The 57,671-nt window shown below is 49.2% G+C and carries 48 protein-coding genes (1 of these 48 cut by a window edge); 41 read left to right on the plus strand and 7 right to left on the minus strand.

What is annotated here, in order from left to right:
- Positions 1–123 precede the first annotated feature (123 nt).
- From FD28_RS03585 to FD28_RS03685, 21 genes are all read left to right on the plus strand, one after another.
- On the plus strand, positions 124–822 hold the full coding sequence (locus FD28_RS03585) for an NAD-dependent protein deacylase (RefSeq protein WP_057732675.1): 699 nt from the start codon (positions 124–126) through the stop codon (positions 820–822).
- A gap of 10 nt (positions 823–832) precedes the next feature.
- Positions 833–1,159: a hypothetical protein gene (locus FD28_RS03590; RefSeq protein ID WP_057732677.1), complete on the plus strand. Its 327-nt coding sequence runs from the start codon at positions 833–835 to the stop codon at positions 1,157–1,159.
- 11 nt (positions 1,160–1,170) lie between these two features.
- The gene (locus tag FD28_RS03595; protein WP_057732679.1) at positions 1,171–2,019 is read left to right on the plus strand and encodes a DUF72 domain-containing protein; all 849 of its coding nucleotides are present in this window, start codon (positions 1,171–1,173) and stop codon (positions 2,017–2,019) included.
- 258 nt (positions 2,020–2,277) lie between these two features.
- Entirely contained in the window at positions 2,278–4,314 is a 2,037-nt protein-coding gene (gene metG / locus FD28_RS03600) for a methionine--tRNA ligase (protein WP_057732681.1), read from the plus strand.
- Between the two features lie 488 nt (positions 4,315–4,802).
- The gene (locus FD28_RS03605) at positions 4,803–5,582 is read left to right on the plus strand and encodes a TatD family hydrolase (protein WP_057732683.1); all 780 of its coding nucleotides are present in this window, start codon (positions 4,803–4,805) and stop codon (positions 5,580–5,582) included.
- On the plus strand, positions 5,569–6,138 hold the full coding sequence (gene rnmV / locus FD28_RS03610) for a ribonuclease M5 (RefSeq protein ID WP_057732685.1): 570 nt from the start codon (positions 5,569–5,571) through the stop codon (positions 6,136–6,138). The genes FD28_RS03605 and rnmV overlap by 14 nt, the downstream gene beginning before the upstream one ends.
- Complete coding sequence (gene rsmA / locus FD28_RS03615) at positions 6,131–7,021, plus strand: 16S rRNA (adenine(1518)-N(6)/adenine(1519)-N(6))-dimethyltransferase RsmA (RefSeq protein WP_057732687.1); 891 nt, start codon at positions 6,131–6,133, stop codon at positions 7,019–7,021. Before rnmV ends, rsmA begins: the two co-directional genes overlap by 8 nt.
- A 98-nt stretch (positions 7,022–7,119) precedes the next feature.
- The gene (locus tag FD28_RS03620) at positions 7,120–7,356 is read left to right on the plus strand and encodes a Veg family protein (RefSeq protein ID WP_011667243.1); all 237 of its coding nucleotides are present in this window, start codon (positions 7,120–7,122) and stop codon (positions 7,354–7,356) included.
- Between the two features lie 501 nt (positions 7,357–7,857).
- Positions 7,858–8,712 (plus strand): 4-(cytidine 5'-diphospho)-2-C-methyl-D-erythritol kinase, encoded by an 855-nt coding sequence (gene ispE, locus FD28_RS03625; RefSeq protein ID WP_057732689.1) that lies wholly within the window; start codon positions 7,858–7,860, stop codon positions 8,710–8,712.
- A gap of 25 nt (positions 8,713–8,737) precedes the next feature.
- A complete protein-coding gene (locus tag FD28_RS03630; protein WP_057732691.1) occupies positions 8,738–9,322 on the plus strand; it encodes a uracil-DNA glycosylase family protein in 585 nt (194 codons plus the stop codon).
- Between the two features lie 493 nt (positions 9,323–9,815).
- Positions 9,816–10,751, plus strand: a complete 936-nt coding sequence (locus tag FD28_RS03635) for an alpha/beta hydrolase (protein WP_057732694.1) — start codon at positions 9,816–9,818, stop codon at positions 10,749–10,751.
- Positions 10,752–10,843: 92 nt separating this feature from the next.
- Positions 10,844–11,779 (plus strand): metal ABC transporter solute-binding protein, Zn/Mn family, encoded by a 936-nt coding sequence (locus FD28_RS03640; RefSeq protein WP_057732696.1) that lies wholly within the window; start codon positions 10,844–10,846, stop codon positions 11,777–11,779.
- Positions 11,779–12,477 (plus strand): metal ABC transporter ATP-binding protein, encoded by a 699-nt coding sequence (locus tag FD28_RS03645; RefSeq protein ID WP_057732697.1) that lies wholly within the window; start codon positions 11,779–11,781, stop codon positions 12,475–12,477. Before FD28_RS03640 ends, FD28_RS03645 begins: the two co-directional genes overlap by 1 nt.
- A complete protein-coding gene (locus FD28_RS03650; protein WP_057732699.1) occupies positions 12,470–13,267 on the plus strand; it encodes a metal ABC transporter permease in 798 nt (265 codons plus the stop codon). The genes FD28_RS03645 and FD28_RS03650 overlap by 8 nt, the downstream gene beginning before the upstream one ends.
- Positions 13,268–13,704: 437 nt before the next feature.
- The gene (gene purR, locus FD28_RS03655) at positions 13,705–14,544 is read left to right on the plus strand and encodes a pur operon repressor (RefSeq protein ID WP_083478107.1); all 840 of its coding nucleotides are present in this window, start codon (positions 13,705–13,707) and stop codon (positions 14,542–14,544) included.
- 11 nt (positions 14,545–14,555) lie between these two features.
- Positions 14,556–15,935 carry a bifunctional UDP-N-acetylglucosamine diphosphorylase/glucosamine-1-phosphate N-acetyltransferase GlmU gene (glmU, locus tag FD28_RS03660; RefSeq protein ID WP_057732704.1) on the plus strand — a complete coding sequence of 460 codons (1,380 nt, stop codon included), beginning with the start codon at positions 14,556–14,558 and terminating at the stop codon, positions 15,933–15,935.
- A gap of 83 nt (positions 15,936–16,018) precedes the next feature.
- The gene (locus FD28_RS03665) at positions 16,019–16,999 is read left to right on the plus strand and encodes a ribose-phosphate diphosphokinase (protein WP_057732706.1); all 981 of its coding nucleotides are present in this window, start codon (positions 16,019–16,021) and stop codon (positions 16,997–16,999) included.
- Between the two features lie 215 nt (positions 17,000–17,214).
- Positions 17,215–17,565: a DUF3899 domain-containing protein gene (locus FD28_RS03670; protein WP_057732707.1), complete on the plus strand. Its 351-nt coding sequence runs from the start codon at positions 17,215–17,217 to the stop codon at positions 17,563–17,565.
- A 21-nt stretch (positions 17,566–17,586) separates the two neighbouring features.
- Positions 17,587–18,306: a class I SAM-dependent methyltransferase gene (locus FD28_RS03675; RefSeq protein WP_057732709.1), complete on the plus strand. Its 720-nt coding sequence runs from the start codon at positions 17,587–17,589 to the stop codon at positions 18,304–18,306.
- Between the two features lie 407 nt (positions 18,307–18,713).
- Positions 18,714–19,040 carry a type II toxin-antitoxin system RelE/ParE family toxin gene (locus FD28_RS03680; protein WP_057732712.1) on the plus strand — a complete coding sequence of 109 codons (327 nt, stop codon included), beginning with the start codon at positions 18,714–18,716 and terminating at the stop codon, positions 19,038–19,040.
- Positions 19,033–19,338, plus strand: a complete 306-nt coding sequence (locus tag FD28_RS03685; protein ID WP_057732713.1) for a helix-turn-helix transcriptional regulator — start codon at positions 19,033–19,035, stop codon at positions 19,336–19,338. Before FD28_RS03680 ends, FD28_RS03685 begins: the two co-directional genes overlap by 8 nt.
- 76 nt (positions 19,339–19,414) lie before the next feature.
- Here the strand turns inward: FD28_RS03685 and yidA (FD28_RS03690) are convergent, their stop codons facing one another.
- From yidA (FD28_RS03690) to FD28_RS03705, 4 genes are read right to left on the minus strand one after another with little or no spacing between them, the layout of a single operon-like run.
- Positions 19,415–20,224, minus strand: coding sequence for a sugar-phosphatase (gene yidA, locus FD28_RS03690; protein ID WP_057732715.1), 810 nt, complete (start codon positions 20,222–20,224; stop codon positions 19,415–19,417).
- 16 nt (positions 20,225–20,240) lie between these two features.
- Complete coding sequence (yidA, locus tag FD28_RS03695) at positions 20,241–21,056, minus strand: sugar-phosphatase (RefSeq protein ID WP_057732718.1); 816 nt, start codon at positions 21,054–21,056, stop codon at positions 20,241–20,243.
- Position 21,057: 1 nt separating this feature from the next.
- Entirely contained in the window at positions 21,058–22,425 is a 1,368-nt protein-coding gene (locus FD28_RS03700; protein WP_057732720.1) for an HD domain-containing protein, read from the minus strand.
- A 43-nt stretch (positions 22,426–22,468) separates the two neighbouring features.
- Entirely contained in the window at positions 22,469–23,302 is an 834-nt protein-coding gene (locus FD28_RS03705) for a lipoate--protein ligase family protein (RefSeq protein ID WP_057732722.1), read from the minus strand.
- A 223-nt stretch (positions 23,303–23,525) separates the two neighbouring features.
- Between FD28_RS03705 and FD28_RS03710 the strand changes: the two genes are divergently transcribed.
- The 3 genes from FD28_RS03710 to FD28_RS03720 all read left to right on the plus strand — a co-directional run bounded on the left by FD28_RS03710 (position 23,526) and on the right by FD28_RS03720 (position 26,447).
- Complete coding sequence (locus tag FD28_RS03710) at positions 23,526–23,966, plus strand: YwiB family protein (protein WP_057732724.1); 441 nt, start codon at positions 23,526–23,528, stop codon at positions 23,964–23,966.
- A 44-nt stretch (positions 23,967–24,010) separates the two neighbouring features.
- A complete protein-coding gene (rpoE, locus tag FD28_RS03715) occupies positions 24,011–24,670 on the plus strand; it encodes a DNA-directed RNA polymerase subunit delta (protein WP_057732726.1) in 660 nt (219 codons plus the stop codon).
- A gap of 169 nt (positions 24,671–24,839) precedes the next feature.
- Positions 24,840–26,447, plus strand: coding sequence for a CTP synthase (locus tag FD28_RS03720; RefSeq protein WP_057732728.1), 1,608 nt, complete (start codon positions 24,840–24,842; stop codon positions 26,445–26,447).
- 120 nt (positions 26,448–26,567) lie between these two features.
- Here FD28_RS03720 and FD28_RS03725 read toward each other — a convergent pair whose 3' ends face one another.
- Positions 26,568–26,990 (minus strand): MarR family winged helix-turn-helix transcriptional regulator, encoded by a 423-nt coding sequence (locus FD28_RS03725; RefSeq protein WP_057732730.1) that lies wholly within the window; start codon positions 26,988–26,990, stop codon positions 26,568–26,570.
- Positions 26,991–27,106: 116 nt separating this feature from the next.
- Between FD28_RS03725 and alsS the strand changes: the two genes are divergently transcribed.
- Positions 27,107–28,783, plus strand: a complete 1,677-nt coding sequence (gene alsS, locus FD28_RS03730) for an acetolactate synthase AlsS (RefSeq protein WP_083478108.1) — start codon at positions 27,107–27,109, stop codon at positions 28,781–28,783.
- Between the two features lie 13 nt (positions 28,784–28,796).
- Positions 28,797–29,504 carry an acetolactate decarboxylase gene (budA, locus tag FD28_RS03735; RefSeq protein WP_057732732.1) on the plus strand — a complete coding sequence of 236 codons (708 nt, stop codon included), beginning with the start codon at positions 28,797–28,799 and terminating at the stop codon, positions 29,502–29,504.
- A 91-nt stretch (positions 29,505–29,595) separates the two neighbouring features.
- On the opposite strand, the gene FD28_RS03740 is transcribed toward budA, so the two are convergent.
- Positions 29,596–31,929, minus strand: a complete 2,334-nt coding sequence (locus FD28_RS03740; RefSeq protein WP_057732734.1) for an ABC transporter ATP-binding protein/permease — start codon at positions 31,927–31,929, stop codon at positions 29,596–29,598.
- 530 nt (positions 31,930–32,459) lie between these two features.
- Here FD28_RS03740 and FD28_RS03745 point away from each other — a divergent pair.
- The 14 genes from FD28_RS03745 (at position 32,460) to FD28_RS03810 (ending at position 56,611) form a co-directional block, all read left to right on the plus strand.
- Entirely contained in the window at positions 32,460–32,996 is a 537-nt protein-coding gene (locus tag FD28_RS03745) for a TetR/AcrR family transcriptional regulator (RefSeq protein ID WP_057732736.1), read from the plus strand.
- A 125-nt stretch (positions 32,997–33,121) separates the two neighbouring features.
- Positions 33,122–34,411 (plus strand): UDP-N-acetylglucosamine 1-carboxyvinyltransferase, encoded by a 1,290-nt coding sequence (locus FD28_RS03750; protein ID WP_057732738.1) that lies wholly within the window; start codon positions 33,122–33,124, stop codon positions 34,409–34,411.
- A 100-nt stretch (positions 34,412–34,511) separates the two neighbouring features.
- Complete coding sequence (locus FD28_RS03755) at positions 34,512–34,763, plus strand: type B 50S ribosomal protein L31 (protein ID WP_020089147.1); 252 nt, start codon at positions 34,512–34,514, stop codon at positions 34,761–34,763.
- A gap of 551 nt (positions 34,764–35,314) precedes the next feature.
- A complete protein-coding gene (locus tag FD28_RS03760; RefSeq protein WP_057732740.1) occupies positions 35,315–36,712 on the plus strand; it encodes an FAD-dependent oxidoreductase in 1,398 nt (465 codons plus the stop codon).
- 195 nt (positions 36,713–36,907) lie between these two features.
- Entirely contained in the window at positions 36,908–37,615 is a 708-nt protein-coding gene (locus FD28_RS03765; protein ID WP_057732742.1) for a class A sortase, read from the plus strand.
- Positions 37,616–38,165: 550 nt separating this feature from the next.
- Positions 38,166–38,876: a WxL domain-containing protein gene (locus FD28_RS03770; protein ID WP_057732744.1), complete on the plus strand. Its 711-nt coding sequence runs from the start codon at positions 38,166–38,168 to the stop codon at positions 38,874–38,876.
- Positions 38,877–39,012: 136 nt separating this feature from the next.
- On the plus strand, positions 39,013–40,059 hold the full coding sequence (locus FD28_RS03775; protein WP_235806843.1) for a WxLIP family cell surface protein: 1,047 nt from the start codon (positions 39,013–39,015) through the stop codon (positions 40,057–40,059).
- 517 nt (positions 40,060–40,576) lie between these two features.
- Positions 40,577–42,937, plus strand: coding sequence for a hypothetical protein (locus FD28_RS03780; protein ID WP_057732748.1), 2,361 nt, complete (start codon positions 40,577–40,579; stop codon positions 42,935–42,937).
- Positions 42,938–43,612: 675 nt separating this feature from the next.
- The gene (locus FD28_RS03785) at positions 43,613–46,060 is read left to right on the plus strand and encodes an L-type lectin family protein (protein WP_157059833.1); all 2,448 of its coding nucleotides are present in this window, start codon (positions 43,613–43,615) and stop codon (positions 46,058–46,060) included.
- A 530-nt stretch (positions 46,061–46,590) separates the two neighbouring features.
- Positions 46,591–48,981: a hypothetical protein gene (locus FD28_RS03790; protein WP_162255545.1), complete on the plus strand. Its 2,391-nt coding sequence runs from the start codon at positions 46,591–46,593 to the stop codon at positions 48,979–48,981.
- A 210-nt stretch (positions 48,982–49,191) separates the two neighbouring features.
- Complete coding sequence (locus FD28_RS03795) at positions 49,192–50,427, plus strand: lectin-like domain-containing protein (RefSeq protein WP_057732754.1); 1,236 nt, start codon at positions 49,192–49,194, stop codon at positions 50,425–50,427.
- 10 nt (positions 50,428–50,437) lie between these two features.
- Positions 50,438–51,328, plus strand: a complete 891-nt coding sequence (locus tag FD28_RS03800; RefSeq protein ID WP_057732756.1) for a WxL domain-containing protein — start codon at positions 50,438–50,440, stop codon at positions 51,326–51,328.
- A 660-nt stretch (positions 51,329–51,988) separates the two neighbouring features.
- Positions 51,989–54,019 carry a lectin-like domain-containing protein gene (locus tag FD28_RS03805; RefSeq protein WP_162255546.1) on the plus strand — a complete coding sequence of 677 codons (2,031 nt, stop codon included), beginning with the start codon at positions 51,989–51,991 and terminating at the stop codon, positions 54,017–54,019.
- Positions 54,020–54,346: 327 nt separating this feature from the next.
- Positions 54,347–56,611, plus strand: a complete 2,265-nt coding sequence (locus tag FD28_RS03810; protein WP_057732760.1) for an L-type lectin family protein — start codon at positions 54,347–54,349, stop codon at positions 56,609–56,611.
- Between the two features lie 80 nt (positions 56,612–56,691).
- Here FD28_RS03810 and FD28_RS03815 read toward each other — a convergent pair whose 3' ends face one another.
- Positions 56,692–57,150 (minus strand): low molecular weight protein-tyrosine-phosphatase, encoded by a 459-nt coding sequence (locus FD28_RS03815; RefSeq protein WP_057732762.1) that lies wholly within the window; start codon positions 57,148–57,150, stop codon positions 56,692–56,694.
- A gap of 104 nt (positions 57,151–57,254) precedes the next feature.
- On the opposite strand from FD28_RS03815, the gene FD28_RS03820 reads away from it, so the two are divergent.
- Positions 57,255–57,671 carry the 5' portion of a LemA family protein gene (locus FD28_RS03820; protein ID WP_057732764.1) on the plus strand. The gene runs 162 nt beyond the window's last position, so the window shows 417 of its 579 coding nt (coding positions 1–417); it begins with the start codon at positions 57,255–57,257; its stop codon lies beyond the right edge, outside the window.

The raw sequence follows: 57,671 nt of genomic DNA on the forward strand, positions 1-57,671 counted from the left end.
TCAAATTGGGGGAACGGTAAGGCGGCAGTTCAAACTAATGTTGCCCATATCTCAGTATCTTATAGGTTGCAGTTTGCAATTGGATTTAGGAAACGTCACAGTGAATAAGAAAGGATGATGGGGATGGAAGCGCGCTTACAAGCGACTTTTGATCAAGCTCAGCACATTGTATTCTTAACCGGGGCCGGGGTGTCGACACCGTCTGGTATTCCGGATTATCGGTCGAAAAACGGCCTGTATACAGGGCATCGGAATGCCGAATACTACCTGAGTCACAGCTGTTTAGTGCAGGAACCGGAAGTCTTTTATGACTACGTGAAACAGAATCTGTACTATCCAGATGCCAAACCCAACGTCATTCACGAGAAACAAGCGGCCCTGACCCGTGAGAACCGGGCCACGGTCATTACCCAAAATATTGATAATCTGTATAACGTAGCGGATACGCGGCACTTGGTGGAATTTCATGGGAATCTGTACAAGGTGTACTGCCAAGTCTGTGGCACGAAAGTAGATTGGCAGGATTACCTGAAGTCGCCGTATCATGAGGCCGATGGTGGTTGGCTGCGTCCCGATGTCGTGCTCTACGATGAGGGGCTCAACACGACGAACGTTCAGCGGGCGGTCGCCGCGATGGGTCAAGCTGATTTGGTGGTCATTGTGGGCACCTCGATGCGGGTTTACCCGTTTGCCGGCCTGCTCGATTATCGCAATCAGTCGGCTAAAGTGGTGGTCGTGAACCAGGAAAAATTAAATCTGGGTTTCGACTATGATATGGTTCAAGCCGATGCAACCGAATTTTTCACCGCGTTGCGGGTCTGAGGGTGAGACGATGAGTCATCAAGAAGTCATTGCGCAATTAAAAAAAGTCGTGCGGCGGTTACGGTGGTTAAATATCCTGCAACTTCTGCCCGACACTCTGTTGGTCTACAGCATCATTCAGCTGGCATTTAGTGGTCAGCTCGTGACACTCTTTAATGCGACCTTTAATCGGCGCGAGGCCATCTTGGTGACGGTGATGTTCGCCCTGATTGATATCTGTGTGACGGGAATTCGATATAATGATCGGGTTGCTGGCAAACGGTTGATCAGTCAATTAACGGGACAACTGACGGCGCCGGAAGTGACCTTGATTAAACGGTTTGAGAACTTGAAGTAAGAGGTGAGAGCATGATTACAATTGGGTTGACGACTTGGAAGGAACATCCCGCCTTGATTGGTGGGGAGGACCGACCGGTGACGTTAAACGAATATGCGGGTAGTTTACCCGTGGTGGAGTTGGATACACCGTTCTACGGGATTCCCCGGCAGAGCACGGTGGCCAACTGGCAGGCGGCCGTTCCCGATGGCTTTCAGTATATTCTAAAGGCCAATCAGGTGATGACCCAACATGATCAGCGCAGTACCCCGGCAACGGATGAGGAACGGAACACGGCCTTTACGCAGTTTAAGGTTGCCGTCGCGCCTTTGGTACAGCATCACCAGTTACAGACCGTTCTCTTTCAATTCCCACCTTACTTTAATCGGACAACGGCGAACATTCAGTATTTGCGGGATGTGCGCGTTCAGATGGGCAATTTGCCGGTTGCGGTCGAGTTCCGCAGTCCCAGTTGGTTCGAAGATGCGGGGATGACGACGGATGTCATGGCGTATTTAAAATCGCTAAAGATGACGAATGTCGTGACCGACGAGCCTCACAACCTGAACAATGGGATTCCCCAAGTTGAGACGGTGACGACGCCGGAACTAGCGATGGTGCGATTGCACGGCCGTAACACGGAAGGCTGGTTCAACCAAGGCGCCAATTGGCGTAAGACACGGACCCTTTACAAATACAGTGAGGCAGAATTGCAGGCAATTGCGGACCTGGTGCGGCGATTAGCAACCCAGGCCAAGGATGTTTGCGTGATCTTCAATAACAACTCCGGCAAGGATGCGGCCCCTAATGCCTTGCGCCTACAGGCCATTCTGGGACTGCATTGGGATAACCTGGCACCGCAGCAATTGGATCTGTTCTGAGGCAAGAGTGGACTATCAGGTTAAGCGCAACAAAATGCCTGATAGCCCACGTTTCGGTACCATAATGGCAAAAAGCCGATCCTTTAGTTAGGGTTCAGCCCCTGATTGAGAAAAATAAGGTTGCGCGATTTATAGCGCTAAAATCCCCGGGAACCGCTATGGCTCATCCGGGGTTTATGCTATACTAGATTAGAATTTCAACTGAAAATTAACCTAAAAATAATGGAATAATTTAGAGCGAGGGAAGGCTTTTATTTTATGGCAGACAAACCAAGTTTTTACATTACAACGCCGATTTACTACCCATCTGGGCGGTTACATATCGGTAACTCTTACACCACGATCGCATGTGACACGGTGGCACGTTACAAACGGAGCAACGGCTACGATGTCTTTTTCTTAACCGGGACCGATGAACATGGTCTGAAGATTGAGGACAAGGCCAAGTCACAGGGACAATCTCCACAGGAATACGTGGACGGCATGGCCGATGGCATCAAGCAACTCTGGAAGACGTTGGAGATCTCTAACGATAAGTTTATCCGGACGACCGACCAAGAACACGTGGCTGCTGTTCAGGAAGTTTTCGAACGCTTGCTGAAGCAGGGTGACATCTACCTGGGCGAATACGAAGGCTGGTACTCCGAAGACGATGAAGAGTACTTCACCGAAACCCAATTGGCCGAAGTCTACCACGACGACAACGGCAAGGTAATTGGTGGTAAGGCGCCATCCGGTCACGAAGTTTCCTTAGTTAAGGAACAGTCGTACTTCTTCAAGATGAGCAAGTACGCTGACTGGCTGCTCGATTTCTACCACAGCCACCCTCACTTCATCCAACCAGAATCACGGATGACCGAAATGATTAATAATTTCATCAAGCCAGGTTTGGAAGACTTGGCTGTGTCCCGGACGACCTTTACTTGGGGCGTTCCTGTTAAGAGCAATCCCAAGCACGTGGTTTACGTGTGGATCGATGCGCTGCTTAACTATATCACGGCATTGGGTTACACCAGTGACGATGAAAGCTTGTTCAACAAGTTCTGGCCAGCCAACGTTCAAATGGTGGGGAAGGAAATTGTCCGTTTCCACTCGATCTACTGGCCAATCGTTCTGCATGCGCTGGGGATTGAAGCCCCAGATGAGTTGTTTGCTCACGGCTGGTTGTTGATGAAGGACGGCAAGATGTCCAAGTCCAAGGGGAACGTTATCTATCCCGAAACGTTGGTCGACCGTTATGGCCTCGATGCACTGCGGTACTACCTGATGCGTGCGATGCCTTATGGTAACGATGGGACATTTACGCCCGAAGACTTTGTTGATCGCTTGAACTATGACTTGGCTAATGATCTGGGGAACCTGTTGAACCGGACCGTTGCCATGATCAACAAGTATGAAGACGGCAAATTACCCGAATTCAAGGCTGGTGTGACGGCATTTGACGCGGATCTCGAAGCGACTTCGACGAGCGTCATCGCCAACTACCACGAGCTGATGGACAAGATGCATTTTGCCGATGCCCTTTCTGAAATCTGGAAGTTAGTTTCCCGGACGAACAAGTACATCGACGAAACGGAACCTTGGCAATTAGCGAAGGATGACAGCAAGGCGATCGAATTGGCCGCTGTGATGGCCCACTTGACAGCGAGTCTGCGGGTGATCGCCACCCTGATCAGTCCGGTCATGACGCATGCGCCTAAGGAAATCTTTGCTCAATTGGGCTTAGATCCTGAAACCCTTGATATGGTGGACCTGAAGATGGCCGATTTACCAGCCGGTAAGCAGGTTGTCGCGAAGGGGACCCCGATCTTCCCACGGATTGACGTGAAGGAAGAAGTGGACTTCATACAGGGTCAAATGACCAAGTCCGAAAAGACCAAGGGCCGGGCCGCAATGGCTGCCAAGGCACAAGCCCAACAGGAAGCTGCTCAGGCTGAAGATGCCACAGAATTGACGTTAAACAAGCCGGAAATCCGGTTTGATAAATTTGAGAAAGTGGAACTGCGGGTCGCCGAGGTTAAGGCGGTTGATCACGTTGAAGGCGCCGACAAGCTGCTGAAGTTCCAACTCGATGCGGGGGACCAAGGTAACCGGCAGATTCTATCCGGAATTGCCCAATGGTACCCAGAACCACAAGCACTCGTTGGTAAGAAAGTGGTCATCGTGGCCAACTTGAAGCCGCGTAAGATGCGGGGGCAGGTCAGTCAGGGGATGTTACTGTCCGCTGAACATGATGGCCAGGTTCAGTTGATTACGGTACCTAACGAACTGGTCAATGGTTCCTCAGTAGAATAAGCGTTAGCGGAAACGTGGGCGGCGGGTCGATGAGACGCCAACCCACGTTTTCTTACCTCTAGAGTTTAGTTGCCCACAGGTAGGTCCGTATCTGGGCACGCCGGTAACTGGAAAATTGGCGAGTTATCCACTTAAGCACCGATTCATGTGAGCCAATGCTCAGGAGATCGGGTCACGACGGTGCATAAATCGACACGGTCGGTGACTAAGTGCATAAGTCAGTTGATAATTTACCAAATTGTGGATGAAATTGTTCATAAGGTCTGCCATAATGGCGGTAGACAGTGAAATTTGAGGATAACTCAGGTTTTTGCTGTTGATAACGTGTTGCCGAGAATAGTTATCCACCTGTGAATAACTATTTTAAGGGAACCTGTGGACTGGCGAGGATCGCGTTCATCACGAGTCAACGCGTTTCAGTTACCTTTTCCCTTTCGGCAAGGCGTCAGTATCAAATGAAGTTGTTTCACAGAAATAGGAGGATCATGATGAAAATCTTTGATTCACACACCCATTTAAATAGCGAAGAATTTATTAAAGAAGTCCCCCGGTACCTCAAGCAGGCCGCGGATCTGGGCGTGGTTAAGATGGTCAATATCGGCTCCAACACGCAGTTGAATGCCGACGCAATCAAGTTAGCCCACCAGTATCCACAGTTGTATGCGGCCGTGGGTTGGCACCCGGAGGACTCTAAAAATTACGATGCCGCCGCTGAAAAGGTCATGGAGGAACAATTGGCCGATGAGCGCGTGGTGGCCCTGGGTGAGATTGGCTTGGATTACCATTGGGACAGTTCGCCACAGGACGTTCAACGCAAGGTGTTTGCCCGTCAGGTGGCGATTGCTAAGGAAGTGGGCAAACCGGTCGCTATTCACAATCGGGATGCCTTTGAAGATACCTACCGGATTTTAAAGGAAGGCGGGATCGAGGAGATTGGCGGCGTGATGCACAGTTTCAATGGTGATCCCGAATGGCTCAAGAAGTTCTTGGATCTCGGCATGCACATCTCATACTCAGGGGTGGCTAGCTTCAAGAACGCCCATGAAGTGCACGATTCCGTCCGGGCAACGCCACTGGACGTCATGATGGTGGAGACGGATGCACCTTATCTATCGCCGGAACCGCACCGGGGCGAACAAAATGAACCAGGCTTCACCCGCTACACGGTCGAGGCCATCGCTAAGGAACGCGACACGACACCAGAAGAGATCGCGGCCGCAACTTACCACAACGCAGAGGAGTTTTATCACATCAATGAAAAAGATTAAAGAAGTTCTCGTGGTGGAGGGCAAAGACGATACCAAGTCTATCAACCGCGCAGTAAACGCCGATACCATTGAGACACGGGGGTCCGCTATCGATGAGGACACGTTAGCCCTGATTGAAAAATTGGCCGACCAACGCGGCGTGATTATTTTTACCGATCCCGATTTTTCTGGGGAAAAGATTCGTAAGATCGTGGCCGAGGCCGTGCCCAATGCCAAGCATGCTTTTTTGCCTAAGGCAGAGGGACGGCCGGACAAGGCGGGTGGTTCCTTGGGTGTGGAACACGCCAGTCCAGAAGCCATTCGGGCAGCACTCAGTCACGTGTATACGGAAACCACGGCGGCACCAACCCTGATCACCCATGAAGACTTGATGGTGGCGGGCTTGATCGGTGGTCCCGGAGCCAAGGAACGACGCGAGCAGCTCGGTGAGTTACTACAGATTGGCTACGTGAACGGGAAACAGTTAGAGAAACGCCTGCGGATGTTTAGCATCCAACCCGCTGACTTTGCGGCGGCTTTGCAACAGATTCGTCAAAAGGAGGATTTCCATGAATAATAGCGTACCCGAAATTGGTTCACCAGCAAGAACAAAGGCCATCCTGACTCGGTACAAATTGGTGGCAAAGAAGAGCTTGGGCCAAAACTTCCTCTCGGATCTCAACATTCTGCGGAACATTGTGGCCGCAGGGGATGTTACCGAAAACGATAACGTCATTGAGATTGGCCCCGGGATTGGGGCGTTGACGGAACAGATTGCGAAGCGCGCACGTAAGGTCGTGGCCTTTGAAATTGACGAGAACCTGTTGCCCGTTCTGGAAGAAACTCTGATGGATTACGACAACGTCAAGGTGATCAACGAAGATATCCTGAAGGCTAATCTGCCGGCCGTCATCAAGGATGAATTCGAGCCGGGACATCCCGTCAAAATCGTGGCCAACCTGCCTTATTACATTACAACGCCAATTCTAATGGGCGTTCTTCAGAGTGGCATTGCCTTTGATAAGATCGTGGTGATGATGCAAAACGAGGTGGCCGATCGGCTGGTAGCGGCACCGGGCTCCAAGGCTTACGGGTCATTGTCCGTGGTCATGCAGTACCGTGCCCACGTTGAGGTGGCGTTTGAAGTGCCACGAACGGCCTTTATTCCACAGCCGAACGTTGACTCGGCCATCATTCGCCTGACGCCACGGGAACCCTTACCGGTCAAACCGTACGAAGATCAAGCACTCTTCAAGTTCGTTAAGGGTTGCTTTGCGCATCGGCGGAAGACGTTGTGGAACAATCTGCAGGGGATCTTTGGGAAGCAACCCGAGGTTCGTGAACGGATTGAAACGGTCCTAAACGACGTGGAAATTTCGCGTCAACTACGGCCAGAACGCTTAACCTTAATAAATTTCATCGAATTAACCAACGCTTTTCACAATGAAGGACTTATGTAACCCTTTTCAATTGCGGATTCTTGCGGATTGTGGGCTAGTGTGGTATAATTTGCGTTTTTTGTGAAACCATGGTATCATGTTTCACAGAGGTGAAGTGCATGCCAACAAGTTTAGCGAACATTAAGAACAAACTGGACGATCGCATTGGCGAAAAGTTAATGGTGATCGCACAGGCCGGGCGTAAGAAAACGACAGAGCGGCATGGAATTCTTCGGGAAACCTACCCAGCTGTTTTCGTTGTGGATTTAGACCAGGACGAAAATTCGTTTGAACGGGTTTCATACAGCTATACCGATATCTTAACGAAAAACATCGAAGTTGACTTTGATGAATAAATAATTGGGCCTATGAGGCCTTTTTATTTTGGCCAAAATTAGGCAACATGGACAAGGGTTCTGAACACTAAATTAGTTGTGTAAAGTCACCTGCGGCTGCCAAAAATTCCGGCTGCTGTGGGGACCGCCTGCGGCCTGAGAAGCGGTCCTCCGGCTCGGTTTGAAGCCTGGAAGCACACCGGTCTCCAAACACGTCCCACGGTGTAAGCCGAAATCATCGGCTAACACCGTTGTCACGGCTGCCTACATCTTTGGCCTCCTCCGGTTACGGTAAGGCGGTATTTATCCACAACGTTGCCTATCTCTGTGTTATCGCCATAAGCATTTTCATGCTTTTCCCCCTTAGCTAGAGGATACTTAAAGGTTCCCCGTCACCGCCGGATGAAGATTTGGCGTGTGTTTGGAGAACCCTTTTTATTTTCGCCACAACCATAGTATAATAGGCTTAATCAGATTCACGAGAACGGTAGGCGGTGGCCTATCTGGAATTAAGGTGAGCTCATGCAACTGATTGAAAAGGCGCCTGCCAAGATAAACCTCGGGCTCGACACGCCGTACCACCATCAGGATGGCGCGGAGGAGTGGAACATGGTCATGACGTCCGTGGACTTGGCGGACTATGTTGAGATTCAAACGTTAACCAAGCATAAACGCATCCGGGTGGCTTCGGACAGCGGCTTTTTACCGAACGATCAGCGAAACTTAGCCTATCAGGCGGCCCATTTACTGCAAACCCAGTTTAATGTGGGCGAGGGCGTTAATATTCGCATTAAAAAGAATATTCCGGTGGCGGCCGGCCTTGGTGGCGGTTCGTCCGATGCGGCAGCCGTTTTACGGGGGCTCAATCAATTGTGGCAACTGGGGTTAAGTTGGCAGGAATTGGCCGAATTGGGGCTGCAAATTGACTCGGACGTGCCGTACTGTGTCTACGGGCGAACGGCCCACGTTCGCGGCCGGGGCGAGCGGATTACGCCGTTATCTAAGCTACCAGCCGCATGGGTGGTGCTGGCCAAACCCAAGGTGAGCGTCTCGACCCCCAGCATCCTACAACAGATTCGGTATGATGATTTGGATCATCCCGACATCGACGCCCTACTGCGCGCGGTTCGCGATCAAAACATTACGGAGATGTGTGCGGTGATGGGCAACGTGCTGGAGCCGTTGACGGCGCATCGCTATCCGGAGATTACCCAGTTGAAACAACAGATGATGAAGTTTGGTGCCGATGCCGCGCAGATGAGTGGCACGGGGCCAACGGTCTTTGGTCTGTGTAGCAAACAATCCCGTGCTCAACGCGTCTTTAATGGCATGAAGGGGTTCTGCCGTGAGGTCTATTTGGTACGGCCGTTGCCTTAAGGATTCGAAGAGGGGCGCATTGATAATGACCACAGCTAGTGAAATTTTTCAGGCAATTCAAGATGATCCTCAGAATCAGGCGTTTACGCAGCAGGGCATTCAGCCGCTGTATCACGTCGATGCCAATGCGGAAATCTTACTCGTTAGTCAGGCCCCCAGTCGTCGTGCGCAGGCGGCCATGACCTTTTGGGATGATGCCAGTGGCGATCGGTTGCGCGATTGGATGGGTGTGACCAAGGATCAATTTTATAATTCCGGCAAGTTGGCGGTCCTGCCGCTCGATTTTTACTACCCCGGGAAGCACGCTCACGGTGGGGATTTGCCCCCGCGGCCGGGATTCGCGGCTAAATGGCATGAACCACTGTTGGCACTGATGCCCAAGATTAAGCTGACACTGCTGATTGGCCAGTATGCACAGAAGGCCTATTTGCCCACGCGAGAAAAGACGCTGACGGCCACGGTGGCCCACTATCAGGACTACCTGCCCGCGTATTTTCCACTGGTTCATCCATCACCCTTGAACTATGGGTGGTTGCATCAACACCCGTGGTTCTTAGACAATGTGGTACCGGACTTGCAGGCACGGGTTAAGCCCATTATGACTATTTAAATTAAAGGGTGTCAGGTCGCGGAAACGTTGATCTGGCGCCCTTTTTAGTATAACCAAATTTGTAAGACGTTTGGCTGGTACTGGCTGCTTAAAACCGGCATGATAGCTAGGTGAGGTGAAAGCAGTGGAGAAAGTTTTGAGACCAGTTGACCCCCGTTTAGTGGCGGAAGTACGGTCAGCTTTGAAGGGGCCCATGACGCAAGCGGAGTTGATCCGGCTGTTGTATGGAAAGAAATCGGTGTCAACGTTGGGGAAGAAAGATTAGAGATGTGCCCCCCGGTAAGTGCAGCAAAATAGTGAAAAGACTATAAAGTTGAAGGAAAAAGTGGAAAACGCTCTCATTTTTAGCTAGAGTAGAGGTAATCAGGCTAAATCATAGAAAATTGTGCGGTTGGGCACGGGGAAGCTGTCAGCCAATGGGTGACGGCTAGGTGACCATGTTTAGAAAGCAACCACACAGCGACCGAAATAATCTAGAAATGAGGGAATAACGATGAAAACTTGGCAAAAAGTTTTAACGGGGACCGCCGCTGTTGCTGCGGTCAGTGCCATCAGCGTATTGGGTGGTGCCGCCGTTGTTTATCAGGCGGCGACGAAGTCCTTTAGACACAATCGCGTTAAGACCAAGCGGCGGGCCATCGCGGAGAACACGGCGGATGACAATGCCTGGTATTTGCGGCATGATCCCGTAGAGTGGACGCAGACCAGTCTGGATGGGTTAATCTTGCGGGCGAGCTTGGTCGAAGCGGAGCAGCCAACCAAACGGATCGCCATTTTGGCGCACGGTTTGGGGCATGCGCGTGAACAGATGATTCCGTACGCGCGGGTTTTCCACAATTGGGGATATCACGTCCTCATGCCGGATGCACGGGCACACGGTGACAGTGAGGGACATACCATTGGTTACGGTTGGCCGGATCGCCTCGACTACACCGGGTGGATCAATCAGGTTATCGCGAAGTATGGGGATGACTGTGAGATTGTGCTGATGGGTATCTCCATGGGTGCGGCCACGGTCATGGCAACCGCTGGCGAAGACCTGCCACAGAATGTAAAGGCCGTGATTGCGGATTCCGGGTATGCCTCCGTGCTGGCGGAAGCCCGTTTTCGGATTCGCCATAAATATCACTTGCCGACCTATCCAATCGTGCCCATTGCGGATCAGTATTCGCGGTTAGCCGAGGGCTATCGCTTGGCCGATGGCGACATTGCTGAGCAGTTGCGGCACACGCATTTGCCATTACTGTTGATTCAAGGTGCCAACGATCAGACGGTACCAATCGAGAATTTGGACGTTTTATACCGTGCCGCTGCGGGGCCCAAGGAGAAATATCGGGACCCAGAAGCCGCGCACATTGCGACCCGGGCAACGGATGCGGCGAAGTATGACCAGTTAGTCGCTGACTTTCTGGCAAAGTACGTTGATTAAAGAAGACTAAAGGCCGGTTGACAAGTTTTCATTATCTGGTAACATATTAAACGGTAATCATTACTGTTTACATATTTTAGTGGAGAAATGAGATGAGTCGATTGCAGCGTGCAAAACACATTTTACGTTGGCGCGGCGTGTTTGCCGTGCTGGCCATCTTAATGGTGGGCATCATCCTGAGCGGTTGTGGGACGGTGACCACCACTAAGCATGCCGATAATCGGATCCATGTCGTGGCAACGCTAGGATTCTATGGCGCGGCGGCTCAGGCAATCCTGGGTGATCGCGGGCAGGTAACCACGGTGATCAACAGCCCCAGTATCGATGCTGAAAGCTACGAGCCGGACGTGAAGACGGCCAAGTTAGTGGCTAAGGCCGATGTCGTGGTTGAAAACGGCTTGGGCTATGACAGCTGGATGGATCGGGTGGTTTCGGCAAACGATGCCGCGACAACCAAGACCCTGACGATTGGCACCCTGATGGGCAAGAAGACCGGGGACAATCCCCATCTGTGGACCGATCCCACCACCATGGTTAAGGTCACCCGTCATCTAGTCACCCAGTTTAGCAAGCTGGAACCGAGCCATGCCGCTGCGTTTAAACGCCGGGGTGCGGCCTATGAGCAGCAACTCAAGGCACTGCCACAGCTGACACAAAAGCTGGCCCGACACAGTCACGGCCAACAGGTTGCTGTGAGCGAACCCGTCTTTGATTTGGCCTTAGAAGCGATGGGCTACCGCGTCAGTGATAGTCATTTCGCCCAGTCAATTGAGGAAGATAGTGATCCGACACCAGCCGATATTACGAAATTACAGGGGCAAATTAAGCGCCACGAGATTGCCTTTTTCGTGGAAAATACGCAAAATACCAGTAAAAACGTGACGGCAATGGTGAACCTGGCCAAACGCTACGACATCCCCGTGGTCAAAGTGACCGAAACCATGCCGGTCCATCAAAGCTACCGGACGTGGATGTTGAAACAGTATCAACAAGTACAACGCATTCAAGCGAAAGAAGGGCAGTCTTAATGGAAAGTGCACCCATTTTAAAACTAGAACACCTCGGGGTGACTTTCCCGAACCACCCGGTATTTAGTGACCTCAACTTGACGATCCGTCAGGGGGAGGTTTGGAGCATCATTGGAAAAAACGGGGTGGGTAAGACAACTTTGATGCGGACGATTCTGCATCAATTGCGGCCAACCCATGGCAGTATCACGTATTTGCCGAGTCAAAGCGAAGTGACCATTGGGTACGTGCCACAGTTTCGCAATATCGATGCCGACTATCCGTTGACGATCAAGGATTTTGTGGGTCTCAACCTAACCGGGTGGAAGTTGCCGTGGCTCTCGGCCAAGGAACGCGCCAAGGTTGAAAAGATTCTGGATCAGACCGGCCTCAGACAGTTAGCCAAACGGCCGATTGGTCAGGCCTCCGGTGGGGAGAAGCAAAAAGCCTATTTAGCACAGGCTTTAGTGGAAGCCCCCAACCTGTTAATCTTGGATGAATCTACGGCCAGCCTCGATCCCGTGACCAAGACCGAGTTACTCGATCTGGTGGCGGAGTTGAACCAGCGGCTGCATTTAACCGTGCTCTTCGTGACCCATGACATTCCCATGGCACAGAAGTACACGCAGCAATACTTGATGTTGACGCCCAGTGGTATTGAACAGGGGCCCATCAAGAATTTAACGACCGAAAAGGTGTGGGAGGGCGAAAATGTTTAGCTATGAGTTTATGCGTAACGCCTTCGCGGCCGGTACCATTATTGCCATCATTTGTGGCATCATGGGGGTCTTCGTGATTGCGCGGAACATGTCCTTTCTGACTCACACGTTGTCGGAAATTGGCTTTTCCGGTGCGGCCTTCGGGGTCTTTGCCGGGTGGGCACCGTTAAATGGGATGCTACTGTTCACGGTCGTCAGTTCGGTGATTGTCGGGCAACTCTCGGCACGTTCGGAACGGCGAGAGGCCGCAACTAGTGCCATCTCAGCGCTGTTCATTGGGCTAGGGATTTTATTCCTATCATTGGCGAATAAGAATGCCAGTTACGCCACGAGTATTTTATTCGGGAGTGTGATTGGCATCAGTGCCAGTGATGTTCAGCAGATGCTGTGGCTGTCGCTGCTGGTCCTGGTGGTGATCTTCGTGATCTATCGGTTCCTCAAATTCGACTCATTCGATCACACGGGGGCCCGGGTCAAGGGACTGTGGACCAACGTGTTGTCGATTACATTCTTGGTATTGTTGGCGTTGAGTGTCAGTGTGGCTGCCCAGATCGTGGGTTCCCTGCTGATCTTTATCCTGCTGACGCTTCCGGCCGCAACGGCGAAGTACTTTGCCCACACGGTGGGTGGCATGATGCTGTTGGCGATTGCGTTAGCCTTGTTTGGGGTGTGGAGTGGCTTGGTCTTCAGTTACCTGACCAATTACCCCGTCTCCTTCTTTATCGCGGCAATCGAAGCCATCTTTTACTTCATCGCTCTGGGTTGGCAACGACTACAGACGGCGGGGTAGCTGGGTTAACGCCGTCAATTCTGGCAGCGGTAGCCTCGGTACGTGGTCAGCACAAATAATTAAATAAAAAGAGATGTGGGCCGTGAGCCATCAACGATTGTCGTTGATGACCCATGGCCCTTTTGAATTTTAGCGGTGGTTATTAGTTGAGACCCGACGGTGAAAACGGTAGGCTGGGGATGTGGCAACGGCTGTGTGACGGCCCGCTAGTGCGAAACGGTAACGTTCGGGAAATAGATGTACTCGGGCGCAGTGGGTCGGCAATTAGAAAATGGTCTTTGCTGGTTTTCAAAACTAGTTAAGCTCGCTTGTCGCTTTCATTTTGCAAAAAGAATCAAAAAAATATTAATTCTAACCGAAATGTAACGAAAAACCCGAACATTTATGCTAAAATTGGGCTTACAATTAACTCTAAAGAAATAGTTGAGGTGAAGAGGTTGAAAGTCAGAAGAAGTGACCGGTTAGTCGATATGACCCGGTATTTATTAGAACGGCCGCATCAATTGGTATCTTTGACATTTTTTGCGGCGCGGTATGAATCGGCCAAGTCTTCCATCAGTGAAGACTTAACCATTCTGAAGCGGACCCTCCAAGCCCGTGGCACCGGTCTACTGGAGACCGTTCCTGGGGCCGCTGGTGGTGCCCGCTTTATCCCTTACATTTTAAGAGAAGAAGCCGAACAATTCGTGAGTGAAATGATCACGGAATTGTCCGAAGCCGACCGGTATCTTCCCGGTGGCTACGTTTACATGTCAGATATCCTAGGTCGTCCCGCAGCCTTGCGGCAGATTGGCCGGATTTTGGCAACGCAGTACCTAAACCAATCCGTCGACGTGGTGGTGACGGTTGCCACGAAGGGAATTCCACTGGCTCAGAGTGTGGCTAATTATCTGAATGTACCGTTTGTGATCGTGCGACATGACTCGCAGATTACGGAAGGATCGACGGTTAGTGTGAACTATGTTTCCGGCTCAACCAAGCGGATCGAACGCATGGCACTGTCAAAACGTAGTGTTAAGCCCAACTCACGAGTACTGATCGTGGATGACTACATGAAGGGTGGCGGGACCGTTGGGGGTCTCCGCTCCCTCGTCGACGAGTTTGATTCACAACTCGCTGGGGTCGCTGTCTTTGCCGAAGGGGATTTCGACGGGCAACGGACAGTTAGCAAGTACACCTCATTACTGAAGATTCAGACGGCGGATGAACAGATCCGCGTGGCACCAGGGAATTACCTGACCCAGATCTTCGGCGATGACAACAATTCATTAAATTAGGAGATATCGGTATGAGCACTAGAAATACGATTATCCTCGCAGCCGGCAAGGGCACGCGGATGAAGTCAAAGTTGTACAAGGTTTTGCATCAGGTTTGTGGTAAGGCCATGGTTGACCACGTGTTGACGCAGGTGGAAAAGACTAACATGGACAAGGTCGTTACGATTGTGGGCTACGGTGCCGATGACGTGAAGGCCACGTTGGGTGACCGCACGCAATACGCCTTACAGGCCAAGCAATTGGGGACGGGGGATGCCGTCTTACAAGCCGAACCTATCTTGAAGGACGAAGAGGGAACCACGCTGATCGTTAGTGGGGACACCCCCTTATTTCAGGCGGAAACGTTTGAAGACCTCTTCGCTTATCACGAAGCTAAGCACGCGGCCGCCACGATTTTGACGTCCGTTGCCCCAGATCCAACGGGCTATGGGCGCATCGTTCGGAACAACATTGGTATCGTGGAAAAGATCGTGGAACAAAAGGATGCCAGTTCAGAAGAACAGGAAATCCATGAAATCAACACGGGTGTTTACGTGTTTGACAACAAGAAGTTATTTGCGGCCTTACATCAGACGTCTAACGACAACGCTCAGGGTGAGTACTATCTGACCGATGTCATTGAAATCCTGAAGCACCAAGGGGATATCGTCGCTGCTTATAAGATGGCGGACTTCGACGAATCCATGGGGGTTAACGACCGCGTTGCCTTGGCCAACGCCACGAAGATCATGCGGCAACGGATCAACGAACAACACATGCGCGACGGGGTAACCTTAATTGATCCCGAAACGACTTATATTGACGCCGGTGTGAAGATTGGGGCCGATACCATCATTGAACCCGGGGTGCTGTTAAAGGGCGACACGGTGATTGGGGATGACTGCTACATTGGCGCTCATTCTGAATTGCGAAATGCTAAGTTAGCCGATCACGTGACGGTTACTTCCTCATTACTGGAAGACTCCGACATGGCAAGCGGCTCGAACATTGGTCCAAACAGTCATTTGCGTCCAGAATCCCACATTGGGCCTAAGGTTCATTTGGGGAACTTTGTGGAAGTCAAGAAGGCCACGATTGGTGAAGGCACCAAGGTGGGTCACCTGACCTACGTGGGGAACGCCAAGCTTGGCAAGAACATCAACGTGGGCTGTGGTGTTGTCTTTGTGAACTACGATGGCAAGAACAAGCACGAAACGACGGTGGGTGACGACGCCTTTATCGGGTCCAACTCAAACCTCGTTGCCCCATTGACGGTGGCTGACCACAGTTTTATTGCGGCCGGGTCCACCATTACCGACGCCGTGAACAAGTTTGATATGGCAATCGCACGGCAACGGCAGACAAACAAACCAAATTATTACCAGAAACTACCTTATCGTGGTGAAGATTAAGCCGAAGGTCTTGTGTTTCGAGACCCGATAGCATAAAATTATTGTAGTAAATTCTGGCAGATTATTTGCTATTGGAGGAAATTATGGCTACGCAATATTTTGACCCTAAACTAAAGATTTTTGCGTTAAACTCCAACAAACCGTTAGCACAAAAGATCGCTAACGAGGTTGGTGTTGAATTAGGGAAAACTTCGGTGGACCGGTTCAGTGACGGCGAAATTCGCATTAACATCGAACAGAGTGTCCGGGGAAGCCACGTCTACGTGATTCAATCCACGTCGGCTCCCGTCAACGACAATTTAATGGAACTGTTGATCATGATTGATGCTTTACGGCGCGCGAGTGCGGCTACCATCAACGTGGTCATTCCGTACTACGGGTATGCCCGCCAAGACCGGAAAGCCCGGTCACGGGAACCCATTACGGCTAAGTTAGTCGCTAACATGTTGCAAACGGCTGGCGTGACGCGGGTCCTGGCTTTGGACTTGCATGCTGCTCAGATTCAAGGGTTCTTCGACGTGCCCGTCGATCACTTGATGGGCGCACCACTGTTGGCCGATTACTTCTTGACCAACCACTTGGATGAAGATGCCGTTGTCGTTTCACCTGACCATGGTGGGGTGACGCGTGCACGGGCCTTGGCAGAATTCCTGAAGGCACCGATTGCCATCATCGACAAGCGGCGGCCACGGGCCAACGTTGCCGAGATCATGAACATTATCGGGGATGTGAAAGGCAAACGTTGTATCATGATTGATGACATGATTGATACGGCCGGAACCATCACCTTGGGTTCCCAAGCCCTGATGGATGCCGGTGCGAAGGAAGTCTACGCTAGTTGTACCCATCCCGTCTTATCCGGTCCCGCCATCGAACGAATCAAGAAGTCACCAATTAAGAAGTTAGTGGTGACCGATTCGATTCAATTAACGGCCGACAAGCAAATTGAAAAGATCCAACAAATTTCCGTCGGTCCCCTGATTGGCCAAGCCATCAAGCGGATCAACGAAAACCGGCCGGTCAGCCCATTGTTCAAGAACCGTTTCCGGAGTCACGAACAATAAATCAGACTAAAAAACTTGAGCGGCGCTGGGCGTTGGCTCAAGTTTTTTTCTTTATCTATTTTTGATCAGAACAACCGTTAGTTAAGCAGGTAAGTTATTTGAACGGATGCCGATGGGTGGCTGATATTGTGAAGCGCGATTATGATTGGGCCAAGCATAAACGTCAGAGACCCCAGGCAGGTTAGGCTAACGGTTGGGTGAAGGGAGTTTATGCAATGAAAAGTTGGCAAAGATGGACAACGGGTTGGGTCGCTGGGGCCCTATTGGTGGCACTAGCCATGCGAATTTTGGGCCAGCCGTTGATGGCGATTGGCAATCTCCTCTTTATGGTGGGATTGGCGCTCGTGATTTTCGGGCTCATCTGCGTGTTGGCGAAGGGGCACCTCTTTACGGGGTGGCGCCATCGCCGAAAGAAGGGCCAAGACCCGCTGCCTGGTGAAAAGGTGGGCGTGCGGCACGTGGCCAGCGTCAAAAATTCGCCGATTGTGGTTAACGGGGGCGCCCGGTTCGGGCTATTAGCCGGCGGTATTTATATCGTCGTCGGGATTGTTTTGACGTTATTCTAGATAATAGGGGAAGTCTTTGAAATGAAGACGATTAAAACGGGGATCGATGCACCAGCCGTGCCCATCAGCTATGAATTGGTGGGGATTGTGTTTCTGATCAATGCTGCTTTTGTGAAACCGGACCAAGGTCGGGGTGGGGTTATCCTGGCAGGGGTCGTTTTCATCGTGGCGGGTTTGATTTTTCTGCGGACCTCGCTGGTGGGAAAACAGCGAATTTGGACAAAATTGTTGACCGAGGTAGGGGTTGAATCCACCGGTCAGGCACTCGACTTGGGGTGTGGTCACGGCGCGGTGCTGAATCAGGTCGCCCAGCGGCTCACTCTACCAGGAACCGTGACGGGCGTTGATCTGTGGCGGTCACGCGATCAGTCACAGAATTCCCTGGCGGTGACGCGGGCCAACTTAAAGGTTTGGGGCGTCTCCGATCGAACGAGTTTGGTGACGGCCAATATGACCGAGTTGCCGATGGCTGAAGCGCAATTTGATTTGGTCACCACCAGCTTTGCCCTGCACAATATCAAGCCGGCCGCACAACGCGAACAGGCGTTGCGTGAGGCTGTGCGGGTATTGAAATCGACCGGGACACTGCTGATTGTGGACACGGGACATAACCGCCATGAGTATCAACGCGTGCTTGAACAGTTGGACTGCCACGTCTTGCGTGCACGCCGGCTAGGCATCAATGGCTGGTGGACGGGTCCCTGGATGGCCAGTTACGAACTGTGGGCGGTTAAAAATTAACATAAAAATGTGGGTCAAGGAGCGATTAGGTGCTCTTTGACCCACATTTTCGTTAGATAACTAAAGCTTGAAAGACAAAATGTCTGCTTAGTTCCAGCACTGGTAAGCATTTATGCTATTAAATTCGTCTAAATTGGTCGCACTCCTGCTACCAGGGATTCCACCTGCTGTGGGTACTTTTGAAACTTCAACACTCAGTTGCCGCATTGATACAGCCGTTTAACTAATTCGACCCTCAATACGATTGTGGCGGGTCTGACTGTCAATTGATTGGGGAGTCGTGTAGTATGAGGCATACCCTATGGGCAGGTTAAGTTGAAAAAATATAAAATGTCGCGAATATTTGACCGAAAATTACGGAGTTAGTCCTTAGACGTTGGAAAACGTTTCTGAGGAGGACGATAGCATTGCAGGTTGAATTTGAGCAGCGACAATTGGAAAAAAGCTTTAAAAGCTTATCAACGTTGACACGGCGTTTTGGTCGGCGTGCGGCCAATAATTTGGGGAAAAGAATCAAGGAATTAGAAGTAGCCGATAATCTCAGTCAAATTTCGCATGTTCCGCCACCAAGACTGCACGCCCTGACGGGAAATCGACGTGGTTATTTTGCTGTAATGGTTACGGCAAATATGCGTTTAGTCTTTAGTGGGTTAAATCATGAAGGGGAAAAGAGTTTGGTTAAGTCAGAAATTACAGCCGTTCTAGTCAAGGAGGTCGTTGATTACCATGATTAATAAAAAAGTACCATTCAAATCCCAAATTCCAGTTGCGCCCGGTGAAACCCTAGTCGAAGCTATTGACTATTTAAAAATTTCGCCCGCAAGCTTAGCGCAACGCACCCACACGACCTTGGTTTACGTTCAAGGCGTCTTGGCCGGCACGGTGGCGGTGACCCCGGCCTTTGCCGAGGAATTGACGAAGATTATTGATGTGCCCGCGGATTTCTGGTTACGTTATGATGCGGATTATTGGCAGTTGAAGGCCAAGGAAGCCGCACGCACCCCCAATAAGCGTGGGGGCAATGGTGATTAGCTGGTGTACGGTTTAACCAGATAACTAAAAAGGCCGGGATATTATCCCAGCCTCAGTGGTTTCATCCAAATTGGTCTTACTTTAAAGCGTACTTGCGAATCGCTGCGGCCACACCGTCTTCGGCGTTGGTCAGTGTGACGGCTTGGGCGGCGTCCTTGATTTCATCAATGGCGTTACCCATGGCGACACCCAGGCCGGCGTATTGAATCATGGTCAGGTCGTTACCTTGGTCACCCAAAGCCATAACCTCATCCGCGGTGAAGCCTAATTTAGCGGCGAGTTCACCCAGCGTGTTCCCCTTGCTGGCCTTTTTGTTCATGACTTCGACGAAGAATGGGGTGCTTTGAACCACGTAGTAACGGTCGCGGATCTCTTGAGGGATCTCTTTGTTAACGCGGTTGATGGTGTCCGGTTCGTCCACGAACATGGCCTTAGAGATGGTCAGGTTGCGATCCATTTCACCGACTTCACGGTAACGGATCAGCATCCGCACCAGGTTACTTTCAAAGATGGTGTAGCCACTGATATCCTTGTTGGCCGTGTAAATGTAGTCGGGTGTTTCAATTTGGAAGTGGGTCTGTAGCTTCCGGGACAGGGCTTCAAGGTCGATGTAGTCGTTGAAGGTCAATGAGTGGTTGGTCATCATCTTGCCGGAGACCGTTTGTGAGACCGAACCGTTGTAGGTAATGGCGTATTGTTCGTCACCACTGATACCCAGTGCGTCCAGGTAAGGTTGTACCCCAGTTAATGGGCGACCGGTACACAGAACGACCTTAATACCTTGGTCTTTAGCAGCCTGAACGGCATCAATCGTCGCCTGGGCCAGTTCGTTTTTCTCGTTGAGTAGGGTACCGTCAATATCAATCGCAATCATCTTAATTGTCATGTTGTCAATTCTCCTTTTATGCTAAGTCTGGGTTCAATGCGTATTTATAAATGGCCGCCGCCACGCCATCAGCTGCGTTGGTCAGGGTGGTCACGTCGGCAGCCGCTTTGACACGGTCGTTAGCGTTTCCCATGGCCACCCCCAACCCAGCGGTGGTTATCATTGGTAAGTCATTGTCCTGGTCGCCAAGCGCCATTACGGCTGTGAGTGGTAAGTGGAGATGGTCGGCTAGCTCGCGTAGTGCGTTGCCCTTACTGGTCTTGGGGTTCATGACTTCAATGAAGTGAGGATCGGTACGCACCACGTAGAAACGGTTGGTCAGCGCCTGCGGGAGGCGCAGCGCGTCAATCTTGGCAATCTCGTCGATAAAGACCGCGGTCGGCATGAGTAGCTGTGGGTCCATCTGAGCCGCCTCTCGGAAGCGCAGGGGTAAATGGACCAACTGACTTTCCTTGACCGTGTAACGGCTAATATCGCGGTCTGCCGTGTATAAATGCTTGGGGGTGACCACGTGGAAGTGAACCTGCGCTTTGCGGGCAAAGGCCTCTAAGTCGACATAGTCGTTGTAGGTCAGTGCTTGGCTGGCGAGCACGCGTCCGGCGACCGTTTGGACTAAGGCGCCGTTGTAAGTGATCGCGTACTGGTCCTCCCCCTGGATCTTCAGGGCGTTCAGGTAGGGCTGCACGCCAGAGAGCGGGCGGCCGGTGCAGAGCACGACCTTGATGCCCGCTGCGGTGGCGGCTTGAATGGCCGTGATCGTGGGCGCGGTCAAATCGTTCTGCGGATTCAGCAAGGTGCCATCGATGTCCACCGCAATGAGTTTGATGCGCACTTTAATCAGCGTCCTTCTGGTTGATCAACTGGCCGTTACGAATGCAACTGCCGAACTCATCGAAGATCGGCTGGAAGATTTCGGGCGTATCGTCTCCCGGATTCAACATCTCCTTCGGGAAGAAGAAGCGCTGGTCACCGGTGAATTTTCCACGAATGGCGTTGACCAGGTCCGAGACCGTGGAGAGCTCACGCAGACTGCCATCGGGTTCCTGCAATTCAATCTGAGTCAACGGATGCGTGACCTTAGGATCGTAGGCATCGTCATAGGGCAGATCATAGCTGTTATCGGTGGCCGTGTAGTAGTCGGTATTGAAGCCAACCGAGCGAATCATATCTCGCAGATGGGGTAGCTGTGCCTGCGTGGTGTCATCGAAAATGGCGCTCTTTAACGGCTTGCGGTCCAAGAAGCGGTGTGCCAGATCCGCCAAAATTTCATCCGGGGATTGCCGCCAATGCGTGAAGTAGGTGGTCAGTACGCCGTCGTCCAGGTTGAGGTAGTCTTCCAAGTCGAATTGATGATTGAAGAAGGGCAGGAGGAGGTGGGGAACGAAGCTCTCATCGCTCTTGCCCGCCTGATACAGTTCGTTGGCCCGTCCCAGAAGGTGGTCCAAGATGACTTCCATGGACCGGGAGACCGGGTGAAAGTACACCTGCTGATACATCTGAAAGCGGCTGACGATGTAGTCCTCAACGGCATGCATTCCGTTCATGGTAAAGGCGATGCCGTCTTTGTAGGGCCGCATGACCCGCAGAATCCGAGTCAGGTCAAAGGTGCCGTATTCGGTTCCCGTGAAGTAGGCGTCCCGCAAAAGGTAGTCCATCCGGTCGGCATCAATCTGGCTCGAAATCATCTGGACCACTTGCGGATTTGGATAGGTCTTTTGGATGACACTGGCAACTTCTTGTGGAAAGGTTGGACTGACCCGCCGTAAGATTTGGTTGACTTCGGTTTCTGGCGAGGTCAGAATCTCGGCCGTAATGGCTTCGTGATCGGTGTGAAAGATGTGCTCAAAGGTGTGGGAGTAAGGACCGTGACCGATATCGTGCAGGAGTGCGGCACACAGCGCAGTCAGGCGTTCATGATCGTCCCAGCCACCATCACCGGGTGTCTTGGTGGGGTAGTTTCGCTGGAAGCTGTCACAGATTTGACGGGTCACCTCGTAGACACCTAGAGAATGGGTAAACCGAGAATGCTCCGCGCCGTGAAAGATCAACGACGCCGTTCCCAACTGTTTGATCCGGCGAAGTCGCTGAAATTCTCGGGTGTTAATCAAGTCTAAAATAACCTGGTGCTGAACATAAATGTAGTTGTGCACGGGGTCTAGAAACACTTTTTCGCGGGGTAACCGCGCTGTTGCGTAGCTCACTGTGATTCCTCCTTACAATTTTTAATAGCCTGATAGCTCGTGACTACTTGGCAGTTAACCGGGGCTGACGCCGGGCCATCTGTGCGGTCGCTCGATCCAGACTGGTGATGAACCGCGGTTCCGCCATCATGGCAGCGAGCTTAGCCCGACCGACGCGCAAGCCAGCCGTTGAACAGGCCGTGATGAAGCGCTGCTCGGCGTCGTCCACCGTGAGTGGTTGGTGGCATAAAGCGGCCGTCGTGGTCATGACGGCGGGATCCACGTCGGGAAAGTTCCAATCGTTGGGGTGATTTCCCAGACCTGCCTGGTAGAAGCTGCGAATCAGACTACCGCGCATCGCTTGATCGCCGGTAACACTGAGATAGAGCATGGTTACCAGGGAATGCGGACTGCGACGTTGGGCAATCCCCGCAATTTTGAGGCCATCCACACTGAGGTCGTAGTCACCTGGGCAATAGGAGCGCGTAATCTCATAGTGTTTCAGAGAAAGCTCAGGCCAAGCCGCCGCGACCAATTGGGCCATCTGCGCATAAGCCGCGTCGACGCTGAGGGCCGGTGTGGTCAGTGGGGAGAACAGGGAAACGTTCAGGACACCCCCATCGGCAACCACGGCGAGCCCCCCCGAATTACGGAGAACATAGTCGTAGCCATAACGTTGAACGGCATTAATCGCCGCTGGCAGTTCGGGAAGTCGTTTATCCTTGAGCCCCATAATTACCGTGGGCTGCATCGTCCAGAAGTGTAGGATCGGTTGTTTGAGTACGGGTACCAGGTCAAGTAAGGCGTTGGTATAGCCAAAGGCCTGGTTCTTGTGATCGGCCGCAATGGGCGTGGTCACGACTTGAATGCTGTCGGTTGGTAAGTCAAAAGGACCCATCACGCCACCTGCTTTCGTGTAATCGTTTCAATGCTCTCATTATACTAGAAAATGTGGGCTACGTCATGGTCTGGACCAATCTGCTTTGACTTGAACCGCATATCGTTCCGTTTAACCGAGGTCATGGTGAAAGCAATCCCCCATCGGAAAGCATAAAAGGTAGGTTTTCCGCAGCAAATGAACTATAATTAGTCCAGACAATTCGCGGAAAGGAAGTGTGCAGATGGATCAATTATCAGCGGGAGTGCCCGTGATGATTCACCTAGAAACCCATATCAAACAAAACGATGACGTCTCTGACTATCAATTGGATGTTGATGGGCAGCTCGTTCAAATGGGGGTCAATCTATACTTACGGTACCTGGAACCCGATAATGACACCGGTGAAAAGACGCCAGTGACCATGAAGTTTACGCCGGAAGGGGAGGTGCACTTGACCCGGAACGCCGAGGCAGAGTTGCGCCTACACTTCATCAGTGGCAAACGCGTGACGGCCCGGTATAACACGCCTTATGGGGTGATGCCGATTGAGACGGTGACCCCTTATCTGGAAACGAGTTTTAAGGAAAAGCCATTCAGTGGCAATGTTAAAATTGATTATTTGCTCTATGCTGGCGAAGAATTAGTCGGGAACTACAAGATTAGATTGCATTTTACGGCATAAGCGAGTATCATATTTCGTAGACTGTGGAAAGGACGTGCACCAGTTTGGAATTAAAAGTCTTTGAGGGCCAGAATAAAAAGGAATTATCAATGATCGAAGTTGCTCACGCCATTTTGTCGCAACACGGCGATGTTATGGCATTTGCTGACTTAGCGAACGCCGTCCAAGCTTATTTAGGCGACAGTGACGCCGAAGTTCGTGACCGGCTGTCCCAATTCTATACGGATTTAAATGTCGATGGTAGTTTCATTTCTCTGGGTGATAACCTTTGGGGACTGCGAACTTGGTATCCGTTTGAATCCATCGATGAAGCAACGGTTCACGCCGAGGAAGACGAAGATCAACCTAAGCGTAAGAAGCGTAAGAAGGTTAACGCCTTCTTAGCCGACACGACCGATGACGATGATGTGATCGATTACGATGACGACGATCCAGAAGATGATGACACGACCGCCTACGCCGCCGATGATGACGACGATGACGATAGTGCTGCCACTGGATCCGGGCCAGATTTGGGTAAGTTACAGACCGGCTTGGGCATCGATGACGATGACGAAGAAGACGATACAGAAGACATCCCTGATGGTATCGAAGATCAGCTTTCTCAAATGGAAGCCCCAGATGATGATACCGACAATCTCGACTTTTCCGCCGATGACGACGAAGCCGACGATGATGAAGATGAAGACGACGAACAGAAATAAATTTTCAAAGTTCGCTTGACCTCTAGCCAAAAAACAGGTACTATATTTTTTGGGCTCCTTGCTACTTGTAGCGAGGACAACTGGACGGTGAAGTAGCTCCCTATTCCGAATGAATAGGGAGCTTTTTTATAGTTTTAAAACCCTAAATAATCTTACAAGGAGTTTGCACATGACCAAATATATTTTTGTGACTGGCGGCGTGGTTTCATCACTAGGTAAGGGGATCGTTGCTGCTTCCCTAGGACGGCTGTTAAAGAACCGTGGTTTAAACGTAACCATTCAGAAATTCGATCCGTACATCAACGTGGATCCCGGCACGATGAACCCTTATCAACATGGGGAAGTCTTCGTGACCGATGATGGGACCGAAACGGATTTGGATTTGGGTCATTACGAACGTTTCATTGATAACAATCTGAACAAGTACTCAAACGTGACGACTGGTAAGATTTATTCGGAAGTTTTGGAAAAAGAACGGCGTGGGGACTATCTGGGAGCAACTGTGCAAGTGATCCCGCATATTACCGGCATGATTAAAGAAAAAATCATGCGCGCTGGTAAGACGTTAGGCGCTGATTTCGTCATTACGGAAATTGGGGGAACTGTTGGGGACATCGAATCTCAACCATTCCTGGAAGCCATTCGTCAAATGAAGTCCGAAGTGGGCGACGAAAACGTGGTCTACATTCACACCACGCTGGTGCCAACGCTGCACGCGGCGCACGAAATGAAGACGAAGCCTACGCAACATTCCGTGCGTGAACTGCGGAGCATTGGGATTCAACCAAACATTCTGGTGGTTCGGACTGAAAATCACATTACCGATGACATGCGGCAAAAGATTGCGTTGTTCTGTGACGTGCAACCTTCAGCGGTTATCGAATCCATGGATGTGCCCACGATCTACTCCATTCCTTTGCGTTTACAAGAACAGGGCTTGGATCAGATTGTCTTGGATCACTTCAAGGTGGAAGCACCGAAGTCCGACATGGCCAAGTGGTCGAAGATGGTTGATCACATGCAGAACTTAAAGCGGACCATTAAGATCGCCTTGGTCGGCAAGTACGTGGGCTTGCACGATGCCTACATCTCCGTGGCAGAAGCCCTGCAACACGCGGGTTACCCGGTCGATGCCAAGATTGACTTGGACATGATCGATGCCGAAAAGATCACGGAAGAAAATGTGGCTGACGTGTTAGGTGCCGCTGACGGGATCATCGTGCCTGGTGGTTTCGGTGACCGGGGGATTGAAGGCATGATCACGGCCATCAAGTACGCCCGTGAACAAGACGTGCCGTTCCTGGGAATTTGCCTGGGGATGCAAGTGGCCAGCATTGAATTTGCTCGGGATATTCTGGGCTACAAGGATGCCAACTCCACTGAAATGGATCCAGAGACCAGCCACAAGATCATTGACCTGATGGCCGATCAGACGGACGTCCATGAAATGGGGGGGACCCAACGGCTGGGACTGTACCCTTGCAAGTTGAAGCCGGGTAGCAAGGCTGCCGCAGCTTACGACAACCAGTCGATGGTGGAAGAACGTCACCGTCACCGTTACGAATTCAACAACCAATACCGGGCCGAAATGGCTGCCAAGGGTTTGGTCTTCTCCGGGACGTCTCCTGACGATCACCTGGTCGAAGTCATTGAATTGCCAGAAAAGAAGTTCTTCGTGGCATCTCAATACCACCCAGAATTCCTGTCACGGCCTAACCGTCCGGAAGGCTTGTTCCGCGACTTTATCGCTGCGGCTAGCAAGGAAGTTAAGGACTAGGTTTCAACGGCTAACTTAAAAATAATTAGTATTTTTAAATTGAATCCAAATAAAAGCTGTAAACTCACAAATGATCAAGTGAGTTTACAGCTTTTTTTGCACTATTAATGGCCGTGGATTTTAGTCTACCTCAATAATACTGGTCACCGCCGCCTCAATCGCCGGAATCAGCGGACTGTTGGCATCGATACCCGTTTGGTCGAAGCGCGCCTGCCACCAGCTGCGGCGGATCTTCTGGACCTGATTGACGACGTCTTCGCCGGCCGTGGTCAGCGTGAGCAGCTGGGTCTTACCCGTACCGGCCGTTTTAGTCAGATAGCCCAGCCCCAGAATTTTATTAACTTCGCGGGTGGTTAGCCCCTTGTCGATGACCAAAGTCTTGGCAACTTGGTTTTGATTAATTGCGGGATGTTCGTGAACCGTCAGTAAAACACAGGCGGCCGTCGGATTTAACCCTAATTTTGCAAACGCTTCACGGGTGTCCTTATAGTATTTACGGTGCAGAATCGAAATGTCCTGCGCCAGATAACCGAGATCTTTCATAGGTGACTCCCTTCTCCGAAATGTTCTGTGTTGACAAAACAACTTAATGCCATTATGATGAATCTAAGTTGACTTGTCAACACGACTAAATTAATGATTAAAAAGGCGGGGTAACGGTGAAAGATACGAAGACTGGTGCACAAGCACTGATTCAAAGCATGATTAATCAAGGTATTAAGTATGTTTTTGGTATTCCAGGAGCCAAGGTCGATCAACTTTTTGAAGGGATTCAATACAGTGAGGATCCCCGGGCGCCTAAGCTAATCATCACGCGACACGAACAGAATGCCGCGATGATTGCCTCCGGGATCGGTCGCTTGACCGGTAAGCCAGGCGTGGTGGCAACCACGTCTGGTCCCGGAGTGTCTAACCTGACGACCGGCCTCATTACGGCTACGGCCGAAGGGGACCCCGTCATCGCTTTAGGTGGGCAAGTGCCCCAAGACGATATTGGCCGGTTGACCCATCAGAGTATTCCTAGCAAGGAGCTGTTGAGCTCGGCCACCAAGTCTAGCGTGGAAGTGCAAAACGCCAACAGTCTCTCTGAAGCCTTTGCCAACGCCTACCAAACGGCCGTTGCGCCCAAGGCGGGTGCCACCTTTATTTCCCTGCCACAAAACGTGTTGAACGGCGACGTTGACCGGCCAGAAATCAAGGCTGTGCCGACGGTTGATCAGGGGGTTGCGGATGTGGCCACCGTTGATGCCATTGTGGAAAAGATCCAACACGCCAAACTACCGGTTATCTTAGCCGGGATGCGGGCTTCCGCTAGTGACGTAACGGCAGCTATTCGCGAGCTCTTACAACACGCAGCGATTCCAGTCGTTGAGACTTTCCAAGGTGCCGGGGTTGTTTCACGCGACCTGGTCACCAACTACTTTGGTCGGGTTGGCCTGTTCCGCAACCAGGTCGGAGATAATCTATTGAAGCAAAGTGACCTGGTCATCACCGTGGGGTACGATCCCGTGGAATACGAAGCGCGGATCTGGAATGCCGATCGGACGGGGGATGTCATCAGCTTAGACAGTGTGGTTCCCGAAATTACCACGGATTACCAACCCGAAATGGTGGTGCACGCCGATATTGCGAAGACGCTGCGGGCCATTGTCCAAAAATTGCCTGCTAACTGGGCACTCGCGGAGGATGTTCAGGCCGAGCTCGACAAGTCCGGCAAGACCTTGGCTGCCCAGGCCGAAGCACCGGCGGCCGATGACGAACACGGGATTCATCCGTTGGCGATCATCCAAGCCCTCCAGAATAAGGTGAACGATGAGACCACGGTGACCGTGGATGTCGGTAGCTTTTACATCTGGATGGCGCGCTACTTCCGGAGTTACCAACCACGGCACCTGCTCTTCAGTAACGGGATGCAGACGCTAGGGGTAGCCTTCCCTTGGGCGGTTGCGGCCGCACTGGAACGTCCCGGCCAGCCGATTGTTTCGGTTGCTGGTGACGGTGGCTTCCTGTTCACCAGTCAGGAACTGGAAACGGCTGTTCGTTTGAAATTACCCATTGTTCAGTTGATTTGGGACGATGGCGCCTATGACATGGTTAAATTTCAAGAAATTGCCAAATATGGACGTGAAGCCGGGGTAAGCTTTGGTCCCGTTGACTACGTGAAGTACGCTGAAAGCTTTGGTGCAACGGGCTTCCGGGTTGATCATGCGGCCGATTTGGCTGGCACACTGGATCAAGCCTTCCAGACTGAAGGGCCAGTGGTCGTTCAGATTCCGGTTGACTATCGGGACAATTTAAAACTAAAATCATTATTGTTGAAAGATGTTTTAAGCTAAAGGGAGTAATGATATGAATGAAACAACCTTGTATCAACACGGTACCTTGGCCTTGCTGGTCCCTGGCTTACTGACGGGGACGTTAACCATGAAAGAATTGTTAGCGCACGGTGACACGGGTATCGGAACCGGTGAGGGCCTTGACGGCGAGCTGATTATTTTGGACGGCAAGCCTTATCAGGTCAACAATCGTGGCGAAGTCAATGTCGTCCCGAATGACTTTACGTTGCCATTTGCCAACAGTCATTTTGCGGCTTATCGGCCCCTGATGACGGTGGAAAATGCGACGCAGGAAGAACTGCACGATCAGGTTCTGGGCTTGACCCACGATGCCAACACGTTCTTCTCAATCTTAGTGAAGGGGACCTTCACGAACGTCAAGACACGGGCGGTTGCCAAGTCCAGTCGGCCATTCAAGTCTTTGGCCGAGACGGCTAAGCAGCAGAGTGTCTTTGACCGTAAAGAGGTTGAAGGGACCTTACTGGGGTACTATTCGCCACAACTGTTCGATGGGGCTGCAGTGGGCGGTTACCATGATCACTTTCTATCAGCCGCCCATGACTTTGGCGGTCACCTCTTAGGTTTTGGCACGGTCACTGGCGAAGTCCAAGTGCAGACGTTCTCAACCTTGGAACAACATCTGCCGGTCGACGATGACGCTTATCGCAACCACGACTTTTCCCAGGATGACATCATGGGAGCCATTCACCAGGCGGAATAGCGACCATTCAAATACAAATTAAAAATGGCACGCAAATCAATTTTGATTTGCGCGCCATTTTAGTTAGCGATAAAAGTTAAATTTAGCGAATTTATTCGGAACGTAATGCCGTGGCCGCGTCCTTCTTAGCCGCCATCCGTGCTGGGATGTGACCACCCAACATCGTCAGAACGGTACTGATGATAATCAGGACAATTCCGTGGACGGGGTTCAAGTGGGCGACGTTACTCAGATCGGTGATACTCTTGAGCACCACATTGATGGGGAACGTCAGGAGCCAAGCAATCACGACACCCAAGACCCCGGAGCCGACACCGAGGATAAAGGTTTCAGCGTCAAATACCCGTGTGATGTCCTTCTTCCGGGCACCCAAGGCCTTCAAGATCCCAATTTCCTTGGTTCGTTCGAGAACGGACGTGTAGGTAATGATGGCGATCATGATCATACTCGTGACCAGAGAAATTCCGGCAAAGGCAACTAAGACGTAGGTGATGGCACTCATCAGCCCACCCGTCAGGTCGGAAACGGTCCCGGCCATATCGGTGTAAATCACCTTATCAGCCTTGCTCTTACCCTTGTTGTATTTATCTAGGTACGTCAACACCTTGTCCTTGTTCTTGAAGGTGTTGGGGTAGATCAAAATACCAGAAGGCGTGGTCGAACCACCCAGATAACTCACCAGGCTGGCCTTGGTATCCTTGTTAACGGTTTGGCCGGTCATGACATTGCTGTCGGATTTTTTCTGGGCCTTAACGATTGCGGAATTCTTGTTGGCGTTGATGATATTTTGAGTCAGCTTGTCGCTGTAAACAATACCTGAGGACAGGACGTTTTCAGAAGACTTGGCCTTTACCCGTAAGATTCCGGCAATCCGAATGGTTGTGTTGTTCTTGTTATTGTAGAGACTGTTCGTGGCCTTGTTAGGCACGTAATTGCCGGTAGGGAGACTTTGATAGTAGTCGTTGTTGTTGACGACCTTGATCTTGGTCCCGACAATCTTGTTGTAATTCAACTTTTGATTATCCTTGACGTCAAAGTTTAAATTCTTCAGCGCATTGATATTAGCGGAGTTGTCACGGTCAACCAACAGGATGACGTCATTGGCACTCTTGGGGTAACTTCCGGCAATCACTTTGTAGTGCTTCTTCAGGAAGTTGGTGCCCCCATCACTGGCACTAGGATAAACGGAACCACCGACCCCAGTGGAACTGGTCATGGCAGCGGACATCGCATTATTATTACCATTGCTGCTACTGTCGGCGTTGGAGAAGGAAACCGTCTTGGTCTTACCATTGGTTTGTCGCAAGAGGTTCATGCCCGTCGCGTAAGTGTAGGTGATGTTTTTACTTAAGTCAGGGTTAATGTTTTTAACATATTTTAAGTAACTCTTGGTAATCTTATTCTGGTGGACGGATTTGTCGGCGTCACTGATCTTGGCCACCACTTTGGTTGACTTGGTGGTCTTCTTATTGTTCTGTGGACCGGTCGTTGACGAATCTTGGGCCGTCTGTGAAATGGTAATGGGGAACTGCGCCAGCGTGTTGGACTGGGTCTTGTTGATCTGCGTCTGGAAACCGTTGGACAGTGCCAGCACAATCGCAATCCCGATGATCCCAATACTGGAGGCGAATGCCGTCAGAGCCGTTCGTCCCTTCTTGGTACGAATGTTGTTGAAGGAAAGTTTCAACGCCGTCCAGAAGGTCATCTTGGTCTTCTTTAACTTGAATTGGGCGGCATCGGTATGACCATCGTAAGGGTCGGAATCGTGTTGAATCTGACCATCGGCGAATTCGATGATCCGATCGGCGTACTCATGCGCCAGGTCGGGGTTATGGGTGACCATAATGACCAACCGTTCGGCGGAGAGCTCCTTGATGAGCTTCATGATTTCTTCACTGGTCCCGGTATCCAGGGCACCAGTTGGTTCATCACACAACAGGATTTCTGGCTCGTTGGCAATGGCTCGGGCAATGGCGACCCGTTGCAACTGGCCACCGGACAACTGGTTGGGCTTTTTGTTAATGTGGTCGGTCAAACCGACACGATCGAGGGCCTTACGGGCTTTTTCCTTCTTCTCGGCACTGGAGACACCACTCAACGTCATTCCCATTTCGACGTTGTCGAGGATGCTCAGGTGACTGATGATGTTGTAACTTTGGAAAATGAACCCGACGGAATTATTCCGGTAGGCGTCCCAATCGGCGGCGGAGAAATCCTTGGTGGAACGACCTTCAATGGCCAGATCGCCGGAATCGTAGATGTCCAATCCACCGATACCATTCAACATGGTCGTCTTCCCGGAACCACTAGGGCCGAGGATTGCGACGAATTCTTGGGAACGGAATGCGACGGAAACATCGTCGAGGGCTTTCGTGACGGAGTCTCCCACGTAGTAATATTTTTTGATGTGTTTAAGTTCCAGCATTTAAAATAATCCTTCCATTTTTTGAATTCGGCTGTTGTTCACGGTGCTTTTCTGATAAACTAGACATTAATGCAACACCGTGTCTTACATCATAAAAATAAATGCTTTAATTGGCAAGCGCCAATGTAAGCTGAACTGTTGTAAAAGCGACACTTTTGTCAAAAATGTTGTAAACATGAAAACGTGGGGCACTGGTCTTACGGCAATTGTCGGTGTGACCGTGTCCCGTACTTAAACATTGGCCGGCAGTTCGTTAAGCGATGTCACTTACCGAACACGAGTGATATGCGTGACGTTTTCGGCTACTCGTTAGAAAATGTGACTGATCAAAAGATTCTGAGAGTCGCAATGTCAGCACAGTGGCGTCTTTTCGATTAACCGTGCTAGGTGTTCTCAACAGTCAGTCATGACTGGCTTTAACTTTACAGGAAGTCGGCCGAAAGCGCACGTAAAGTTGCTTATAATTAATTCGTTAGTCCCGCGAACTTTGTGGCGCGGACTGACGATTTGGTCAAATAGGAGTGAAATCTATGGTTGGTGTGAAAAATAATCGGCGCGCCCGGTATACCCAGCGGGTGATCCAGGAGACTGTGCTTTCCTTGCTAGAGAGTAAACCGATTAACGCCATTTCGGTAACGGAAGTTTGTGCGCAGGCCGATGTCAACCGGACAACGTTCTACCGGTACTATACGGACGTCTACGATTGCGTAGAGAGCATTGAGAAAGCCTTTGTTAAATCGTTACACCCATTGGCGGGGGCGACGCCTAGTCAAGCCTTAGAGCACCTGTTAACGGCGTTCTATGAGGACAAGAAGCTGAGTAATCTTGTTTTTGTGGAAGGGAAGACCAAGCTCCTTGAACGGATGCAGGACCTGATGGCCCACACGGGGCCGAAGCCGCCAATGATTGCGGATTACCAGGGCGCTTATATTGGCGCTGGGCTACAGAATATTTTAAAGAAGTGGGTGAAGGACGGTATGCCCGAGACCCCACATAAATTGACGCAAATCATTATCGACACCATTCTAGCCAAGAACCTTGATGACCTCCGTGATGAGGTTTTATAGTCGGCTAATATTACATTTTAGCCAGAATCCCGGGAAAGTGTTGTCTTTTTGCCCGGCATTATTTATCATGGTATCTGACTGTATGGAATTAATATGGAAGATTATTAAGTGAGGATAGCTTCATAATGAAAAAAATGATAATTCACGGCGGCCGTCGTCTTTCTGGAGAAGTGACGATCGGTGGCGCCAAAAACAGCACAGTGGCCTTAATTCCGGCAGCAATTTTAGCTGATACGCCGGTCCGTTTTGATATGGTACCGGATATCCTTGACGTGCACAATTTAATGCTAATTCTAAAATCAATGAATGTGCATTCTACCTTTGAAGATGGGGTCTTAACCATTGATCCGACCGAAATCGTGGAAGCACCGCTACCTAGCAAGGCAATCAAGAGCTTGCGGGCATCTTACTATTTTATGGGGTCCTTGTTGGGGCGGTTCCAACGGGCCACGCTGAGTTTCCCGGGTGGCGATAACATTGGACCACGGCCCATCGATCAGCACATCAAGGCCTTTGAAGCCCTGGGTGCTTCGGTGGAGGAACACGATGGTACCGTGCGGATCACCACTGGGCCCGAGGGCTTACATGGTGCGCGGATCTTCCTGGATATGGTTTCAGTAGGGGCAACGATCAACTCCATCTTAGCTGCGGTTAAAGCAGTCGGGACCACGGTGATTGAAAATGCCGCTAAGGAACCAGAAATCATTGATGTGGCGACGTTCTTAAACAACATGGGTGCGCACATTCGTGGTGCCGGCACTGACGTTATTCGAATCGAAGGGGTGCCCACGTTGCGTGCGATGAACACACACACGATCATTCCCGATCGGATCGAGGCCGGGACTTACTTATCGATGGCTGCGGCTATGGGTGATGGCATTGTGATTAAGAATGTGATTCCCGAACATCTCGAAGCCTTTACGGCCAAGATGATTGAGATGGGTGTGCCGTTAGAGATTAACGAAGACAGCATTTACGTGCCCCGATCGGAGAATCTAAAGCCAATTCGAATCAAGACGATGCCGTTCCCGGGCTTTGCCACGGATTTGCAGCAGCCGTTGACGCCGCTGTTGTTCCGGGCCAATGGCAGTAGTGTCGTGATTGATACCATCTACCCGAAGCGGATTAAGCACATTGCCGAGTTACGGAAGATGGGCGCTAACATTCGCTCGGAAGACGACATGATTGTGGTCGATCCTAGTGAAGATCTGACGGGTAATCAGGTACAGGCGGGCGAAATTCGGGCCGGTGCTGCGTTAGTGATTACCGGACTGATGGCCGATGGTGATACCGAAATTGAAGAAGCAGATAACATCTTGCGGGGCTACGACCGCATCGTTGACAAATTGACGGCGCTTAACGCCGATGTGGAAATCGTGAGTAAGGAAAGTCTGGTAGAAAACGGCCAAGATTAGGCATTGCTCGGATACGACTTTCATGGTATAATTCAACGGTTGACGATTAAATCAATCTCTGGCTCAGTCAATGGACCAGGGCAAAGGAGCGTAATACATTATGAAGCAAGGAATCCATCCAGATTACCACGAAGTTGTGTTCCAAGACTCAAGTACTGGTTTCCAGTTCTTGTCTGGTTCAACTGCAACTTCTGACGAAACGGTTGAATGGGAAGATGGCAACACTTACCCATTAATCCGTGTCGAAATTTCTTCAGATTCACATCCATTCTACACGGGTAAGCAAAAGTTTACTCAAGCAGATGGTGCCGTGGACCGTTTCAACAAGAAATACGGTTTGGCAAACGACTAATTATAATAAATATGATTTGTCGCCGGGGGCAGTTTTCAACTGCCGCCGGTTTTTTTGTGGCTAAAATTGGCAAACGACTGCCACGTTAGGCGTCGCTTGCGGGGGCCACGGGGTGTTAGCTTTAGAAATGAAGGGTCCACGGATAGAATGGGGAGGCCCCTAAACCTACATCATCCGCGGTTAGGGGTGAGTCTGACGGAATGGGGAGAGACAGCAAAAAAATTATACTTGCGCGATTTTCCGCCATTTTGGCGAGTTCGGGGTCTTGCGGCAGCTTTTGCTTTGACAATCTTAGTTAATTGGTAGACAATACAGTATCAGAACTAAACCTTAATGGTTGGCGGAGAGAGACTGATATTGTGACGCTAAACCGTTGATAGACGTGGATAACAAGCCTTAATTTGTCCAAGCCTTGAACAAATTAACGAGTAACATGGTAACAGTCTTGCTTATTAGTGATAAAATACCTCAAAGACCATTTGGGGTCGTGCGTCGTGTTTGGGCACGATTGATTCACGTAAAAAGTTTCAGACTACAAGGGGGAACCATTGATGAAGGTCATTATCGTCGGCAGTACTCACGCGGGCACCAACGCCGCTATACAAATTTTGCGAGATCATCCTGAAACGGACGTGACGATTTACGAACGGCACACGAACGTTTCATTTTTGTCGACTGGGATTTCGCTGTTTTTAGACGGTCAGGTAAAACACCTGGAGGATATGTTCTATTCCTCACCAGAAGAGTTGACGCGACTGGGCGCCAACGTCTTAACGCGGCACAATGTGGTGAACATTGATGCGGCGAAGAAGACCGTCAACGTGGTCGATATGGACTCTGGCGAGATGACGACGGATAGTTATGATAAATTAATTATGGCGACGGGCTCGACTGTGAATGTGCCGCCCATCTTCGGTATCGATGAGGACATGGTTCTATTATGTAAGAATTATGAACAAGCCAAGGCCGTCTACCAGGCGGCGAAGGACCATAACCGCATCGCCATCATTGGCGGGGGCTACATTGGGACTGAGCTGGCTGAGAGTTATGCACGGACGGGCCATGATGTTCTGTTGATTCAATCACAGGACATTCTGTTGGACCACTATGTTGATCAGAATCTGTCGGATAAAGTGGTCGATATTCTCCGTGAGCAGGGCGTTGAGGTGGTCCTGAACAATCGGGTCACGGCATTTGCTCAAGATGATGATGGCTTACTGATCGAAACGCTCAATGGGGATTATCGGGCGGACGTGGCCATCGTTAGCACGGGATTCGTGCCGAATACGGCGCTGTTGCGTGGTCAGGTCGAGATGGACCGTCACGGTGCGATTATCATCAATGACTACATCCAGTCATCAGATCCCGATATCTTTGCTTGTGGGGATGCCAGCGTGGTTAATTTCAATCCAACGGGGCAACCCGCCTATACGCCGTTAGCGACGAATGCGGTGCGGCAGGGGCTCCTGGCCGGGATTAATGTCTTTGGCAACCTCCAACGCTACATGGGGACCCAGGCAACGTCAGCCATCAATATCTTCGGGCGGACGTTGGCTTCGTCGGGACTGACGTTGCGTCATGCGGCTTCTGCTGGCTTGAATGCGGATAGTGTGACCTTCGAGAGTACGTGGCGACCAACGTACATGCCGACCACCGACCGCTTGCTGATCAATCTGGTTTATGATCGAGACGATCGGCGGGTTCTGGGGATTCAGTTGTTTAGCAAACACGAAGTCGCCCAGTCGGCCAATGCCGTGTCAATCGCCATTCAGAATCGGAATACGATTGATGATCTGGCCTTTGTCGATATGCTATTCAACCCGAACTTCGATGATACGTTTAACTTCTTGAATCTGGCTGCTCAGATGGCGGTAGCGCAGGAAGCAAAACGGGGCAATAACACGCCGCGAATCACGGCGGGGATTGATGATCCCACCAATAATAAATAAATTAGATTAGAGTGGTGAGCGACTAAGGTGGCTCACCATTTTTATTTTAGGATTTCCCGTCAAGGTGCTGGTGCAGAATCGACCGGAAATGATGGTTTACGTGAGTGCGTGAGGGGATTTCACTTTGTTTTTGTTACCATTTGGGGTAAAATTTCTACCGAAGACCTGAATGATCGGGGGGAGTGACCGGAGATTATGGCAAAACAACAACAGCCCAAACATCGGTGGCGGTGGTTCTGGACAACACTATTTATCATTTTAATAATCATCTCGCTGGGCTTGATCTTTAACGAGCAGATAAAGAACTGGTTGATTTCTTCCTATCAACCACAGATTTCTAAGAAGTCTGTGCAGAAGAACGAGAAGAAGAAGGCTTCGTATGATTTTAGTAAGGTGAAGTCGCTGGACTTCTCGACGGTGGCCAATGCCCGATGGAATACGGCGAACATTCATGTGGTCGGTGAGATCTACATGCCGCAGTCTAAGATTCATTTGCCGATTGCCAAGGGAGTCAGCAATGAAGTCTTGGCCTTAACGGCGGGAACCATGCGGCCGGATCAGAAGATGGGGCAAGGCAACTATCCGTTAGCTGGGCATCATATGACATCGCAGACCATTCTATTCAGTCCATTGTACTGGAAGACGCGGGTGGGGCAGAAGATTTACCTGACCAACGCGAAGAAGGTCTATGTCTATACGGTTAGCGTGCGGAAGTTTATTCCGGCTACAGACGTGAAAGTGGTTGATCAGACCCAAAAGAAGATGGTCACGTTGATTACATGTGATGCGACCGGGGCCAATCGACTGATGATTCGGGGAAACTATGTGAAACAGATGGCGTATAAAGACGCCCCTGTGTCCGTTCAAAAGGGATTCCATAGCGGTTTCAACAATAAAAACTAAAGTGAGAATGACATTCTTTGTGAAATTGCAAAGAATGTTATTTTTTTTGAATTTTTTTGGCTTGTGAAATTTCCGAGGCAATTTGGAAGCTTAAATTGGGCCAATCGTTGATACAGCGCTAATCTGCAAAGTTGGTTTGGTTAATCAACCAAAACGGAGGGTGAGCAAACACTGTGTGAACTAAAACAAAGTAGCCTGATATTTTTGCTGATTTTGACGAATGTAAACTAAAGACACAAACTGTACATCACACGAATAGGCTTCTGAAACGCCTACGTTACGCGGATTATGGGTATCATAAGTATATACTGTAAACTTTAAGAAAGGCTATTGAACGATTCTCTTTAAAATCATCTTCCCCACACATGATTAATTGTGGACAGAAATAAAAAAACGTGCTATTATAACTTATGTAATCAGATGAGTTCATCAGATGGTTCAACGAAACGCCTCTAGTTGGGGCAGGTTCATTAGATAGAGTCGCGGATTTGAACAAAAAGTTTAGAAGAGTAAAAACACAGACAATCAAAGTTGAGGGAGATAAATTATTATGACTAAAAAGACTGCTTTACAATTAATCGCTACTGTTGCACTTGCTGCTGGTTTTATTGGGGTTTCCGGAGTTTCTGCTAATGCGGCTACGACTGATGCCGGTGCTAGCCAAAGCACGACGGCTACAGTTGGTTTGACTGCTGGTACGACGGATCCAGAAGGTCCTCACTCTGGTTCTATTCAATTGATTGCTGCACCTGATATGGTATTTGGTCCAGCAGACGGCACTAAGATTACTGGTGCTGCTCAAACGATTAAAGCTGGTTCATTCACCACTAATGCTGATTCAACAATTAAGTCGACAACAACTACTTTAGATCCAAATATTATTAAGGCTGTTGAACCGAGTGACGTTGCTGTTAACAACCCTGGTACTGATGATGCCTGGTCCGTTACGGTTAAGGCTGACAACTTCACGAAGACCACTGGCGATAAGGGTAACTTGTTAGGTGCCGTGATTAACTTCGATGGTGCCGCAGCGACAGCTAACGGTGATGTGAAGGTTAATCCAGCCGTAGCAGCTAAGCCTGCAGTTACTGCCGGTGGTGACGCCGTAGAGATTCTGTCAGCTACTAATGGTAATGGGGTTGGGACTTGGATGAACCGTTTGAGTAATGACACGAACTTGTCCATTAATGCTGGTAACACGCAAGGCACTTACACGTCTAACTTGACTTGGACGATTACTAACACGCCTGCTACTGTTTAATTAACCGAATAAGTTTCAAAATTGAAGTAGCAAATTACCTTAAATATTAAATTCAGAATGCGGTAGCGACAGCTACCGCATTCTTTGTTACAATGAAGAAAACGGTTTACAAAACATGATGGAGGCTGGGTTAATCATGAAACGTTGGTTGAAAGTGTTGGTAACGCTAGGGACGTTACTAGTGGCGTTTGGCTGGATGCAGCAGACGAAGACCGCTAAGGCGGAAAGCGTTGGGTATTCGGTTAGCACGATTACGCCGAAAAACCAAGATGACAAGCAGGTTACTTACTTTGCCTTGCGGGTGAAGCCTAATCAACAACAGAAGTTGACGATTGTCATCCACAATTCGAGCAAGTCTGACAAGCAATTTCAAGTGGGGGTTAATCAGGCGCTGACCAATACCAATGGGGTTATTGATTATAGCCAGGCCAATCCTAAACTGGATAGCTCATTAAAAGTTGGGATCAAGGATATCTTTAGCAAAGACAGCACGCAAAAAGTGACGGTCAAAGCTAGAAGCGGAAAGAAAGTCTCCGTTGAATACAAGATGCCAGCCAAGAAGATTGACGGGATGATCCTGGGCGGCATCTACGTCAAGGAACTTAAGAACGATCAAGCAAATAGTAAGAAAAATGGTGTGACCATCAGCAATGCCTTTGCCTACGTCGTTGGGGTCCGCTTACGTGAGAGCGGCATTGACGTTGCGCCTGATATGCGGTTAAACACGGTTAAGGCGGGACAGATCAGCGGCTTGAACCAAATTCAAGCAAACCTACAAAACCCACGGCCAGGCCTGATGAAGGCCTTAAAGGTGGTTTCCAAGGTTACCAAGCAAGGTAGTTCTAAGACGGTATTAAGCCAGACTAAGGAAAATATGGCGATGGCGCCGAACACTAACTTTAACTACTCCATTCCTTGGGGGGATAAGCAGTTAAGCGCTGGCGACTACACCTTGAAGCTGGATGCCTATGCCAAGGGTGGTTATCACTGGCAGTTCACCAAGAACTTCACGATTAGTCAAAAAGATATCAATTCTCTGAAAAACCGGATCAACACGCCGCAGAAAAATTACTTCTGGTGGTTCGTTGCCGGGGGCATCATTATCGTGCTCTTACTGGCAATCATCATTTACTTACTGATGAAGAATCGGAAGAAGAATGACGATGAGGATCAAGCTGAATAAATAAATTCTAAAACGGTACTACAACCGATTGCGCGTTCTCGTTCAATTGGTTGTAGTGCCGTTTTTTTAAAATGAACTTGAAGATAGAAATTGCCCTAGCCTTCGACAAGATATTCTGAATGATGCTTGGCTTTATATGGGATTGGGACATAATTTTGGAAGTGGATAAAATAGTTGAAAGCCTATAACGTGTCATGTAAAACGATTTACCTGCTCATAAAAGCGATGTTACGGTTGAGTTTTAGTCATAAACAGATTATAATAATTTTAATTCATAGTAAAATTAGTCAACGGACGTCATCTTTTTGATGACACTCGTTGTGAACGAAATATGATCACAATCGGTTGGGCAGTTTTGTGAGGAAAGCTGTTTTCTGATTTGTATCGATTGTTTAGTTAATTATCGATGTAGATTGAAACGACTGGTTGTATAAAAAATTATAAATGTCAGGTATCGATAACGAAGGCAGCGATGACCAGTATTTATGGGTTTTCCGGTGAAGGAGGAGAAAATAGCGTGAAGATGAGATCAATTTTATTGGGTATAGTGACAGTCGTGACTGGGCTGGTATGGGGTGGACAGTCAGTGACGGTACAAGCCAAGATGACGAACGATCAAATCCTGCAAACCGCACCCAAGGGCGTTACAATCGGTGAGTATTTCAGTAGGGGTGATATTAGTGGGAATAATGCCAAGATTAGTTCAACGGACTTCGGCGATGGTCAAGCCGTTAACCTTACAACTGGGGCCAATCAAGCCGGTGCAATCTGGGCTAATGATGATGCCCGCATGAACTTGAATGAGGATCAGACCGCCTCAATGTGGATGTACTTTGGGGATGGTCGAAAAACGGGGAGTGCTGGTGATGGGATGGCTTTTGTCCTGCAGAACGATTCCAATGGTGTGAATGCCATCGCCAAGAATGCGGACGGGACACCGGCCGCTGGTCAGTCAATGGGTGTCTGGGGAACGGACGCTCGGACGGATATGACCAAGCCGCTAGATACGGATGCCATTGCCAAACTCGCAATTCAAAATAGTTGGGCAGTGGAATTTGATACAGTTTCTAATCAAGATATTTTGCCGACTGCCGCGCCTGATGATGCTAATTCGATTAGTCTGTTGAAAAAGGGACCCGTTTCGGACTTTGACCGGGATGTATCTGGTCAGCATATTGCATCGAGCTTTCCCGGGAAATCCACGACCTATCAGAGTAACCAAGCATCGGAGACGACAACAGGTGGTTCTTGGCTATTCCCGACGACCACGACGACCAATTACTACTACCCCTCAATGATTCATAAAGGGACAATTACACCTGGTACCGGTACGAGTATGTTTACGTTCTTAGATGCTGGTTGGTGGCGACACGTGACCATGCACTGGGATAGCTCAACGGATATGATGACCTATAGCTACAATGACCAAGTTCCCCGGTCCGGTGAAGAAGCGACGACGGCAACCTCATCAACGGACTCCGTCTCGAAGACCTATACCCAAAGTGTAAAGATTAATCCTAAGGAAGATTTGGGCGTTGGCTCCGATGGTTTAGTTCGTTGGGGTTTCGTGGGTTCCACTGGAAGTTCGACGGCTGCAATCGAAAATAATATCGTGGTCTTTGACCAGGTTCCTGGCCTGGTAAATGGGGATACGACAGCCACTTTGACCGACACCTCTCAGTCTGACAAGGTCATTGATGACCCTTCGGATACTGTGAATAGTGGCGACCGGCTGTCACTGAATTACAATTTGAAGTACACTAGCGGTCGCGAGTCTTGGAAGGATATTGTTGCCAAATTGAATTTGCCATCAAATATTGTGTTTAAGAGTGCCACCATCAAGTATGCTAATGGGGATACCGATACGATTAGTGATTTGGACACCAGTAGTTCGACGGGGCAAGCTTTAAGTAAATCCCTTGAGAACCTTAACAATAAGCAGGATGGCAGCACCGCACCGAATGCGACTGCCGACATTACACTTAATGGTGTGGCCGTTGCTGGTAGTAGTGATACGACGGCTGTCAAGGAAACCCACAGTTCGTTTGAAGGGTCGAATGCGCTGATGCACACGACGCTGAGTGCATTCAATGTGAAGAAAGTTAATGGGTCAATGACGATGGCACTTACCGGTGATAATATTGACGCTGGTGGAATCTCAGGAAGTCAAAAGTTGACGGAAGCTAAAGATGTCACTCTAACCGGCCAGATTACGTATGGACCAGGTAGCACGGCTGCGGCAAACAGCGGCATCACGTTGCACCCTCAAATGAACGGGGTCAACCTGCCAACGAAGACCTTGAGTGATAGTGACGCTGCTGGCAAGTTCAGTTACACGATTCCCGCCGCCAGCATCATCTCTGGTCTGACTGATGGCAATCAATTTGTGATGTATGCGACGGATAAAAATGGCATTAATTCGGCTAATGATGTCGGGTATACGATTACTTTGAAGGACGGCACCTTAGATCTAATGGCTAACCCAACGGGCACGTTTAACGTTGATCATCCTAGGAATTTGACAGGTTCTGCCATGAGTTTCCCCGCTGATAGTAACTGGGGTGTCCAGGTTAAGGATACTCGAGGAACCGGTGGAACGTGGACCTTGACTGCTCAGGCCGATCCCATTACCAGTTCGAACGGTCTACTAGATGGTGACATTGTGTATGAAAAAACTAATGGTGATCAGCAGAGTCTGACGCAAGGGGCGGCGACGATCGACACGCACACCTCTGATTCCGATAGTGATGAGGTTGATGTGACGAGCGGCTGGGACAGCACGCATGGTATTCAGCTTGAAACCAACGCTGGTGCTATCAGTGGGTCCTACTCAACGACTGTGCACTGGTCGTTGAATAATGTTCCCGCAAGTGAATAGAAGTGTCTTCGGAATACTAATACAGAATCATCCTGATGAAAAATAAAGGGATGATTCTTTTTTTTGCATCTTATCAGTGAAAATGTTGATCAGCTGGGATTTATTCGTGCCGATTGGTTTTGATCTGATTTTTTTGTGAGACGGCTGGTTGGAATTAACCGGTTAATTAATTTCACTTCAAGGACTGACCTGAGGGGGGCAAGTGGCACTGGCTGCTTATGGAATATTCTTTCAGAACGTGAGGGGAGACTGTGTCATAGGTTTCTAGCCTAAACAAGCAGTCATTGCACATGAGCTTCTTTGTGGGCAGTTTTATAATAAAAAAGCATTTCAAGCCCAATTGAAAAATCAACAAATTAGAAAATAAACGATGGGCTTAATGACTGTCATATCAGTAATTACAGAATGCTGATGAAACGAAGATATTTATATATAATTTCTCTTATAATTCCAACCAAGTGATGGTATACTATATTTATTAGGGTGGTTAAATATTTAGAAAACTACTGGTATTTGGACGTTATTAAGTAAGTTTAATTTATATTCGTGCCATAAAAAGGTTAAAAGTATTGATGTTGACGTTTTACTAGATTTTTAGTTAAGGTTTCAACATCATTATCGAAAAGTTGAGGATCTACAGAAGTCTGGCGAAAACCAGATGAGGGGGTTATGCATTTGAATGCGGTAAGGAAAGGATTATTGCGTGCGGTAACGGCGTTTGCCATGGTCGGACTAGGGCTATGGGGAAACGCTGAGGTTGCCAACGCCAAATCGACGGTTTTTAATACTGGCGATGCGGCACTGAAAGGGGCCCCACAAGGCGTTTATTTAGGGAGTGGGACCACTTCTGATTACTTTACGATTGACAAGACTGTTGCCACTGCCAGCGGGACCAACGCGGCGAACTTAGTTGATGCTGGCAGTCCAGCTGGAACGGCTAACAGTGCCATTCAGATCTCTAAAAATGGTGTGAAAGATTCTTGGGGATCTATCTGGTCGAAGCAACAATCGTTTGATTTAAGCAAACCGGAGTCAGCTTCGATGTGGATTTATGCCAGTGGTGAAAATTCCACAGACGCTGGGGATGGGATGGCTTTTGTCCTTCAAAATGGGGGGACGGATGTCTATTCTGGTCCTGGTGAATCCATGGGGGTCTGGGGCGTTCCGGACAGTTTGTTTGCACAGACTAATGTGGCGAGCACGGCCATTCAGAATAGTTGGGCGTTAGAGTTCGATACGTATCCCAATGGTAAGGGCGGAATTCCAACACAACCGACCTACGGTTTTCTTGATCCATTGCATCTCACACCAATTCCAAGTTGGAATTTCTCGGGTCAAAATCCCAGCACCTTTGATGTGAATGGGGATACGGCTGGGACCCAGACGGCAATTAATGACACGCACATTGCCTCTAATTATCCTGGGGACAGCAGTACTTATACGGAAACTTCTGATTATGCCAATGGGAAAAAGCAGCTGAACTACTCGGTTCAAAACTGGCAAGGAGACTTTTATTACTACACCATGAAGCACGAGGGCTTCCTAGATGAAGGGGCTACTGGCGGGAACGGTAACTTGTCGGATCACCGTTGGCACCACATTACGGTTGATTACACGCCGCCAACCACGGCTGGGGGTAAGGGATCAATGACCTATACCTACAATGACAAGGACCCAGATACGGGATTACCAATTGATTCGAATGACTATGCGACGGTTCCAATCGATCTTAGCAAATTCAATCTTGCATCAGGCCAATCCAAGGTTCGTTGGGGATTCACCGGTTCCACCGGTGCTGCCACTGAAAATAATTTAGTTGTCTTCGATCAACTTCCTGGTCAAGCACAGACGGAAGCTACGGCTAAGCTGGAATCTCAAGATGATAATGATCCGAACACCTATAATGAAGTGAATTCTGGTGGTTCAATCTCAGGTGGGAAAACTGTGAAGTTAACCTATACCTTTGGGAGAACGGACGGAGATGAAGATTGGAAATCGGTGAATGCTAATTTAAAGATTCCTAGTGGCTTGGACATCACTTCGGGAACAATCGATTATCCAGACGCTAGTTACAAAGATAGCAATGATAATAAAGTTGACGTCTCAAAGCTGACTACCAGTTCAGACGGGACATCTCAGTCGCTGCCAGTATCGCTGGCAAGCGGAGGCTTAACGATGAGTGGGACGCAACATGCTACCATCACACTAATGGGGACGGCTAAAAACCTAGCGACCGATTCGACTGGTGTAGCCGAGAATGCTGAGACCAGCTACTTCACGGGGACCAATGCGACATCATCCGCGAAGACACCTAATTTTACGATTACACCTAAAGTTAATGATAAATTGGCTATGGATACGTTTAAGGAATTAGGAACGTTGAAAGTGAATTATGGTGGGGCTGAGCAAGCCCTGGTTATGGGAACAGCAGTGCCATCTGATAAATCAATGACAAGTCTTATTGTTATCCATCCATCTATTAACGGTGTTTCACAGGACCCAGAGAAGTTGAGCGATATCCAAACAACTACTTATCCGTATAGTACGAGTCCATACTACTTCGACTATAAGATTGATAATGATAAGCTAAAGCCAGGCGCCAACACGGTTAGTTTTTATGCGACCTACGATACCGGTACAGATAAGGTGACGTCAACCACGGTCAACGCCACGGTTACTGCCGGTACAGTTGGTTTCGGTCACACCAGTGGGAATATGACGTTTAAGCCAACAACCTTGACGGGGGACGGCCAGAGTCAGGTGATTAATCGCGCTGATGACTGGAGTTTGGATGTGGATGATTCATTAACCAAAGACAGTGTTTGGCAGGTCACGGCTAAGACGGATGGCATGCATGCTGACGGAGATAACGTTGCCGTTCAGACGCCACTCGATGGATCATTAATTTACACAGATGATGCGGGTCATGAAACAACGTTGAATAGCTCGGCGTCACCATTAATTGCGAGTGGTACCTCAACCGGGGATGATACCTCAACTAATATTGCCGCCGGTTGGAAAGACGATACTGGTATTCGTTTGAAAATTGGGGCTAACGCGGTTGAAGGGAATTATGAGGGAACGATTGACTGGTCCTTTATTAATTCAGTATCTCCATCTTAAAAAATTTGAACTTGAAAAAGCCGAGACAAGATTCCTTTTGAGAATCTTGCCTCGGCTTTTTTACTGGCGGAATAATGGCAATAAACAAGTGTGGATTCAGTTCCGAATGAACATAATGTCGTCAGTTGATAACCAACGAATGCTAATGTGAGAGGAGACGATAGGATACAATAGCGATCAATAGATGCAAATGTTGTAACTTTAATTAGTTAACCCAGGTGATATACTATAGGTGGAAAGTAAAAAAGTTAACTTAATTAATCAAGTGCTGATTAATGCTAGGTGCAGGATGCTGATGCCACTTGGTTACCACGTGATAGAGAAGTGAAGAAGGAAAGTTCTTGGCGACTGGCCGCGATGAACGGCGTCAGTATTCGCTTCCTCACAGGGGTAATCAGGGCGTTCGGCTAAAATTAAGCGTGTAATGGTTAGTCACGAAAAAGTTGAGAATCGATTAAAACCTGGCGGAAACCAGTTTGGGGGTTATGAGATTGCAAATTACGAAGAAAGGATTATTAAAAATAACGTTGGTGTTCACCATAGTAGGGCTAGGACTATGGGGGCACGCAGGAAATGCCCGGGCAGCTTTTGATACCGGCTCAGATGCGCTGTCAGGTGCACCACAGGGGGTCTACTTGGGTAGTGGCACGGCTTCTAATTACTTTACGATTGACAATTCAGTTTCGACGGCCAGTGGGACTAACTCGGCACATTTAGTGGATGCTGGTAGTCCAATTGGTGCGAAAAACAGTGCGATTCAAATTTCTAAGGCGGGGTCAGCTCAAAGCTGGGGCTCGATTTGGTCCAAACAGCAGTCGTTTGATCTCAATCAAAAGGAAACCGCTTCAATGTGGATCTATGCCAGCGGCAACTCGGGTGACACCAGTGTGGGTGATGGGATGGCCTTTGTCTTACAAAACGGTGGGACAAATGTTTACTCGGGGCCCGGAGAATCAATGGGGGTTTGGGGCGTTCAGAATTCAGACTTTTCAAAGACCAATCTGGCGGATACGGCGATTAAAAACAGCTGGGCGCTGGAATTTGATACATTCCCTAACACGGCAATTCCAACGCAACCGTCATATGGCATCTTTGATAGTGCTCACCAGTACCCCATCTCGCAGTGGACGATTGGGGGCAGTCCGACTTCATTTGATGTCAATGGTGATGGCAGTTCACCCTCTAATCAGACCGCTATCGAGGATACACACATTGCGTCAAACTATCCGGGCGAAAATAGTACGTATTCAGAAGCCAAGGTTCCCTATGCTTTGGGGACAAATGGTTACGGACCGTATTATTACTATACGATGAAACACGAGGGCTTTTTGAATGAAGGCCCCACAAGCAATAGCAAATTGTCTGACCGGAATTGGCATCACATTACCATTCAATACACGCCACCAACAACTGCTGGTGGTGATGGGGCAATGACTTACACGTATAATGATAAAAATCCGAATACGGGTCTTTCTGAACCATCGACGGATTATGCCACGGTTCCCATTGATCCGGCCAAGTTTCATTTAGCAGCTGGACAGTCCGCAGTTCGTTGGGGATTCACGGGTTCGACTGGTGAATCTACTGAGAATAATTTTGTTATCTTTGATCAACTCCCTGGTCAGGCACAGACTGAGGCCAAGGCCAGTCTAGCCGCTAAGAGTGACCCCGCTAATCCAGACGAATATATTAACGTGGGTGGTAATTCTACGCAGACGAGTTCAATTCCAGGTGGCTCAGAGGTTAAGTTAACCTATACCTTTGGTCGAACAGATGGGGATGAAGATTGGAAGTCAGTTAATGCAAATCTGAATATTCCCAGTGGGCTAAATATTACGTCAGGAACGATTACTTACCCGGATGCTAGTTATAAGGATAGTAACGATAACAAGGTTGATCTGTCGAAAATGACCACGAGTTCAGGTGGTTCGGCACAAAATTTACCAGTGGCACTTGCGGATGGTGGTTTAACGATGAGCGGTACGCAGCACGCGACAATCACGTTGTATGGTACGGCAAAGAATCTGGCAACGGATCAAAGTGGGGTGCTGCAGCCAGAGCAAACGAGCTACTTCACGGGGACCAACGCCACATCGTCAGCAAAAACACTTGAGTTTACGATTACGCCCAAGATTAATGCCAAGTTGGCCATGGATACCTTTGATGATAAAGGGACCTTGAAAGTCAATTATGGCAGTGCCCAGGCCGCTCGGGTGGTAGGAATCGCGATGCCAGCCGATTCTACCCACGTTCCGATGGAGGATATTACGATTCACCCCGCGATTAATGGTGTGGCGCAGGATCCAGAGAATCTGATGGACATTTATGCGGCGGAAATGTCACCGAACTTTTACTACTTTGGCTATGATATTGCCAATACCAAGTTACGTCCTGGTGCCAATACCATTAGCTTTTATGCCACTTACGGTTCGGGGGCAAATGAGGTCACGTCGACTACGGTAAACCGGATTGTCACCGCAGGCACGGTCGGTTTTGGTCATACGAGTGGCAACATGACCTTTAAGCCCACCATCCTGACTGGGGATGGTCAGAGTCACATGATCAATCGAGATGGTGATTGGCAATTAGATGTTGACGACTCACTGGTCAAGGGGAGTACGTGGCAAGTCACCGCAAAGACGACGGGCATGTTTGCCGATGGTGACAATGTCGCCGTCAAGACGCCACTTGACGGTTCATTGGTTTACACGGATGCAGCGGGGCATGACACGGTATTGAACGATGAGGCTTCACAAATCATTGCGAGTGGAACCTCAACAGATAATGACACGACAACGGACATTGCCCAAGACTGGAAGGCTGATACTGGAATCCGTTTAAAGATAAACAGTAACGCAGTCGAGGGAAATTATGAAGGAACAATCGATTGGTCAGCCGTAAACTCTGTTTCACCTAAGTGATGGGCTTATGCCATAAAGATTGGAGTCACTCTACGCGTGTAGGGTGACTTTTGTTTTGCCCAGAAATAATATTGCGCTGAATAAGATAATTCAATTAGTAATGTATCTAACCTAACAATGACAGTGCTTAATCGTTAGGGTCACACAGTTTTCTCGTATACTAAAAGTGAAGTGTATTTCATATCTTTTAAGGAAGGAGCCGTGTGGTTTATGAAATTTAAGACAGGTTTACTAGGGATACTTGTCATGGTTGGTGTCTTGTTTATGGGCAGTGGGTTAACAGGGCACGCGGCTGATACGCCAGATCAGGATGCTACCGATTTAACCGCGGCTCAAGCGAGTATGCCGCAGGGGTTGCCACTCAGTGATTACTTCACAATTGGTAACTTTGATGGCATTAACTCCGCTAAGGTTCAAGATTCCACCAATCCTAACACCTTGGGTACGCAGGCTGTTCAGTTGACGAATGGCAAGGATCAGTTGGGGACCATTTGGGCCGGCAGTGCGTTAGCGTTTGATCTCTCTCGAAATGAGAAGGCTTCCATGTGGATGTATTTTGGAAACAAGAAGGGTCAAGCTGGTGACGGGATGGCCTTTGTCTTACAAAATGACCCCCGTGGAACCAAGGCAACTGCGGTGAAAAAGGATGGTACGCCAGCGCGTGGTGAATCCATGGGTGTTTGGGGCTATCCAGACGATCTAACATCGACCAACAGTGGAACGGTTGCGAGTCAAGCTATCCAGAATAGTTGGGCCTTGGAATTCGATACCTTTGTCAATAATCAATATATCTATGACAATTATATGAATGCGACGAATTTTGATAATAATTTGAAACAACCCCACATTGCGGACGGCTTTCCCGCTAAAACGGGGACCTATCAGCGGAAAGCGCTGCTCAGTTCTGATGGTAAAAACTATAATTATGCAACCATAATGACGCACCAGAATTCTATCAGTGGAACGGACTCGTCTTTTCTCTCCAACGGGGCTTGGCACCATCTCACCTTGGACTGGACAGCAAGTACCAACACCATGACCTACACAATAGATGATAAAGATCCGGCGACTGGGCTCGCCCAGGCCGGACAATCCAGATCAGAGACCATCTACTCCAGTGATCTCGGCGATAAGACGACTGCACTGTGGGGGTTCACAGGTTCTACTGGGGGTAATTCCGAAAGTAATCTGGTGAGTTTCGAACAGATCCCCGGGTTGGTCGATAGTAGTGCGACGGGGACGGTTACGGACCTGACGCAGAATAAAAAGATTGCTGATGGCGATAGTGTGAATACGAACGACCGTCTGCAATTGGACTATCAGCTGACCTACAATTCAGGAAGTGCGCCCTGGACTAATGTGCGCGCCAGTCTGAAGATTCCAACGGGAATTACCCCAACTAAGGGGGATTATTACGAACCCCGATGGAACCACATCAAGTTTTGATGTCAGCAACATGACCGATCAAACGTTGAAGACGACCTTAGCGCAGTCCTTGACGAAGAGTAACCCCACGGCGAAGATCACAATCCTTGCCAAAGCAAGTAGCACAGCGACTACTGTGCCTAGCTCACAGGGAAACTTTGTCGGGAGTAACGCGATTACCTCGGCCACGATGAATGGCTTTAAGGTTAACCAGTTAACGTCCTCGTTGACCCTGCTTCTGATGAGCCAGTCAACAGTTAATCTTGATGCTGGTCAGGGGACGACAATTACAGGAATGGGTAGTGTCTTGAATGGCAAGGTTGGTAGTAAGGGGATTACCTTACATCCAACGCTCAATGGTCAGGAATTGGCGACCACCCAATTTAGTCAGGGGAGCTTTTCCTATGATGTACCTGCCGGAAGTCTGAAGACTGGAGACAATACGCTGGATCTGTATGCGACTGATACCTTAGGTGATGTTTCAAACGACTTACAAGTCACGATCCATGTGGCGGGAACCCTTAACTTTGGCGATGTTTCATCGACAAGTACCTTTAAACCGACGGCCTTGATTGGCACGACACAGGATATTTTGCCGGCGAATGATTGGCAATTGGATGTCAAGGATACGCGAGGTGCGGGTAATCACTGGCAATTACAGGCGAGTGCAACGCCGTTTGTAGATGATGCTGGTCACCAACTAGACGGTCAGTTACGGTACCGGACGAGCAGTGATGATCTGACATTAACATCGACACCAACTACCGTGGCAACCGGCACCAGTTCCGACGATGGCACAACGACTAATGTTGCTAGCGGTTGGAATGCGACAACGGGTCTGCATATGCAGGTTAGTGGCGGTGCGGTGGCCGGAACCTATAAGGGCGAAGTTAAATGGATATTGGCCAATGCACCACAATGATTTAAAGTTGAATGAGGTCGAACCCCAAGATAGCGGGTTCGGCTTTTTTTAGTGGCATCGATAGGGTTGACTTAAGTTGTTACTGAAAAACAATTGTGTGGGGCCTGCATACAAAGTTATGGTTATTTATGCATTGAAATCACAACTGATTATTGTGTTATGGCCTGATAAGTGAACGATCCAAGACAATGAAAGGGCACCCAACAATACCAGTGATATAAAGTATTCATGGAATTGATTACGGGCCATGATTATTTAGAGAAACTAAATTTAACATTGCTGTTGAATTTAGTTGACTAACCGAATATAATGAATTTAGTTAACAAGAGAACCAGTATAGGGGAGTCGACATATTTGACAGCATACTGGGATAATCATGATTCAGCTCGATAGTAAAGTTAATTTTCTTATGAGATGCAGACGTTTAAAAACGATGTCGAGGCTGAACATGAACGTAAAAGGTGATCACGGTTACGACTAGGTGGCGCGATTTCTGTTTTACAAAGGAGTGGGTAGGCTTTGAAGTTGAAAACGGTTTTTGTTAGTGCGATGGTCATAGGGTTAGGGTTAACACTTGGGGGACAAAGTATAACGGCGAAAGCAGGTTTTTTTGATCCACCGATTCAGCAAGCTTTAGAGACGGCACCGCAGGGTGTTCCAGTGAATGATTACTTTTCGTTGGGAAAGATTAGCAATAATTCAGCGGTGTTAGCAGATACACCATTTGGTAAGGGACAGGCAGTTCAGTTAACCGATAAAGTCAGCCAATTGGGAACGGTTTGGACGAACGACTCGTCAGAGATGAGTCTGAATTCTGACGCTACAGCCTCCATGTGGATGAACTTTGGTAATCGGAATAGTAGTTCTGGTGATGGGATGGCGTTTGTTTTACAGAACGATACGCGCAATCTTTCCGCCAGTTCTACGGATAATGCAGGAACGCCTCTTGGTGGAGAAACGCTAGGGGTTTGGGGATCGGATAAGGACAAAACCAAGAGTCAAGCTAGCGATGTGGCCAGTTCGGCGATTAAGAATAGTTGGGCGTTGGAATTTGATACCTATCCCAACAAGACAACGGGAAATGGGGCCCCCGGGGTAAGTAGTTCTTTTGATGATGATCCTAATTTAGCAGCGCCATATGCGCACATTGCTTCGGGATTTCCAAGTAGTTCAGCCACCTATACGATGCACTCGGCTCAGGGTGGCTACTATGCCACCATGAACCACATACAACCGATCTATAAAAGCTCCGCGGGGTGGATGGTCGATGGCGCGTGGCATCATGTCACGTTAAAGTGGAATGCGACTGATCAAACGATGACGTATATTTACGATGATAAAGATCCTAAAACTGGGAATCCACTTCCTAATGCAGAGTCGAGAACGGTCAGCGTTCCTAAAAAGGCGATTGATCCCGGTAACACTGGCAAAGTGCGCTGGGGATTCACCGGGTCCACTGGGACTAGATTTGAACCCAATGCCGTGGTTTTTGAACAGATTCCCGGTATCGTTAACGCCAATACGACGGCTACGATTAAGGATGAGACCACGCAAAAGACAGTTGCTAGTGGTGACAGCGTTGGTGCGGGCCACAGTATGCGGCTAACCTATAACCTGGCCTATACGGGGGGGAGCCAGAATTGGAAAGATATCAAGGCCCAACTCAACTTGCCTAGTAACATTGATTATACGGATGGCAGCATTTCGTATGGCGACAACGCCCTGCCTGAGACTAAGTTGAGTAAGTCAGATATTGGTTCGGGCGCGCTAATTCTTCCCATCCAAGAGTTGTCTAAGACCAATCCGACAGCAACCATTACCCTAAACGGGGATGCCAAGGTTGGGAGTACGGCACAATTAACGAACAAGTTTGTTGGGGCAAATGCTTTGACGGATGCCAGAACACCTGATTTTACCGTGACACCGGCTTCCAAGACCAGTCCCCTTCATATGGCCTGGACAGGAGATAGTGTGTCCGGGAAGACATCGGTAGCACCCAAGACCGATGTCCCGGTAACCGCCCAACTCAGCTATGGGGATCAAAGCAGCGTTGATAATAGTAAAACCACGTTGCATCCAGTATTGAATGGCGAATCCTTGCAGCCGGAACCGCTGAAGGCCACTGATAAACCCGGACAGGTTACCTATTCGGTTCCGCAAGCCAAGTTGCTATCGGGACAGGACAATACGTTACAACTTTATGCTGAAGATGGTGATGGCCGTATTTCAGATAAGTTAACGTACACGATCACGGTAAAAGCAGGGGCGCTAGATATGAGTGTCCCAACAGGAGCGACGTTCAAGCAGACGACTTTGACGGGAGCGGAACAGCTCATTCAACCAAGTGATGATTTTAATGTATCCGTGACTGATACGCGGGGAGCCAATAATAAGTGGGTCTTGTACGCAAAAGCCACACCGTTCGTGTCGCTTTTGCGGGAAACTTTGCCAGGAAGCTTAATTTACAAGCAAGGCGACAGTAAGCAAGATTTGACCGCGGGATTCGTAGAGATCAAGTCAAGAACCACAACGAGTGATAACGATATCGTGGATGTTTCTAAAGGGTGGCGTGCGGATTCAGGACTCCTTCTAGATGTTCAAGGCAATGCCATCGGTGGCTCAAGTAAGCAACCAGCTCGGTATGGTGGCACAATTACGTGGAGTTTCACCAATTCGGTCTCAACCAATTAAAATTTTGAGAGGTCAGTCGCGTAAACGACTGGCCTTTTTTGAGGTTATAAGTAGTGTATCAAAATCGCTGGGTATTAGCACTATTTATCTGCTAAAAGATGGGTATAAATAGTGCTAATATCAAGATATAAATATTGTGATATAAGGATTTGGGGTTAATTTATCGAGGGACATATGCTATACTAATTTTCAATGATAAATGGTGTTACTATTAAACGTACCATATTATGACAAATGTTATGGAAACATTGTAAATTCGTTGCTGGTTGCCTAGTGAGCAAACAGCGGTAGATTAGGTTTAATCCATGATTTGGGAGGAGTAATTGATTGTTGATCAAGATACTAGTTGCTGGACTGATGGGACTGTTATTGGGTGGGGTGTTGCTTAATAGAGCTGTACCGACTTTTGCGGATGAAAACTTAGAAAATGCGTTAGGTACGACCCCTCAGGGAATCCGTCTGTCGGAATATTTTGAGGTGGGAACGGTACAAGGCGAGCAGAAAGATAAAAATCAGGCCAAAGTGATCGATTCAAAGAATGAAAAAACCAAGAATACACAAGTGGTGAAATTGACCGATGGCGCGAATCAGGTCGGCAGTATCTGGTCAACTGAAGACAATCTCTTTGATTTAGACCACGAACAGACTATTTCGATGTGGTTATACTTTGGAAATCGGGGCAAGCCAGTTACTGGTGAAGAAAATGAGGATAAAAATACGGCCGGTGACGGTATGGCCTTTGTTCTGCAGAATGACCCGCGCAAGACGGCCGCAGTTACTGAAATGAACAGGTGGACTATTCGGGGGGAAACCTTGGGTGTCTGGGGCCTCGATAAGGGGAGTGTGAGTACAGATGAAGATTCAACGGTACTCAAGCAACTTGCGACGAGCGCCATTCAGAGGAGCTGGGCATTAGAATTTGACACACATTTGAACGCCAAACGTAACTATGATGACTTAACTGGACTAGGTGATTCTTTTGATTCAGACACGGGAGCAGGAATGCTGCTTTATCCACATATTGCATCGAACTATCCGGCGGAGCCGACAAGTTATACGCGAAACCGAGTGTTTCATACGGCTAGCGGTTCGGATGGTATGCTTAATAATCATAATGATTGGCGGTCCTATATTTCACTGAACCATGAGGGGTTGATACAAGGAAAAAACTTTGCCTTTTTATCGAATGGCGCTTGGCATCACTTGACCCTGCGCTACGTCCCTCAAGTGGATGGGAATCCTGAAACTGGTCAAATGACCTATACGTTCAATGATAAAGACGTGATTACAGGAGCTCCTCAGGATGGAGAATCGCGGACGGTAACGATTGATAAGAAAAAAATCGTGGCTAATGAAGCTACTAGTGAAAAAAAGCCGGCACGTTCGGCACGCTGGGGATTCACCGGGGCGACGGGGATGAACTATGAAAACAATCTGGTGGTATTCGACCAAATTCCAGATCTGGTGGATGTTTCGGCACAGGCTGAGATGATGAATCTCTCTCAAAATAAGCAAATTCATGAGGGCGATACGGTTGAAGAACATGATCAGGTGCAGCTAAACTATAGCGTTCAATACAACAATGGGCGGTCAGATTGGCATGACGTCGTTGCGTCTTTAAAATTGCCACGACAGATTCACTATTTGAGTGGCACGATTAGTTGTCGTGGAGAAGAATCGCTGCCGATTTCACCAGCCGAGCTTTCACAGAACACGTTAACCAAAAAACTTAAGACCTTTACAGCGGATCACAATCAGGTGGAAATTTCGTTGAAGGGAGAAGTCACTGAAGGTGCGGGGGCGGTCACCACGGTTCCGACGACAACCAGTAACTTTAACGGGACTGAGGCGGTAGCGGAAGCCACGATCCCCGGTTTTCGGGTGATCCCAGTGAAGTACCTGACGCTTCACTTAGACGGTGATGGCACACAAACGGTCGATGAAGGCGATTCGGTAAAGCTCTCAGGGAGCGTTCAGGTTAAGGGAGAAACGGTAACCCCTTCAGATTTACGGCTACACGTTGCGGTAGGCGACACTGAAACTAACTTTCAGCTGGATGATCAGAAACCTCTAGGACAGCTTAATTGGGAGTTGCCGGCCAATCTGTTTACTAGCGACAAAAATGACGCAAGGGTTTGGGTAACGGATTCTCTGGGCCATCAGTCCGAAAAGGTACCCTTAACGGTGCTTGTGGGACGCCTGAAGGTAAAAAACGTGACGCCTAACATCAGCTTCAAGGGCCATCTAACTGGCTATCTTCAAACCTTGCCACGACAGGAGCCCTTTAGCCTAACCATCGAAGATACGCGTCGATCTTGCCATGATTGGCACTTGGATGCGACGGCGTCTCCATTGGTTCGCGAAGATCAACGACACTTAGCCGGTCAATTAGTTTACGTTGATCATCATAAGACAAAGCCCCTATTGAATTCGGAAGCGCAACGTATTATGAATTCTGACGCTGACCACGTACAGCGGGAGACGCAGTTAACGGCTGGCCTGAAGGAAGGGCTGTTGTTGCGGGTCGATTCTGATGCAGTTCGTGGTGACTATACTGGTTCGATTACCTGGATGTTGTGTAATACGCCGTAGGCCATGTCGTTTCATTGAAAAAACGCCAGGCCAGCCGTTACCTCAGTGAAATCGGCAATTGGCTAGTCTGACGTTTTGTTTTAAGCCAACTCGTCCAGCCAAGCTGGCAGGGCGGCAGCTAATTCTTGATAGGTTAATTCAAACTTGTGGGTGTACCAGGGATCGTCAATCGCTTCACCTTCACGTCCTGGCAGAATGTCGAGGCAGAGCTTCACCTTTGCGGCATCAGTGGCATTGGGAGCCATGCGTTGCAGGTTTGCCACGTTAGCGTGGTCCATGGTGATGATGGTGTCGGCCCAGTCAAAATCCTCGGCTGTGATAGGCCGTGAACGATGTTGGCCCGCATCTAAGCCGTGGGCGCGCATCGCTTTCAACGCGCCCGGGTGAGGATGATTACCCTCTTCTTCAGGACTTGTGGCAACTGACGCCACCGCGAACTGATCCGTTAAATGGCGTTGTTCCAGCAAGTCGTTGAAAATGGCCTCGGCCATCGGGGAACGGCAAATGTTACCTAAGCAAACAAAGAGCACATGTTGCATGGGAAACCTCCTAATTATTGGTAAAGTCAGGCGTACATATTGGTGTCTGGTTTTACCTTTTGTTATGATGAGTGTACCAGAAAATTTGAGAAGGAGTGACAAAAATGGCCTGGATTATTTTAATTATCGTCTTGGCACTTTTAGTGCTATGGTATATCAGCGCTTATAACGGTTTGATTAAGACCCGGACATATGTGCAAGAGTCTTGGAGTCAGATTGACGTGCAGCTGAAACGGCGGAATGACTTGATTCCTAATTTGGTATCCACTACGAAGGGGTACGCCAATTACGAACAAGGTACTTTGAAAAAAGTGGTCGAATTGCGGAATCAATTGACGGCAATTCCGGCTGATGATCACCAGCAAACCATGGAAGTTTCTAACCAACTTTCTACGACGTTACGTTCCTTATTTGCCCTGTCCGAAAATTACCCGGATTTAAAGGCTAACACGCAATTTAAAGAACTGATGGAAGAACTGACCAACACCGAAAATAAGATTGCCTATTCGCGGCAACTGTAC

The sequence above is a fragment of the Levilactobacillus hammesii DSM 16381 genome (genome assembly GCF_001434395.1).
Classification (GTDB): Bacteria; Bacillota; Bacilli; order Lactobacillales; family Lactobacillaceae; genus Levilactobacillus; species Levilactobacillus hammesii.

Coding starts and splice junctions, on each gene's coding strand:
- FD28_RS03585 (WP_057732675.1), top strand. CDS start 124: ATGGAAGCGCGCTTACAAGCGACTTTTGATCAAGCTCAGCACATTGTA.
- FD28_RS03590 (WP_057732677.1), top strand. CDS start 833: ATGAGTCATCAAGAAGTCATTGCGCAATTAAAAAAAGTCGTGCGGCGG.
- FD28_RS03800 (WP_057732756.1), top strand. CDS start 50,438: ATGACCGATCAAACGTTGAAGACGACCTTAGCGCAGTCCTTGACGAAG.
- FD28_RS03815 (WP_057732762.1), bottom strand. CDS start 57,150: ATGCAACATGTGCTCTTTGTTTGCTTAGGTAACATTTGCCGTTCCCCG.
- FD28_RS03745 (WP_057732736.1), top strand. CDS start 32,460: ATGGTTGGTGTGAAAAATAATCGGCGCGCCCGGTATACCCAGCGGGTG.
- FD28_RS03635 (WP_057732694.1), top strand. CDS start 9,816: ATGAAAACTTGGCAAAAAGTTTTAACGGGGACCGCCGCTGTTGCTGCG.
- rsmA (WP_057732687.1), top strand. CDS start 6,131: ATGAATAATAGCGTACCCGAAATTGGTTCACCAGCAAGAACAAAGGCC.
- glmU (WP_057732704.1), top strand. CDS start 14,556: ATGAGCACTAGAAATACGATTATCCTCGCAGCCGGCAAGGGCACGCGG.
- FD28_RS03685 (WP_057732713.1), top strand. CDS start 19,033: ATGATTAATAAAAAAGTACCATTCAAATCCCAAATTCCAGTTGCGCCC.
- rnmV (WP_057732685.1), top strand. CDS start 5,569: ATGAAAAAGATTAAAGAAGTTCTCGTGGTGGAGGGCAAAGACGATACC.
- FD28_RS03750 (WP_057732738.1), top strand. CDS start 33,122: ATGAAAAAAATGATAATTCACGGCGGCCGTCGTCTTTCTGGAGAAGTG.
- FD28_RS03605 (WP_057732683.1), top strand. CDS start 4,803: ATGAAAATCTTTGATTCACACACCCATTTAAATAGCGAAGAATTTATT.
- FD28_RS03760 (WP_057732740.1), top strand. CDS start 35,315: ATGAAGGTCATTATCGTCGGCAGTACTCACGCGGGCACCAACGCCGCT.
- FD28_RS03795 (WP_057732754.1), top strand. CDS start 49,192: ATGAAATTTAAGACAGGTTTACTAGGGATACTTGTCATGGTTGGTGTC.
- budA (WP_057732732.1), top strand. CDS start 28,797: ATGAATGAAACAACCTTGTATCAACACGGTACCTTGGCCTTGCTGGTC.
- FD28_RS03725 (WP_057732730.1), bottom strand. CDS start 26,990: ATGAAAGATCTCGGTTATCTGGCGCAGGACATTTCGATTCTGCACCGT.
- FD28_RS03765 (WP_057732742.1), top strand. CDS start 36,908: ATGGCAAAACAACAACAGCCCAAACATCGGTGGCGGTGGTTCTGGACA.
- FD28_RS03770 (WP_057732744.1), top strand. CDS start 38,166: ATGACTAAAAAGACTGCTTTACAATTAATCGCTACTGTTGCACTTGCT.
- metG (WP_057732681.1), top strand. CDS start 2,278: ATGGCAGACAAACCAAGTTTTTACATTACAACGCCGATTTACTACCCA.
- FD28_RS03645 (WP_057732697.1), top strand. CDS start 11,779: ATGGAAAGTGCACCCATTTTAAAACTAGAACACCTCGGGGTGACTTTC.
- FD28_RS03755 (WP_020089147.1), top strand. CDS start 34,512: ATGAAGCAAGGAATCCATCCAGATTACCACGAAGTTGTGTTCCAAGAC.
- FD28_RS03620 (WP_011667243.1), top strand. CDS start 7,120: ATGCCAACAAGTTTAGCGAACATTAAGAACAAACTGGACGATCGCATT.
- FD28_RS03630 (WP_057732691.1), top strand. CDS start 8,738: ATGACCACAGCTAGTGAAATTTTTCAGGCAATTCAAGATGATCCTCAG.
- ispE (WP_057732689.1), top strand. CDS start 7,858: ATGCAACTGATTGAAAAGGCGCCTGCCAAGATAAACCTCGGGCTCGAC.
- FD28_RS03740 (WP_057732734.1), bottom strand. CDS start 31,929: ATGCTGGAACTTAAACACATCAAAAAATATTACTACGTGGGAGACTCC.
- FD28_RS03710 (WP_057732724.1), top strand. CDS start 23,526: ATGGATCAATTATCAGCGGGAGTGCCCGTGATGATTCACCTAGAAACC.
- FD28_RS03640 (WP_057732696.1), top strand. CDS start 10,844: ATGAGTCGATTGCAGCGTGCAAAACACATTTTACGTTGGCGCGGCGTG.
- FD28_RS03665 (WP_057732706.1), top strand. CDS start 16,019: ATGGCTACGCAATATTTTGACCCTAAACTAAAGATTTTTGCGTTAAAC.
- FD28_RS03675 (WP_057732709.1), top strand. CDS start 17,587: ATGAAGACGATTAAAACGGGGATCGATGCACCAGCCGTGCCCATCAGC.
- FD28_RS03670 (WP_057732707.1), top strand. CDS start 17,215: ATGAAAAGTTGGCAAAGATGGACAACGGGTTGGGTCGCTGGGGCCCTA.
- yidA (WP_057732715.1), bottom strand. CDS start 20,224: ATGACAATTAAGATGATTGCGATTGATATTGACGGTACCCTACTCAAC.
- FD28_RS03650 (WP_057732699.1), top strand. CDS start 12,470: ATGTTTAGCTATGAGTTTATGCGTAACGCCTTCGCGGCCGGTACCATT.
- FD28_RS03595 (WP_057732679.1), top strand. CDS start 1,171: ATGATTACAATTGGGTTGACGACTTGGAAGGAACATCCCGCCTTGATT.
- FD28_RS03775 (WP_235806843.1), top strand. CDS start 39,013: ATGAAACGTTGGTTGAAAGTGTTGGTAACGCTAGGGACGTTACTAGTG.
- FD28_RS03720 (WP_057732728.1), top strand. CDS start 24,840: ATGACCAAATATATTTTTGTGACTGGCGGCGTGGTTTCATCACTAGGT.
- FD28_RS03705 (WP_057732722.1), bottom strand. CDS start 23,302: ATGGGTCCTTTTGACTTACCAACCGACAGCATTCAAGTCGTGACCACG.